This is a genomic window from Cohnella xylanilytica (assembly GCF_014212175.1).
Classification (GTDB): Bacteria; Bacillota; Bacilli; order Paenibacillales; family Paenibacillaceae; genus Cohnella; species Cohnella xylanilytica.
This window is the reverse complement of sequence record NZ_JACJVR010000085.1, coordinates 1-57,671: the sequence shown is the minus strand read 5'-3', so window position 1 is coordinate 57,671 and position 57,671 is coordinate 1. Positions and strand designations below refer to the sequence as shown.

The following is a 57,671-nucleotide window of genomic DNA, read 5'->3' as shown; positions in this document are numbered from 1 at the left end:
AGTGAACAACAACCCGCATGAAATGATCGTCGTGCTCGACTTCGGCGGCCAATACAACCAGTTGATCGCCCGGCGCATCCGCGACCTCGGCGTCTACAGCGAGCTTCTGCCATACAACACGAGCGCGGACAAGCTTCGCGAGCTCAATCCGAAGGGCATCGTTTTCTCCGGCGGCCCCGCCAGCGTCTACGCCGAAGGAGCGCCGACCGTCGATCCGGGCGTGTACGATCTGGGAGTCCCGATCCTCGGCATCTGCTACGGCATGCAGCTGATCACCCACCAGCAAGGCGGCAAGGTCGAGCCGGCGCATAAGCGCGAATACGGCAAGTCCGACGTCGACTTCGAAGCCGACTGCGTGCTCGTTCAAGGGCTCGAGAACCGCCAGACGGTATGGATGAGCCACGGCGACCATGTCACCGAGCTGCCGGCCGGCTTCCGCGTGGACGCGAGCACGCCTCATGCCCCGGTAGCGGCGATGAGCGACGTGTCGCGCCATCTGTACGCCGTGCAGTTCCATCCGGAAGTGCGCCACTCGGTGTACGGCAACGAGATGATCCGGAACTTCCTCTATAACGTCTGCGATTGCAAAGGCGACTGGAGCATGTCGTCCTTCATCGAAGACACCGTCCGCGAGATCCGCGAGCAAGTGGGCGACAAGAAGGTGCTGTGCGCCCTGTCCGGCGGAGTCGATTCGTCCGTCGTGGCGGCCCTGGTCCACAAGGCGATCGGCGACCAGCTCACCTGCATGTTCATCGACCACGGCCTGCTGCGCAAGGGCGAAGCCGAGAGCGTCATGGAGACGTTCGTCGGCAAGTTCGACATGAACGTCGTGAAGATCGACGCGAGCGAGCGGTTCCTCGGCAAGCTGAAGGGCGTCGACGATCCCGAACAGAAGCGCAAGATCATCGGCAACGAGTTCATCCGCGTGTTCGAAGAGGAATCCGCGAAGTTCGACGACTTCGCCTTCCTGGCGCAAGGGACGCTGTATACCGACATCGTCGAGAGCGGCACGGCGACGGCACAGACGATCAAGTCGCACCACAATGTCGGCGGCTTGCCGGAGGACATGAAGTTCAAGCTCGTCGAGCCGCTGAAGGCGCTGTTCAAGGACGAGGTCCGCAAGGTCGGCACGGAGTGCGGCCTGCCGGACGCCATCGTCTGGCGCCAGCCGTTCCCGGGACCGGGTCTCGCGATCCGCGTGCTCGGCGAAGTGACCGAGGAGAAGCTCGAGATCGTCCGCGAATCCGACGCGATTCTGCGCGACGAGATCGCCAAGGCCGGTCTCGACCGCGAGATCTGGCAGTACTTCACCGCGCTCCCGAACATGAAGAGCGTCGGCGTCATGGGCGACGGCCGCACGTACTCGTACACGGTCGGCATCCGCGCCGTCACCTCGATCGACGGCATGACCGCCGACTGGGCGCGCATTCCGTGGGACGTGCTCGAGAAGATCTCGGTGCGCATCGTCAACGAAGTGCAGAACGTCAACCGGATCGTCTACGACATCACGTCGAAGCCGCCGGCCACGATCGAGTGGGAATAAGGAATACCCCATAGGACTGCAGATGCTCCTTCTTATTCGAGCCGTTTGGCGAATAGGGAGGAGTTTCTTTTTTTGGATGCGAGCTCTGCCCCCTGAACATGGGGTACAAAGTCCGTATTCAAGCAGGGGGGAGCCGCCCTTTTTTTTGAGACCAAAATCGCTACGATCCGCTTATTGTAGGACTTCTTCCCGCTGCATAAAATGGTAACCGTGTCCAGAACTTGCGGATTCGGAACAACGCGAACGAGGAGGACTACGATTGAACTTATCGATAACGAGACGGCGGACCAAACGGAACCATCTGCTGGCGATGGCGCTCGCCGCGGCCCTGCTGCTGGCGCTGTGGCCCGGCGCGGCGGCGTCGGCGTCGGCGGGAGCGGCGTCCCCCATCAAAGTATTCGTCGATACGTCGCAGATTCAGCTGACGGTAGACCCCGTGACGGACAAGGGCACGACGTTCGTCCAGTTCCGCCCTCTTTTCGAGAGCATGGAACTGGAAGTCGACTGGGATCCGGACAAGAAGCTTGTAACCGGTTCGAGACCGGGGCTTGAGATCCAGCTCGGCATCGGCGAGACAACCGCGACGGTGAATGGGACCAAGGTCGCACTGGGGGCGGGAGCGCGGGTCGTGAACGGCAATACGCTCGTGCCGCTGCGCTTCGTCGGAGAGGCGACGGGCTCGATCGTCTATTGGGACCCGGCCAACCGCGAGATCACCATCGTGACGGAGAAGCTGTGGACGGCTCTCGGGATGACCAAGGAGGAGGTGGAGCGGAGGCTGGCGGAGCTTCGTCCGACTCCGAGCGCGCCCGCCGACCCGCCGGCGACAACCCCGCCAAGCGACCCCGGGAACCCCGCGAACCCAGGGAACCCCGCGAACCCCGACACCGGGAAGCCGACAAGCCCGAGCAAGCCGGTCGATCTCAAGCATCTGCAGGGGATGTACTACAACATCCGGGACGACTTCGGCGGCTACGAATGCGGGGGGACGTGCTGGGATATGTACACCTTCTTCCCGGGAGGCAAAGTATTCGTCGGCACGCCGAAGAACGGAGGGCCCGAGACGATCGACTGCGCGAAGGACGGATGCACGACGTATACGATCTCCAAAGGCAAGCTCGTGCTCGGCAACGGACATTCTTATCCCATCAAGGTAGACGACAAGGGCCATCTGTGGATTAACGACAACGCGATGACGGCCGTAGAACCGGTCCCGGCCAATCTCCGGCTGGAAGGCAGCTATCAGCACATCGGGTACACGGGATTGATCGGAGTCAACGCCGCCGCTTCCTCTTGGACGGAATACCTGGATTTCGCCAAGGACGGCACCTTCGCCAGCACGGATCTGATGCTGAGCTCGCTCGGGTCGGGGACGTCCGTAAGCACCGACGCTGCGGCGAGCTCGAGCGACAAGGGAACCTACAGCATCTCCGGCAACACGATAACGTTCAAGTTCGGAGACGGCAACGTCGTGAAGTCCCTCTTCTTCCTTCATGACGGGGATCCGACGGACGTCCAGATCGGCGACCGGAACTTCTATATCGACGACGACGAATAAGCAGCGTTAGCCGGCGCCAGCCCCTGCCATGCGATTCCTCGTTGAAAATGCCGATTCGGTCCGCTACAATGAAGCTATGCGAACCCGAACGGAAGAACCGTCAGAACCGCCCCGCGGCGGCTTCTGGCGGTTTTGCGTCTGCGAATGCCCGGGGATTCGCGCAGGGAGGTGCCGACGCGCATGACGACGTTCCATTACAATCCCGACAAGCCTCACCGCGAAGACCCGGATCTGTACGTCACCCATTGGGGCAAGGAAGACTGCGCCCCCGGCCACTCGTTCGGCCCGGGCATTCGCGAGATGTACAAGGTTCACTGCGTTCATCGGGGACATGGGACCGTGCGCGTCGGCGGACACGAATACAAGCTGACGGCGGGACAGGCCTTCATGATCTACCCGAACGTCGTCATCCAATACGAAGCGGACGAGAGCGATCCGTGGACGTATTCGTACTGCGCCTTCTACGGCGCCCGCGCGAAGGAGCTGCTCGATCGGACGAGGCTTGCCCCGGAGAAGCCCGTCTTCCCGATGGATCTGCAGGTGATGCCGAGCCTGTACGAGCAGCTGACGGAAGCGCTGGAGCGGGAGATTAACCGGGACCTGCGGCTGGGCGCCGTCCTGTACCGGTTCCTCGCGGCGTTGACGGAAGTCGCTCCGGCGATGCCGTCCGCTCAGCCGGGCTCCCGCAAGCACCATTCCTACATTCTGCGGGCGATGGAGTTTATGCACGCCCATTACAGCGAGCCGATCTCGATCGCCCGCTTGGCCGCGGACCTCGGCTTGGACCGGAAGTATCTGTCGGCCATCTTCAAGGAAGCGAAGGGGATTCCGCCCCAGCGCTACCTGATGGAATTCCGGATGAACAAGGCTTCCGAGCTGCTGCGGGGAAGCGGCTTCTCCGTCGGCGAGATCGCCCGGTCCGTCGGGTACGAGGACGCGCTGCTGTTCTCCAAGATGTTCAAGAAGTTCACCGGCAGATCCCCTTCGGAGTACCGGACGGAGGAGATGGCGAATTTCTGACATTATTCCATAAAACCCTTCCTTGCTGACATAGGATTGTCCGCCGCTTGAAGCTATGATGGATGTATTCCGATACAGAGGAGGAAGCATCCATGACTTATCGAGCGAACGATCAACGATACGACAACATGACATACAACCGTTCCGGCCGAAGCGGACTGAAGCTGCCCGCGATCTCCCTCGGGCTGTGGCATAATTTCGGGGGCATCGACGCTTACGAGAACGGACGGGCGATGGTCCGGCGCGCGTTCGACCTGGGCATCACCCACTTCGACCTCGCCAACAACTACGGGCCGCCTCCGGGCTCCGCGGAAGAGAACTTCGGCCGCATGCTGAAGCACGATCTGGCTCCGTACCGGGACGAGCTCATCGTCTCCACGAAGGCGGGCTATTACATGTGGCAAGGGCCGTACGGGGAGTGGGGGTCGAAGAAGTATCTCGTATCCAGCCTCGATCAGAGCCTGAAGCGGATGGGGCTCGATTACGTCGATATTTTCTACCATCACCGTCCGGACCCGGACACGCCGCTCGAGGAGACGATGGCGGCTCTCGATCTGGTCGTGCGCCAGGGCAAGGCTCTGTACATCGGCTTGTCCAACTACAGCCCGGAGCAGACGCGCGAAGCTTCCCGCATTCTGAAGGGGCTTGGCACCCCGTGCCTCATCCACCAGCCGAGCTACTCGATGATGAACCGCTGGATCGAGAACGGGCTGCAGGACGTGCTGGACGAGGAAGGCATCGGCTCGATCGTCTTCTCGCCGCTTAGCCAAGGGATTCTGACGGATCGCTACCTGAACGGAATTACGGCGGATTCCCGCGCGGCGGGCCCGAGCGTGTTCCTTAAGCCGGAAGGGATCAACGAAGAGACGCTCGGCAAGGTGCGCAAGCTGAACGACCTGGCGGCCGAACGCGGCCAGAAGCTGTCGCAGATGGCGCTCGCGTGGGTGCTGCGCGGCGGGCGCGTCACGTCGGCGCTCATCGGCGCGAGCAAGGCGAGCCAGATCGAGGACGCGGCAGGAGCCGTGAGCAACCTCGCCTTCACGGACGAGGAGCTGGCCCGGATCGACGCGATTCTGGGGTAAGCGGCGCCAAGCGCGGTCGAAGCTGCCGGAGAAGCAGGAACGTTCGGAGCTGCCGGAGAAGCAGGAACAGTCGAAGCTCCAGAGAAGCGGGAACGGTCGGAGCTGCCGGAGAAGCAGAAGCGGCCGAAGCCGCCGCTCGGCTGAATCGAGAACAAGGGGAACGCCTTCGGGCGTTCTTCTTATTTGCGCGTTCCTATCGTGAAAATGTAGATTTCTGTATTCTTTTCATAGCGGCTGTTTAAAGAAAACGCTATCATACCGAACTTAATCGGAGAGATGCGACAAAAAAGTTCGTAAAAACGGTTGACGCCGCAGGGCTTTGTACCTAGAATGAGGAAGGACGACAACTGAATCGTATTTCGTATAATCCCGGGAATCGGCCCGGGAGTTTCTAGGGGTCACCGCAAATGATCCGGCTACGAAAAGCGAGAGAGCAACACCGGCGGGAACACGCGCGATTCCCCCGGTATGCTTTTTCGCCGTTGTGCGGAACCTAGAAGAGACATCTTCTAGGTTTTTTGTATGTTCACGGTTCAATTCGCAGGGATTGCATTTGTACGAATGAATCCTATTAAGCCTAAGGAGGACTTGCCCAGAGTTATGGACAAATTTTTTAAGCTGAAGGAATTCGGAACCAACATACGCACGGAGATCATGGCGGGCGTGACCACGTTTATGACGATGGCGTATATTCTGGCGGTCAACCCGGCGATTCTGAGCGGCTCGGGGCTGAACAGCTACAGCATCTTCCTCGCGACCGCGCTGGCCGCCGGCATCTTCACGCTGGCGATGGGACTGTTCGTCAACTTCCCCGTCGCTCTCGCGCCGGGCATGGGGCTGAACGCGTTCTTCGCGACGACGGTCGTCGCTTCCAAGGCGACCGATCATCCGATCACGCCGTCGATGGGACTGGCGGCGGTGTTTATCTCGGGGATTATTTTCCTCATTCTGACGGTCACCAAGGTCCGCCAGCTGCTCGTCGTGGCGGTTCCGGACAGCCTGAAGCACGCGATTACGGTCGGCATCGGCTTGTTCATTACCATTATCGGTCTGAAAACCAGCGGCCTGCTGACGATCTCGCTCGATCCGTTCGCGCGCGGCTTCGAACAAGGCAAGTACACGGACCTGACCGGCAACGAGACGGTCCTCCACCTGGGCGACCTGACGCAGCCGGGCGTCTGGCTGACGGTCGTCGGCCTGTTCCTGATCGGTGTCTTGATGGTGCTGCGCGTTCGCGGCGCGATTCTGATCGGCATCGTGGTCACCACTCTGATCGGCGCCATCCCGGGCGTGGACGTCGTCGACTTCGGCAGCCTGAAGGGGCAGAGCTGGACTCCGAACTTCCGCGAGCTGAACTTCTGGGACTTCGACTTCGCCGACCTGCTCTCGACCGGCCTTCTGTCCGCCATCGCGACCTTCACGTTCGTCGAGCTGTTCGACACGTTCGGCACGCTGGTCGGCACGGCCAACCGCGCGGGCTTCCTGAAGAACAAGGAAGAGGGCAACAAGCGCATCGGCAAAGCGATGCTCGTCGACTCCGTCGCCGTCAGCGGCGGCGCCATGCTGGGCACGAGCACGATGACCGCGTTCGTCGAGAGCTCGGCGGGCATCGCGGAAGGCGGCCGCACCGGCCTCACCTCGTCGACGACCGGCGTGCTGTTCCTGCTCTCGCTGTTCCTCGCGCCGATCGCCCTGATCGTGCCGACTCCGGCGACGAGCGCGGCGCTGATCATCGTCGGCGTGCTGATGATGCAAGCGGTCAAGGAGATCGACTTCGCCGACCTCGTCGTCGCCATCCCGGCGTTCCTGACGATCGCGCTTATGCCGTTCACGTACAACATCGCCAACGGCATCTCGTTCGGCATCGTGTCCTACGTGCTGCTCGCTTCCGTGTCGAGCTGGTTCGGCAAGAAGAAGTACAGCGTGCACTGGCTCATGTGGATCCTGTTTGTTCTCGTCATCGCGAGGTACCTGTTCATCGGATCGCAGGGCTAAATCTTATAGGCGCAAAAAAAAGGCGCCGACCGCGCGTCGGCGCCTCTCGGCCTCCCCAGTATTTGGGGAGGCTTTTTTTTTGTGTAAGAAAACAGGCCGCCGGTTAGTTTCGGCGGCCCTGCGTCTCATTAGGCGAAGCGGAAGGTGGAGATCCGGACGCCGGCGCTCAGCCGGAGCGCGACGTCGCGGCGGCCGGCGAGCGGGCCCGCGGCGCAGGTGACGGTGCGCCACGCCTGGGCGGCGCCGGTAGCCGGCACCGGGCACGTGCCGACGACGGCTTCGGCGCCGGAGGCCGGATCGATCGAGACGAGCTCGATCGTGCCGCCTTCCGCGGCGGATACCCGCGCTTCGAACAGGCTGACGCTCGGCTTGCCCGAAGCGGCCGCAAGCCCCGCAGCCGCGCCCGGCTCGCCGAACTCGGCGTCCGCGAACCGGATCCAGGCGTCGTCCCGGACGGCCGCCGCGCTGCTGCCGCCTTCCTTGCACTCGTCCACGATGACGCCTTCGTAATCGTCATAGTTGACCGCGGCCGTTACCTGCCGAAGGTCGCGCGGAGGCACCTTCTCGCCGGACACCGCCAGCTCCGCGGACGAGCGGACGTCGGCCGACGACCGGCCGGCCATCAGGGTCCACGCGCCCGTCTCGAGGCACCAACGGTCCCGCGTGACGTCCCAGAACGACAAGTCGTACGAGCTCACCTTGAACTCGACGACGGCGCTCTCCCCGGCGGCCAGCGCCAGGCGCCGGAAGCCGAGCAGCTGCCTGAGCGGCCGCTTCACGCGGGACGGGCCCGACCGGCCGTACAGCTGCACGACCTCTTCGCCCGCCTTCGGCCCCGCGTTGCGAACCTTCATGCGGACGACGACTTGCTCGCCCTCCCCGATCCCGGAACGGTCCAGCTCGAGGTCGCCGTACTCGAACTCCGAGTAGGTCAGCCCGTGGCCGAACGGATACAGGACATCCCCTTGAAAATAACGATAAGTCCGCTCGCCCTTAATGATATCGTAGTCCATGAAGTCGGGCAGCTGGTCGGCCGAGCGGTACCACGTCATGTTGAGGCGGCCCGCCGGAGCGTAGTCGCCGAACAGGACGTCGGCCACCGCGTTGCCGAGCTCGGGCCCCGCGTGCGACGTGTACAGGATCGCCGGCACATGCTCGTCCGCCCAATTCGCCGCGAACGGATAGCTGCCGACGATGACGACGATCGTGTTCGGATTGGCCGCGTACACCTCGCGGATAAGCCGCTCCTGCGATTCCGGCAGCGTCAGGTCCGGCCGGTCGATCGTCTCCTTGCCGTTCACGAGCGGGTGGTTGCCGACGAACACGATCGCCGCGTCGGCTCCCCGCGCGGCTTCGGCCGCCTCGCGAACCCCGTCCGTCACGGTCACCGTATCGAACTGGACGGCCGTCACCTTCGCCGCGCCGGCCGCCGCCGCGGCCGCCCGCTCTTCCGGAGAGCCGAGGGAGGAACGCTCCTCCGCCAGCTCCGGATCGACGGCGAGCAGGCCGTCCTCGCCGATGCCGATGCGGGCGTTGTTCCACGCCGCCACGTTCAGCTTGCCTTCGCCGGCCCGATCGATCAGGAGCGCTTCCTTCGTGAACCAGCCGAAGATCTCGTCCGAATCCGCGGTCACGTGAACGTCGTCCGCCGTCGTCACGTATTTGCCCGTGCTCTCGGCGACGATCGTATGCGCGCGCCAGCCCCAATCCGTCAGCTCGAACGTCTCCGCCTCGCCCGGCGCATCCGACGTCGCGGCGAGCTTGCCGTCCGGCCGCGTCGCCACGAACCGGCCGTTCGCCGCCAGCTTCAGCCGGTCGTTGCCGCTCGAGTAAGCGACTTCGGCTTCGCCGGAAGCCCCGCCGAGCTTGGCCTTGATCGCCGCGAGCGGAGTAATCGCATACGGCAGCGTGCCGCTGTACCAGTCCCGGTACACGATGTCGGCGAGCGGGCCGACGACGGCCACTTTGCGGACGGCCTTCGCGTCGAGCGGCAGAGCCGATCCCTCGTTTTTCAACAGAACGACGTTCTTCCGCGCGGCCTCGAGCGACACCTCCCGGTGCGCCGGGGAGCAGATGACCGACTCGTCGATCGCGGCGTACGGATTCCGGTCGTCCGGATCGAACTCCCCGAGCCGGAACCGGACGCGGAACGCGTTCCGAAGCGCGACGTCGAGATCGTTCTCCGTCAGGCTGCCGTCCGCGAGCCCGTCCCGGATCGCCTGCTTGGCGACGGCATGGTCGTCGGTGATGCTGTCGATGCCGCTAAGGATCGATTGGACGACCGCGTCCTTGTAATTGTCGAAATACTTATGGTCGTTCACGGTGCCCAGAATATCCCCCGCGTCGCTGACGACGAAGCCGTTCATGCCCCATTCCCGCTTGACGACCTCGTTCACCTGCGGGTTCAGGTTGGCCGGCACGCCGTTCACCGAATTGTAGGACGTCATCATCGACAGCGCGCCGCCTTCCTTGAACGGCAGCTCGAACGCCTTCAAGTAATACTCGCGCATGTTCCGCGGATCGATGCTGACCGAGCATTCGCCGCGATCGACCTCGTTGTTGTTGCCGATGAAGTGCTTCAGGCTCGCGACCGCCCGGACGTAGAAGGGGTGATCGCCCTGGATGCCCCGCGACAGCGCCGCCGTCAGCTTGCCCGCGAGAATCGGGTCTTCGCCATACGCTTCCTCGTTGCGCCCCCATCGCGGATCGCGCTCCATGTCCACGGTCGGCGCCCACAGCGTCAAGCCGTTCTTCGCCGGATCGCGGCGGAAGAAGCCGCGCGCTTCCGTGCCGATCGCCTCTCCGACGCGCCGGAGCAGGTCCTCGTCCCACGTGCAGGCGAGTCCGACGGGCTGCGGGAAGAAGGTCGCTTCGCCGAGCCAAGCGATGCCGTGGGCGGCTTCGGTGCCGTGCTTGTACGGATTGACGCCGAGGCGCGGGACTCCGTCCTGGTACTGCCCCATCAAGTTTATTTTCTCCTCCAGATCAAGCCGCGACACAAGGTCGTTCACCCGCGTCTCGAGCGGGAGGTCGGGATTCCGGAAGGGATAGCCTTGCGAGTCGCTCATAGCTGGCAGTTCCTCCTAACGATAGGGTTGTATCCGCATACAAAACTAGTTTACTATTCGGCGAACCTCGGAGATACCCGCACAATTCGATCTAAAATCCATGCTAAATCCGACCAACGGCAGGCAGGCTGATAGGCAGACTGATAGACAGACTGATAGGCAGGCTGATAGGCAGGCTGGCAGGCAGGCACACAGGCAGGCGCCCGCTCCGCGCCGCGCGGCGATTCGCCGGACCCAGGTTCGTCTTCGGAATTATAGCTTCTTTGGGAAGCATTTTCAATTCGATCGTCTCTCCGCCGGCTGGAGCGTCCAAGATTCATGCAGCCTCTCTCCTATTGGCAATATCTATCGTCCGGCGGGGGGTTGCGCCGCGAGGCTTCGTTGAACGACAATAGTCACGGAGACGACGGCGGGAGGGGAACGTCCTGAGAGGAATCATCCGGCGGTTCAACGACATGAGGTTCCGCAACAAAATGGTGCTGGCCTATATTCTATTTTTTATCTTTCCGTTCATCGCGGTCGGATTCTTCATCGTCCGCGAGTACCGGCAGTCGGCGCTCGACAAGGCGATCGAGCAATCGGAGGCGTCGGTGGAGCGGATCAAGAACCGGACGGCCGAGACGCTCGACGTCGCCATCGGCTTGTCCAGCCGGCTGATGCTGGATTCGCAGATGGAAGAGGTCGCCACGACAAGGTATCGCAGCAGCAGCGACGTGGTCGATGCTTACCGCAATTACGACACGTTCCGGACGTATCTCGAATTCAATCCGGAGATCGCCGGCATCAAGCTGTTCGTGCAGAACGACACGCTGCTGAACAACTGGGAGTTCCTCCCCATCGACGCGAAGACGACGAAGAGCTTCTGGTACCGGGCGGCGATCGAGCACAGCGGGCTCGTCGGCTGGTATTACTACCCGAGCGAGACGCGGACGGCGGGGAACCTGCTTAGTCTCGTGAGAAGCGTCTACTTCCAGGAGAACAAGTCGTTCGGCGTGCTCTCGATCGACGTGAACACCGAATATTTGAATTCGGTCATTCGGCAGGAGCATTTCGAGACGCTGCTGACGGACGAGCAGGGCTATGTCGTCGCTTCCAACCGGCCGGGAACGCTCGGCAAGCTGCTGAGAGACACCGGGCTCGGTTCGGCTATCGAAGGGAAGCCGCCCGGCGTCTACCAGATGGCCGTCGACGGGCGGGATTCCAAGGTGCGAATCGACAAGCTCCAGCCGGACAAAAGCTACATGAGCCTGAACGTGATCACGATCTACCCGATCGACAGTATCGTCCGGGAGGCGAACCGGATCGACCGGGCGGGCATTCGGATCATCGCCGTGTTCGCGGCGCTGTCCATCGTGCTGATCTATTCGATCTGCACCGTGATGACCAACCGGTTGCTTAAGTTCAGCCGCCAGATCAGCAAGGTGTCGACGGGCAACTTCAACGTCGAATTCCGAGACGAAGGGAAGGACGAGATCGGCCAGATCACCCGCCAGTTCAACCATATGGTGAACAACGTCAAGGAGCTGATGAACGAGGTCGAGCTCTCTCATCGGCATGCCGGCGAACTCGAGCGGAAGCAGAACGAGATCAAGCTGAAGATGCTGGCGAGCCAGATCAACCCGCATTTTCTATACAACGCCCTGGAATCGATTCGGATGAAGGCCCACATCAGCGGCGAACAGGGGATCTCGAAGACGGTCAAAATGCTGGGCAGGCTGCTGCGGCGAAGCCTGGAGATCACCGGCGAGGCGATCGCGGTGAACGAAGAGCTCGAGATGGTTCGGGCGTACCTGGAGATTCAGAAGTTCCGCCATGAGGACCGGTTGAACTACGAGATCGATATCGAGCCGGAAGCCGGAAGGATCGTCCTGCCGCCCCTGCTGATCCAGCCTCTCGTGGAGAACGCGGTCGTCCACGGCCTGGAGCGAAGTCCCGGCGGCGGGACGGTCGCGGTGTCGGCGCGAGTCGCGGAAGGAGCGCTCGTCGTTCGCGTCGAGGACGACGGGGCCGGAATGTCCGGCGAGAGGCTGGCGTACGTCCGCCGGACGATGAGGGATCAGGAGGCGAACCGGATCGGTCTGCATAACGTCCAGATGCGGCTGACGTTGACGTACGGCGAAGGGGCGGGACTGCGGATCGAGAGCGAGGAGCATAAGGGGACCCGGATCGAATTCCGGATTCCGGTGGAGGGATCGAACGCATGTACAAAGTGATGATCGTGGACGACGAGCCTCTGATCCGGGAAGGACTCAAGACGATCGTCGATTGGGAAGCCCACGGCTTCCGGGTAGCGGGCACCGCGGCCGACGGCTTGGACGCTCTGGAGAAGGCGCCGGAGATCGGACCGGACCTGATCATCGTCGACGTCCGAATGCCCGGCATGGACGGTCTGCAGTTTATCCGGGCGCTGCAGGAGAGGCGCCCCGGCGCTCCGCCCCGCATTCTGATCCTGAGCGGGCATGCGGACTTCGAATACGCCCGGCAAGCCATGACGCTGCGGGCGGAAGGGTACCTGCTGAAGCCGGTCGACGAGGACGAGCTGTCGGCGGCTCTGCACCGCCTCAAGGAAGCGCTCGACGACGACCGCCGGACCGGGAACGCGAAGCCGGAAGCCGCGGGTTGGACCCGGGAGCGGATCGCGGCCGCGATTCTGTCGGGAGAGGACGGTCAGGTGCCGGAGGCGGCGATTCGGGCGGCGGACCAGGGAGGCGGCTCGTTCGAATTGCTGCTCGTGAAGCCGCTGAGCCGGGAAGAGATCGATGCGGAGAGCAGCGCGAGAGTGAGAAGGGAGCTTGAGGCCGCCTTCGAGCGGACGGGGCGAGGCTTCCTGGTCTCCGCCGATCCGTACCTGGCGCTCGTGCTGACCGAGGAGGCCGGCCAGGCGAGGGCGCATAGCGCGGCCTACCGGGAGATCGAGGCGGCCTGCGCCGCGTCCGGCCTCGACTTTATCGTCGTGAGCGGCGGGACCGCGACGAGCGTCCGGGAGCTGGGGCGTCCGTTCCGGGAAGCGCGGGAGCTGATGAGCCGCCGGTTCGTTCTCGAAGGCGGCCGGATCCACGGACCGGAGGAGCGCCGGAAGGAAGCGGCGGAGCCGGCGGAGGCGCCCGACCTGGAAGCCGCCGGCGAGCGCCTGCTGCTGGCGCTGGACGCCGGGAACGCGGAGGCGGCGTCCGCCCTGATCGATTCGGTAGGGGCGGCGATGCTGGAAGCGGACATGGCCGAGCCGGCGATCAAGGCCGGCTTCGCTCAACTGCTGACGACGGCGCTGGGCAAGCTGGCGCAGACCCGTCCGGAGCACAAGGCGAGCTGCCAGTCGCTCGCGACGGAGGCGCTGGACATCTATGCGGAATACCGGTATTCGGGCATGCTGAATCGGCTTCTCGGGCTCGTCCGGGAAGCGGCCGAGGAGCTTCGGAGCTATGGAGGCGACCAGCAGGTGCAGCGGATGATCGAGCTGATTCGCCGGAACTATCGGGAGAATCTGAAGCTGGAGTCGCTGGCGGAGGCGCTGAGCTACAACAGCTCGTATCTGGGCAAGCTGTTCAAGAACGCGACCGGCGAGTCCTTCAACACGTATCTGGACAAGGTCCGGATCGAGAAAGCGAAGGAGCTGCTCGGCGAAGGGATGAAGGTGTACCAGGTGGCGGAGAGGGTCGGCTATTCCAACGTCGACTACTTCCACGGCAAGTTCCGCAAGTACGTGGGCGTCTCGCCGTCCGCCTACCGGAAGCATTAACGCGTTGCGCGCCCGCGGCCGTAACGGCGATCCCTCGGAGATCGCCCGGCTGCGGGCGTTTTTGGTCTATGGCGGCCCGATACGCAGCGCGACCTTCTGCCGGAGGGGGATCCGGAGAGGCCCGGGGGGACCGGAAGAACCGCAAGGTCCTCCTTTTTCTATAGTACGATTTGGTGCCGCTTTCACGGATTTTTATATGATTTTGCACCCGATCCTTCCGGTATCGGCCGTTCCCCCCATCCTTTATCATGGAAACGTAATCAATTGGGAGGGGTAGTATGAAAGCGATGTCAGGGACAGCGATCCCCGCGAAGAGAAGGACGGCGACGAGGTCCGGCTCGCGATTCTGGGCGAAGGCCCTGCGCAACCGGTACTTGTACTTGATGTCGCTTCCGTTCGTCGTCTGGGTGTTCGTGTTCAGCTATTACCCGCTATGGGGCTGGCTGATGGCCTTTCAGAAGTTCAAGCCGGGCAAGTCCGTCTTCGAGCAGAAGTGGGTCGGCTTCGACCAATTCAAGACGTTATTCCAGGACGATATGTTCTATCAGGTTCTGCGCAACACGCTGGCGATGAGCTTGATGGGACTGGTCGCCGCCTTTACGGTTCCGATCCTGTTCGCGTTGCTATTGAACGAAGTCAGGCAGATGTTTGTCAAGCGGTTCGTGCAAACGGTGTCATATCTGCCTCACTTCGTCTCGTGGGCCGTCGCCGCCAGCATCGTCACGAGAATGCTCTCCAGCGACCATGGCGCCGTCAACGACATTCTGATGGGGCTCGGCCTCATCGACAAGCCGATTCAGTTCATGGCCCAAGGCCATCTGTTCTGGGGCATCGTCACCGTCTCGGACGTCTGGAAGGAGACCGGCTGGAACGCCATCATCTATCTGGCGGCCATGTCGGGGATCAGCTCCGAGCAGTACGAGGCGGCCAAGGTGGACGGCGCGAGCCGCCTGCGGCAGATCTGGCATATTACGCTGCCGGGCATCCGCTCGACGATCATCGTGCTGCTCATCCTGTCGATCGGCCACCTGATCAGCATCGGCTTCGAGAAGCAGTTCCTGCTCGGCAACAACCTGGTTCGCGACTATTCGCAGGTGCTCGATCTGTACTCGCTCCAGTACGGGCTCCAGATGAGCCGCTATTCGTTCGGCGTCGCGGTCAACATTTTCAACTCGGTCGTCAGCTTGATCCTGCTGTTCGCCGCGAACGGACTGTTCAAGCGGATCACCAAAGAAAGCATCATGTAAGGAGGCGCCCTCATTGTCCACGCGAGCCATGCGCAAAGGCGCACCTTGGACCGACAAAGCTCTCGACGCCGTCATCGCGGTTATCCTGATCGTCGTCACGGCCGTCACCATCTACCCGTTCCTGAACGTCCTGGCGCTGTCCTTCAACGACTCGACCGACAGCGTGCGGGGAGGCATCTCCATCTTCCCCCGGGACTTCACCTGGGAGAACTACAAAGTGATTTTCTCGTTCAGCGGGCTCGTCACCGGGTTCAAGATCTCGGCGCTGCGCACGATCGTCGGCACGGCTCTCGGCCTCGTCAGCGCTTCGATGCTGGCCTTCACGCTGGCCCGCCCCGACTTCCAGGGACGGAAGTTCGTCTCGGTGTTCCTGGCGATCACGATGTACGTGTCCGCCGGACTCATCCCCGTCTACCTGCTCATCAAGGATCTTCACCTGATGGGAACGTTCGCGGTATACATTCTTCCGGGGCTCGTCAGCGCCTTCAACGTCTTCGTCATCCGCTCGTTCATCGACGGCATTCCGTACGCGCTTCAGGAATCCGCCAAGATCGACGGGGCGAACGACTTCACGATCTACTGGCGCGTCATCCTGCCGATGACGACGCCGGCGCTCGCCACGATCGCGCTGTTCCTTGCCGTCGGGCAGTGGAACTCCTGGTTCGATACGTACCTGTACAACGCGACGAGCCCGCATCTGACGACGCTGCAGTACGAGCTCACGAAGGTGCTGCAGAGCACGACGTCCGGGAACAACGGCGACTACCGCAGCGCGAACATGACGCAGGTGCTGTCGAGCGTCTCGCCGGAATCGGTCAAGATGGCCATCACCATCGTCGTCACCGTGCCGATTCTCGTCGTCTACCCGTTCCTGCAGCGCTACTTCGTTCAGGGCATGACGCTCGGCGCCGTCAAGGGCTGAAGCGGGCGGGCCGGGAAGGGGGCGACCCTGGGAGAACTCTTGGAGAACTCTTGGAGAACTCTTGGAGGACTCTTGGAGGACTCTTCTGGAGAACATTCCCTTCCCCCAGCCTTGCATTTCCGCCGGTATGCACAGGCTTGCCTGTTATACAATAGATCACGAACATTACTAGGAGGGCTCTTGAATGGCAGTACAGAGAAAATGGCCGATTCTGCTCATGTCCGCTGCGCTTCTGAGCGGGCTGCTCGCCGGATGCGGCAACAACGGCGACAACGGCGGTTCCGCCAGCCCGGCTTCAGGGGCGGAAGCTTCCGGTTCGGCTTCGGCCGGCGGTGAATTGAAACCGATTACGTTCAGCTTCTACAGCGAAGACCCGAGCCCGAACTGGGCGAACATGCAGGACGACATCGGCAAGGTGATCACGGAGAAGACGGGCGTCACCTTGAACGCCGAATTCGCCGTCGGCGACCCGGCGCAGAAGTCCGCGCTTATCGCCACCAGCGGCAAATACCCGGACATCATCAGCGCCAAGGGCAGCATCAACAAGTTCGTCGACGCCGGCGCCGTCATCGACTTGACCGAGCTGATCGATAAGTACGGCCCGAACATCAAGAAGGTTTACGGCGATCAGCTGAATCGCCTCCGCTACAGCAATGACGACAACGCGATCTACGTTCTTCCGTCCTACAACGGCGTCGGCCATGTCAACTTCGAGGCGGGCGGCGGCTTCGAGCTGCAGCATCGCGTCGTCAAGGAGCTCGGCTACCCGCAGATCCGCACGGTGAAGGACTTCGAGAACGCCATCAAGCAGTATCTCGCCAAGCATCCGACCGACGACAAGGGCAACAAGAACATCGGCTTGACGCTGAACGCGGACGACTGGCACATGTATATCTCGGTCACCAATCCCGCGACCGCCACCACCGGCATCGCGGACGACGGCGAGTACTACACCAACCCGGACACCCTCGAGACGATCTATCACTACCTTCGTCCGGAAGAGAAGGAATACTTCCGCTGGCTGAACCATATGAACGCGGAAGGGCTGCTCGATCCGGAGAGCTTCGTGCAGAAGTACGACCAATACAAGGCGAAGGTCGCTTCCGGCCGCGTGCTCGGCTTGATCGACCAGCTGTGGGATTATGCCGACGGCGAGAAGGCGCTGAAGGCGGAAGGCAAGTTCGACTACACGTACGGCCATTATCCGGTGACGTTGGACGAGAAGTACAAGAGCACGGTATTCTGGCCGACGGGCTTCATGGCGGGCTACGGCATCGCGATCTCCAAGACGAACCCGGATCCGGTCCGCACGATCCAGCTCCTGGACTACCTCGCGTCCGACGAAGGCCAAGTGCTGCTCAACTGGGGCATCAAGGATAAGCACTACACCGTCGACGCGAGCGGCAAGCGCACGATGATCAAGGAAGTGAACGACCGCCGCGTCAACGACGCCGCCAACTTCCAGAAGGAGACCGGCATCGGCAGCTATGTCATAATGGCTCCCCACTACGGAGACGGAGTTAAGGATCCGACGGGCAATTATTACACGCTTCGATACCCGGAGCAGCTTGCCGAAGACTACAGCGACGTCGAGAAGGAAGTGCTGAAGGCTTACGGCGCCACGATCTGGAAGGATCTGTTCCCGAAGGAGGAAGAGTTCAAGGAGCTTCCGTGGGGCGCGGGCTGGAACATCTCGGTTCCGAGCGACAACGATCTGACGGTTCTGGACGAGAAGCTCAAGAATATCACGTGGAAAATGATTCCGAAGGCCATCCTGGCCAAGCCGGAAGAGTTCGACGCGGTATGGGACGATTATATGAAGCAACTGGATAAGGCTGGCGTGAAGAAGGCGGGGGAACTGCGTACCCAGCTGATCAAGGAACGCGTCGAGCTGTGGAGCAACTAAGGCCGGGAGAATCGCGCCCTCCGATCTTCTAACGGCGATCGTTAGGGACAGGTCTCCCCGACCCTTGGCCCGCGACCCGAAGCAGGCGAGCAGATCCGACCCCCTCGGGGGCGGGCCTGCTCGCCGTCGTTTAACCGCATGTTCATCTATCGAAAGGAAGTGAAGAAGGATGTACTCCAATCCCGTCATCCGCGGGTTCCATCCCGATCCCAGCGTGTGCCGGGTCGGCGACGATTATTATTTGGCGACCAGCTCGTTCGAGTATTTTCCCGGCATCCCGATCTTCCACAGCCGGAACCTGGTCCATTGGAGGCAGCTCGGGCACGTTCTGACCCGAGAGAGTCAGCTGCCGCTCGCCCGCAAGAACGACTACCCGTCTTCTCTCGGAATCTACGCCCCGACGCTCCGCCATCATAACGGACGGTTCTACGTCGTCACGACGAACGTGACTTCGGGCGAGAACTTCTACGTATGGGCGGAGCGGCCGGAAGGGCCATGGTCCGAGCCGGTCGTCATCGAAGGCTGGGGCGGCATCGACCCGGATTTGTTCTTCGACGACGACGGCACCGTCTACTTGACCGGCACGAGCCAGTATAGGACGGAGCCGGAGGGCATCTATCAGGCGGAGCTGGATATCGCGACGGGCAAGCTGCGGAGCGAGCGCCGCCTCGTCTGGACCGGAACGGGAGGCAGCTCCCCGGAAGGGCCGCACCTGTACAAGATCGGCGGCTGGTATTACCTGATGATCGCCGAAGGCGGCACGGAGTACGGGCATATGGAGACGATCGCCCGAAGCCGCGCGCCTCAAGGCCCGTTCGAGCCGAATCCGCATAACCCGATCCTGTCCAACCGAAGCACCGACAAGCCTATCCAAGCGACGGGCCACGCCGACCTGGTGCAAGCGCCGGACGGGCGTTGGTGGGCGGTGCTGCTCGGCATCCGGCCGGTCGGCTACCCGAGACGCCATCATCTGGGCCGCGAGACGATGCTGGCGCCCGTTGCGTGGACGGAGGAAGGGTGGCCGGTCGTCGGGACGGAAGGCCGGATCGAAGTCGATAACGACGATGGGACGCTGCCGCCGGGACAGCCCGAGCCGCGGCTGGAGCGGGATTCGTTCGACGGCCCGTCGCTGGCGCCGGAGTGGAACTTCTACCGGAATCCGGCCCCCGGCTCGTGGTCCTTGTCGGAGCGGAGCGGATGGCTCACGCTCTACGGGCAGGCCTGCTCCCTGAACGATTACGGATCGCCGGCCTTCGTCGGCCGCCGGCAGCAGCACTTCGATTGCGAGGTCGAGACGCGAATGCGATTCGTCCCCGAGGCGGAGGGGGAAGAAGCCGGCCTGACGGTCTTCATGAACGAAGGCTTCCATTACGAGATCGCCAAGACGAGGCGGGAAGGGAAGCCGCTTCTCCTCTTCCGCCGGCGCATCGGAAGTCTGGCGAAGACGGAAGCCGAGATCGGGTTCGAGGAGCCCGAGGTCGTCCTCGGCGTCGAAGCGAAGGACGTCGGCTACTCGTTCTACTATCGCGGCTCGGATGGGGAGAAGAGGACGATCGGCTCCGGCGAGAGCGCCATGCTCGCCACGGAGACGGCCGGCGGCTTCACCGGCGTCTACTTCGCTCTCTACGCGACGGGCAACGGCAGAGCGTGCGCCGCGCCCGCCCGCTTTGATTATTTCCAATACGTTCCGTCGGAGCGGATATAAATAGGAAGAAAATGCATTTGGAAGCCAAGCCTCGTTCCCTTAACGATACCGGGACGAGGCTTGGCGCGTTGGAGGCCCGGTCGCTCGCAACGAATGGAGAGGTACAGGGGGACGACACAGCGACGGCCTTCTGTTCGCGATTCGGCTGCCGGTCGCTCGTTCGGGCGGCGGACGGGGAGCGATTGACGATAAGGATGCGGCGCCCGGGAACGGCGTCGAACGGCGTCGAATCGGGGCCGGATCCTTGCCGTCGGGAGATCCGGCGCGAGCGTCCGGCGAGCCCGAATCCGATCGTTTCGGTTGTGTCAAAAACCGAACATTCGTATTTTCAAACTCGAAAAGCGTTCGCCTTTCATTTGACATTCATGTGAGGTTGGGGTAAACTTAGAACCGTAAATAAGCGAATTTTGCTCGTATATCATCGGGAATAGGGCCCGATCGTCTCTACCCGGAAACCTTAAATTTTCGGACTACGAGCTCTTGGATCAAGCAGGTGGAATGCCGGATGAAGCGACAAGGTTCGAGCTGCCGGCGTTGCGCCTTTGTGGCGTCCAACGAGCGAGAGTCTGGGAACTAAGAGTTGCGCGTGAGTAGATGGGGCCCGTGGGGAATACTGACAGTCAGTATCCTCGCCGGCCTTTTTGCATGTTCGGGACCATATCGCATACGGGGAAGGGTGGAATCATGTCGACACTTGTCGGCGTCATCATGGGGAGCACGTCCGATTGGGAGACCATGAAGAAGGCGTGCGAAGTCCTCGACGAGTTGAACGTTCCTTACGAGAAGAGAGTCGTCTCGGCGCACCGGACGCCGGACCTGATGTTCGAATATGCCGAGAGCGCCGCTTCGCGCGGCCTGAAGGTCATCATCGCGGGAGCGGGCGGCGCCGCTCATCTTCCGGGCATGGTCGCGGCGAAGACCGTGCTGCCCGTCATCGGAGTGCCCGTCAAGTCGCAAGCCTTGAACGGGCTGGATTCGCTGCTGTCCATCGTGCAGATGCCGGGCGGCATTCCGGTCGCCACGGTGGCGATCGGCGCGGCGGGAGCGACGAACGCCGGCTTGCTGGCGGCGCAGATCATCGGCTCGTTCGACCCGGAGGTCCAAGCCCGGATCGCGGCCAGGCGCGAGCGGATTACGGCGGACGTGCTGGCTAACGGTGAGCTCGTATGAGCGAGGAATTCAAGCTGATCGACTTGTCGTCCGGGGAAGGCATGGTCTGCACGGACGAATCGTGCGAAGTGCCCGGCGCCGGAGCGCGGGAAGGTTCGCCGAAGCCGCTCCCGGGGCGCCCGATTCTGCCCGGCTCCAAGATCGGCATCCTGGGCGGCGGACAGCTCGGCCGGATGCTGGCCCATGCCGGCAGCCGGCTCGGCTACCGGTTCGTGACGCTCGACCCGACGCCGGATTCGCCCTGCGGCCAGACGGCCGAGCAGATCGTCGCGAGCTACGACGACCGGGAAGCGGCGCGCGAGCTGGCCCGCCGCTCCGACGTCATCACGTACGAGTTCGAGAACGTCGACTCGGGCGTGGCGGCGATGCTGGAGGCGGAGTCCTACGTTCCCCAAGGCAGCGCGCTTCTCTATACGACGCAGCATCGGCTGCGCGAGAAGCGGGCGATCGAAGCGGCGGGAGCGCGGGTCGCTCCGTACGCGGAAGTGACGAGCCTGATCTCGCTGCGCGAAGCGGCCGCCCGGCTCGGGCTGCCGGCGGTGCTGAAGACGGCGACCGGAGGCTACGACGGCAAGGGCCAATGGGTGCTGCGGGAGGAGAGCGAGCTCGAGCCGGCTTGGACGGAAGCGGAACGCGCCGGAACCGAGCTCGTGCTGGAGAAGTTCATCTCCTTCGAGAAGGAGATCTCCGTCATCGCGGCCCGTCGTCCTTCCGGCGAGATCAAGACGTTTCCCCCGGCCGAGAACGTACACGTTCATAATATCTTGCATTTATCCATCGTTCCCGCCCGGATCGGCGACGAGGTGCGGCGGGAAGCCGAGCGCCTCGCGGTATCGATCGCGGAGACGCTGGGCGTCGTCGGGCTGATCGCGGTCGAGATGTTCGTCGCGGCCGACGGCTCGCTGTACGTCAACGAGCTCGCCCCGCGCCCGCACAATTCCGGCCACTATACGCTCGAGGCGAGCCGCACGTCCCAGTTCGAGCAGCACATCCGCGCGATCTGCGACCTGCCGCTCGGCGACCCGGGGCTGCTGACGCCGGTCGTCATGGCGAACGTGCTCGGCGAGCACGTCGAGCCGCTGCTCGAATGGATGGCCGCTCGCGATCCGGAAGCCGAGCGCCTCGGCGTCGAGCCGAAGGTGCATCTGTACGGCAAGGCGGAAGCGAAGCAGAAGCGCAAGATGGGGCACGTCAACGTGCTGGCTCCGAACGTGGAGGCCGCCTTGGCGTGGATAGCCCAATCGAATATATGGAGGGTCTGACGAATCATGATTGAACGCTACAGCCGTCCCGAGATGCGGGCGATCTGGACCGAAGAGAACAAATTCAAGGCTTGGCTGGAAGTCGAGCTGTGCGCGTGCGAAGCGTGGGCGGAGCTCGGCCACATTCCGAAGGAAGATACGGTCGAGCTGCGCAAGAACGCCAAGTTCGACATCGACCGCATCTACGAGATCGAGCAGGAGACCCGCCACGACGTCATCGCCTTCACCCGCGCCGTATCCGAGAGCCTCGGGCCGGAGCGCAAGTGGGTCCACTACGGCATGACCTCGACGGACGTCGTCGACACGGCGCTCGGCTACCTGCTGAAGCAGGCGAACGAGATTCTCGAGCGCGACCTCGTCAACTTCGTCGAGATCCTCCGCGGCCAAGCGATCAAGTACAAGTCGACCCCGATGATGGGCCGCACCCACGGCGTCCATGCGGAGCCGACGACGTTCGGCTTGAAGATGGCGCTGTGGCACGAAGAGATGAAGCGGAACCTCGAGCGGTTCCGAAGAGCGGCGGACGGCGTGCAGTTCGGGAAAATGTCCGGAGCCGTCGGAACGTACGCGAACCTCGATCCGTTCGTCGAGCAGTTCGTCTGCGACAAGCTGGGCATCAAGCCGGCGCCGATCTCGACGCAGACGCTGCAGCGCGACCGCCACGCGGAATACATGGCGACGCTGGCGCTGATCGCCACTTCGCTGGACAAGTTCGCGACCGAGATCCGCGCCCTGCAGAAGAGCGAGTTCCGCGAAGTCGAGGAGCCGTTCGCGAAGGGCCAGAAGGGCTCGTCCGCGATGCCGCACAAGCGCAACCCGATCGGCTGCGAGAACATCAGCGGCCTCGCCCGCGTCATCCGCGGCCATATGATCTCCGCGTACGAGGACGTGCCGCTGTGGCACGAGCGCGACATCTCGCACTCCTCGGTCGAGCGCATCATCCTGCCGGACGCCACCATGCTGCTGAATTACATGCTGAACCGCTTCGGCAACATCGTGAAGAACCTCACGGTATTCCCGGAGAACATGAAGCGCAACATGCGCAGCACGTACAACGTGCCGTTCTCCGGCCGCGTCATGACGAAGCTGATCGACAAGGGCTTCAGCCGCGAGCAGGCGTACGACACCGTGCAGCCGCGCGCGATGCAGGCGTGGGAAGAGCAGCGCGACTTCCGCGAGATCGTGTCGGCGACGCCGGAGATCACGAGCGTGCTGTCCGCCGAGGAGATCGCCGACTGCTTCGATCCGAGCTGGCATCTGAAGCATGTCGATACGATCTTCGAGCGGCTCGGGCTGAACGAGTAACGGGCAAAGCCAACAAGCGGAGAAAACCGTCTTGTTGGGGGCCCCGGCTCGCCGCAACGGCCTAACAAGCGGAAAAAACCGTCGTGTCGGCGAACCCAGCCCGCAGCTAGAGCAACTTCAACCCAACAATCCAACTCGGCCCGGCCGAGTCTCACCATAGATCGACATCGCCGCATAGACCGACTGCATTAACTACCGCCCCACAAGGAGGCTGTCATGCCGACAGAAGCGTTGTCCACCGCCGAAGGGCTCATCAAGGCCCCTCTCATCCACAAAGGCAAAGTGCGCGAGCTCTACGATCTCGGCGAGCATCTTCTCATCGTCGTCACCGACCGCATCTCCGCCTTCGACTACGTGCTCGACCCGCCCGTGCCGGAGAAGGGCCGGGTGCTGAACGAGCTCAGCTCGTTCTGGTTCGGCCTCACCGCCGAGCTTCAGCCGAACCACGTCGTGCACACCGACGCGAACAAGCTCGGCGATATCGTCGCCGACGCGGACAAGCCGAAGCTGGAAGGCCGCGTCATGGTATCCCGCAAGGCGAAGCGCGTCGACATCGAATGCGTCGTCCGCGGCTACATCACGGGCGGCGGCTGGCGGCAGTATCAGACGTCCGGCGAAGTGAACGGCATCAAGCTGCCGGAAGGGCTGCGCAAGAACTCGAAGCTCGAGCAGCCGATCTTCACCCCCGCGGGCAAGAACGACGTCGGCCACGACGAGGACATCCCGTTCGAGGAGATGGCCCGCCGCGTCGGCCGCGAGCTCGCCGAGCAGCTTCGCGACCGCAGCCTCGCCCTGTACGAGTTCGGCCGCGACTTCTGCGACAAGAACGGCATTATTCTCGCCGACTGCAAATTCGAATTCGGCCTCATCGATGACCAAATCATTCTGATCGACGAGCTGTTCACCCCCGATTCCTCGCGCTTCTGGGCGAAGGAGAACTACAAGCTGGACGTCGAGATCGACAGCATGGACAAGGAGCCGGTTCGCTCCTACCTGGCGAATACGGATTGGGACAAGAACAGCCCCCCTCCGCGCCTGCCGGACGAGGTCGTGCAAGCGACGACCGACCGCTACCAAGACATCTACCGCCGATTGGCGCAATCCAATGTCGGCGTCACCGTATTCAAGCCGCTCAACGGTTAACCGCAAGGCAGGCACCACCACTTTGCCCCCAATCAGGAGGAGAACCCCCACATGAAAGCAACGGTATACGTGACGATCAAAGAGAACGTGCTCGACCCGCAAGGCAACGCGGTTCAAGGCTCCCTGCAGACACTCGGCTTCTCCGAGGTGTCCAAGGTCCGCATCGGCAAGTACCTGGAGCTGCAGCTCGACACGAACGACCGCGCGCAAGCGGAAGAGCGCGTCAAGGCGATGTGCGAGAAGCTGCTGGCCAACACCGTCGTCGAAGACTACCGCTTCGAACTGGAGGGCTGAGACCTGATGAAATTCGCGGTTCTCGTGTTCCCGGGCTCCAACTGCGACATCGACATGCTTAAGGCGGTCGAAGACACGATCCAGCAGCCCGTCGATTACGTCTGGCATACGGCCACCGACCTGTCCGAATACGACGCCATTCTCGTGCCGGGCGGCTTCTCCTACGGGGACTACCTGCGCTGCGGCGCCATCGCCCAGCTCGCTCCGGTCATGAACGAAGTACGCAAGGCGGCCGAGCAAGGCAAGTTCGTCCTCGGCGTCTGCAACGGGTTCCAGATTCTGACCGAAGCGGGTCTCCTGCCAGGGGCCCTCATCCGCAACAACTCGCTGAAGTTCCGCTGCCATCCGGTCGAGCTGAAGGTCGAGAACGCGAACACGGCCTTTACGAACGCTTACGAAGAGGGCGAAGTCGTTACCATCCCGATCGCGCACGGCGAAGGCAACTTCTACTGCGACGACGAGACGCTGGCGAAGCTCAAGGCGAACAACCAGATCGTGTTCCGTTACAACGGCGACAACCCGAACGGCTCCGTCGCGGGCATCGCCGGCATCTGCAACGAGCGCGGCAACGTCGTCGGCATGATGCCCCACCCGGAGCGCGCGGTCAGCGAGCTGCTCGGCTCCACCGGAGGCGCCCGGATGTTCGCTTCCGTACTGAACGCTTTTGCATCGCAGGCTAAGGCCGGTGCCGCGAACGGCGCCGGGGCCCGCTAAGGAGGGAACCCAACCGATGGCGCAAACTACCGCCGCTAAGGAACCGACGATCGAACAGATCGCGGATCAGAAAATATACAAGCAATTCGGCGTATCCGATTCCGAATACGAGCTCATCTGCCAGTTCCTCGGCCGCAAGCCGAACTATACCGAGATCGGCGTGTTCAGCGTCATGTGGTCCGAACACTGCGCGTACAAGAACTCGAAGCCGCTGCTGCGCCGCTTCCCGACGACGGGCCCGCGCGTCCTGATGGGGCCGGGCGAAGGCGCCGGCATCGTGGACATCGGGGACAACCAGGCGGTCGTGTTCAAAATCGAGTCGCACAACCACCCGTCCGCGGTCGAGCCGTACCAAGGCGCCGCCACCGGGGTCGGCGGCATTATCCGCGACATTTTCTCGATGGGGTCCCGTCCGATCGCCCTGCTCAACTCGCTGCGCTTCGGCAAGCTGGACAACGACCGAGTGCGCTACCTGTTCGAGCACGTCGTCAGCGGCATCGCCGGCTACGGCAACTGCATCGGCATCCCGACCGTCGCGGGCGAGGTTATGTTCGACGAGGCGTATGAGGGCAACCCGCTCGTCAACGCGATGTGCGTCGGCCTTATCGACCACGACCAGATCCAGCGCGGCGTCGCCAAGGGCGTCGGCAACCCGGTATTCTACGTCGGTCCGGCGACCGGCCGCGACGGCATCCACGGCGCGACGTTCGCGTCCGAGGACCTGACCGCCGAATCCGAAGCGAAGCGCTCGGCCGTCCAAGTCGGCGACCCGTTCATGGAGAAGCTCGTCATGGAAGCGACGCTCGAGCTGATCGCCTCCGGCATCGTGCTCGGCATCCAGGACATGGGCGCCGCGGGCCTCACCTGCTCCAGCGCGGAGATGGCGTCCAAGGCCGGCAACGGCATGGAGCTGTACCTCGACGAGGTTCCGCAGCGCGAGGAAGGCATGACCGCCTACGAGATGATGCTGTCCGAGTCCCAGGAGCGGATGCTGTTCGTCACCGAGCCTCAGCACGAGGAGCAAGCGAAGGCGATCTTCGAACGCTGGGGACTGCATTGCGCGAAGGTCGGCAAGGTGACCGACGACGGCCGCCTGCGCCTGTTCCACAAGGGCGAGCAAGTCGCCGACATGCCGGTCAAGGCGCTCGTCGACGACTGCCCGGTGTACAACAAGCCGTCCAAGGTTCCGGACTATTACCTGAAGAACGGTTCCATCGACACGAACCGCTACGAGCAAGCGACCGACCTGAACGACGCGCTCAAAAAAGTGCTCGGATCCCCGTCGCTGGCGAGCAAAGAGTGGGTTTACAGCCAATACGATTACCAAGTGCGGACTTCGACGGCGGTCGTTCCGGGCTCGGACGCGGCGGTCGTCACGATCCGCGGCACCCGCAAGGCGCTCGCGATGACGACGGACTGCAACGGCCGCTACGTCTACCTCGATCCCGAAGTCGGCGGCAAGATCGCCGTCGCGGAAGCGGCGCGCAACATCGTCTGCTCCGGCGGCGAACCGCTCGCGATCACGGACAACCTGAACTTCGGCTCGCCGGAGAAGCCGGAAGTGTTCTGGCAGATGGAGAAGGCGGTCGACGGCATGGCCGAGGCCTGCCGCTTCCTCGAGACGCCGGTTATCGGCGGCAACGTGTCGCTGTACAACGAGAACGCCAAGGGCGCCATCTACCCGACGCCGGTCGTCGGCATGGTCGGCCTCGTGCACGACATCGATCACATCACGACGCAAGAGTTCAAGCAAGCGGGAGACGTCATCTTCCTGCTCGGCGAGACGAAGGCGGAGATCGGCGGCAGCGAGTTCCAATACGCCGTGCACGGCCTGACGGAAGGCCGCCCGCCGGAGCTGGACCTCGAGACCGAGCGGCGTCTGCACAAGACGGTGCTGGGCGCGATCCAGCAAGGGCTCGTCGCTTCGGCGCACGACCTGTCCGAAGGCGGCCTCGCGGCGGCGCTGGCGGAATCCGGCTTCGGCCGCGGGCTCGGCGCGACGGTTAACTTCGAGAGCAACCTGCGTCCGGACCTCGCGCTGTTCAGCGAATCGCAATCCCGCGTGCTGCTGTCGGCGAAGCCGGAGCAAGCCGAATCGCTCGCCGCTTATCTCGAAGCGCAAGGCGTACCGGCGCAGAAGCTCGGCACGGTCGGCGGCGACCGCCTGACGATCTCCGTGAACGGACATGCCGCTATCGACGCTCCACTGAACGAATTCCGCAAAGAATGGAAGGAAGCGATCCCATGCCGGATGCAGTGAAGTCCGGGAACGGTTCGGTCTGGGCCGATCAGCCGATCGTCCAACTGAACAGCGCGGGCAAGGGGGGGCTCGGCGCGGCGGCTTTCGCGGCCGCCGGAGCTCCGATGCCGGAAGTCGGGCCGGGCGGCGCTAGCCGTCCGGAGTCCGCGGACGCGCGTTTCTGGAACGGGGACTATTACAACCAGGGCAACGGTCAGGAAGAGATCTTCGACAAGCTGAAGGAAGAGTGCGGCGTGTTCGGGGTGTTCGGGCACCCGGATGCGGCCCATCTGAGCTACTATGGCCTGCACGCGCTGCAGCACCGGGGCGAGGAGAGCTGCGGCATCTGCACGTCGGACGACGGGAGCTTCCACTACCACCGCGGGATGGGACTCGTCAAGGAAGTGTTCGACCGCGACAAGCTGGACGCGCTCGTCGGCAACCGCGCCATCGGGCACGTGCGCTACTCGACGTCGGGCTCGAGCCAGCTGGGCAACGCCCAGCCGCTCGTGTTCAAGTACCGCGACGGCGACCTCGCCGTATGCACGAACGGCAACCTGGTCAACGAACCGGTCATCCGGCGCGAGCTGGAGGAGCAGGGATCGATTTTCCAGACGTCGAGCGACACCGAGGTCATCGCGCACCTGATCGCCCGGTCCCCGAAGGATCTGGTCGAAGCGGTCAAGGACGCGTTCGCGCGGCTGATCGGCGGCTACGCGTTCCTGATCATGACGAAGGACCGGCTCATCGCCGCATGCGATCCGAACGGCTTCCGTCCTCTCGTTATGGGTCGTCTCGGGGACGCTTATATTTTCGCTTCGGAGACGTGCGCGTTCGAGACGATCGGCGCCGAGTACGTCCGCGACGTGCAGCCGGGCGAGATTCTCATCCTGGACGAGAACGGCCTGCGCGAAGAACGGTTCGCTCCGATGGAGCGCCGCGCCGTCTGCGCGATGGAGTACATCTACTTCGCCCGTCCGGACAGCGACATCAACCAGATCAACCTGCACTCCGCGCGCAAGCGGATGGGGCAGCAGCTCGCGCTCGAATCGTTCGTCGACGCCGACATCGTCACGGGCGTTCCGGACTCGAGCATCTCCGCCGCCATCGGCTACGCGGAGCAGACGGGAATCTCGTACGAGCTCGGGCTGATCAAAAACAAATATACCGGCCGCACGTTCATCCAGCCTTCGCAGGAACTGCGCGAGAAGGGCGTCAAGATGAAGCTGTCCGCCGTCCGCAAGGTCGTCGAAGGCAAGCGCGTCGTCATGATCGACGACTCCATCGTTCGCGGCACGACCAGCTTGCGGATCGTCAACCTGCTGCGCGAAGCGGGCGCGACCGAGGTGCACGTGCGCATCTCGTCGCCGCCGTTCATGAACCCGTGCTACTACGGCATCGACACGCCGAACCCGGGCGACCTGATCGCCTCGACGAAGTCGGTCGAAGAGATCCGCAAGGCGATCAACGCGGACTCGCTCTACTTCCTGAGCCACTCGGGCCTGATCGACGCCGTCGGCGGGCACGACGGCGAGAAGAACCGCGGGCTGTGCATGAGCTGCTTCGACCGCGACTACCCGACGAAGGTGCAGTTCGAGCTCGCCAAAGCGACCTCGTGCAGCTGCGACTGACCGGGTCGGGCGGGCCAACCGGCTCCATGCCACGCCGGACCATCGGCTAACGGACCCAGATGACGCTATTGGCCGAATTTTGGCCGTTTCGAACTTCTAACGGACCGGAAAGACCTTATTGGCTCCGTTTGGGGCCGTGGAGAGGCTTCAACCGCGAAATAGCGTCTCTCCAGTCCGTTACGTCGCGCGAAACGGGCCTTTGTCCCCAAATAGCGCTTCTGGAGTCCGTTACGCCTCGCGCGGCGAGAGTGGATCCGCGTGGTTGACCTCTAGTTAGAGCCTGGTGAAGTTTAGCAGACAAAGCGATATCGTTCTGGAGAAACGGAGTGGTCGCCTTTGTCCCCGGATTCCTTCTTTATAGCGGGGTTATCATTCTAAGGAATCCGGGGACAACAGCGATGGGAAGAACGATACGCTCAGACCTGCGACTTCCATTCGCCAGCTATTTATAAGACCAAGGAGTGAACGAAGTGTCCGAAGCGTACAAACAAGCCGGCGTCGACATCGCCGCGGGCAACGAAGCGGTCGAACGGATGAAGAAGCACGTCCAGAAGACGTTCCGTCCGGAAGTGCTGACCGGCCTCGGCGGATTCGGCGGGCTTTTCTCGCTGAACAAGGACAAATACGAGGAGCCGGTGCTCGTCTCCGGAACGGACGGAGTCGGCACCAAGCTGAAGCTGGCGTTCGCTCTCGACAAGCATGACACGATCGGCATCGACGCCGTCGCGATGTGCGTCAACGACGTCGTCGTCACCGGCGCCGAGCCGCTGTTCTTCCTCGACTACCTGGCGTGCGGCAAGCTCGTGCCGGAGAAGATCGAAGCCATCGTCAAGGGCGTCGCCGAAGGCTGCCAACAGGCGGGCTGCGCGCTCATCGGCGGCGAGACGGCCGAGATGCCGGGCATGTACCAGGACGGCGAGTACGACATCGCCGGCTTCACCGTCGGCATCGTCGACCGCCCGAAGGCGATCGACGGCTCGACGATCTCGGCGGGAGACGCCGTCATCGGCCTCGGCTCGAGCGGCGTCCACTCGAACGGCTACTCGCTCGTTCGCCGCTTGCTCATCGACACGAAGGGCTACTCCTTCGACGACAAGCTGCCGGAGCTGGAAGGCAAGACGCTGGGCGAAGTGCTCATCGAGCCGACGCGCATCTACGTCAAGTCGGTCCTGAAGCTGCTGGAGAGCGTAAAGATCAAAGGCATGGCGCACATTACCGGCGGCGGCTTCATCGAGAACATTCCGCGCGTGCTGCCGGATAACGTCAACGTCGACATCGAGCTGGGCTCGTGGCCGATCCAGCCGATCTTCAAGCTCATGCAGCGCGACGGCGCGATCAGCGACCGCGACATGTTCACGACGTTCAACATGGGCGTCGGCATGGTGCTCGTCGTGCCAGGCGAGCAAGCCGAGCAGGCGGTCTCCCTGGCGAAGGAGCTGGGCGAGCAGGCGTACGTCATCGGCCAAGTTACGGAAGGCCGCAAGGTCGTCACGTTCGGGGGAGTCGAGCTGTAATGTCATCCACCGATAGCCGGCTTCGCATCGCGGTGTTCGCCTCCGGCAGCGGGAGCAACTTCCAGGCGCTCGCCGAGGCGATCCGCGGCCAGGGCATCCCGGCCGAGCTCGCGCTGCTCGTCTGCGACAAGCCGGCGGCCCGCGTCGCGCAGCGCGCCGAGGCTCTCGGGGTGCCGGCGATGCTGTTCAACCCCAAGGACTACCCGTCCCGCGAAGCGTATGAGGAGGAGATCGTCGAACGCCTCCAAGCCGAAGGGATCGGACTGATCGTCCTCGCGGGATACATGAGGCTGATCACGGATACTCTCGTGAAGCCCTATTACGGCCGGATCATCAATATCCATCCGGCATTGCTGCCCGCTTTTCCCGGCGTGCATGCGATTCGTCAAGCTCTCGAGTACGGGGTGAAGCTCGCGGGAGTAACGGTGCACTTCGTGGACGGCGGCATGGACACGGGGCCGATCATCGCCCAGCGGGCCGTCGAGGTGCTGGACGAGGATACGGAGGAGTCGCTGGCGGAGCGCATTCATGCCGTCGAGCACGAGCTGCTGCCGGAGACGGTCCGCTGGATCGCGGAAGGACGCGTGACGCTTAACGGCCGGATAGTGAACGTACGCCGCGAAGGCTGAAGCCCGAGGGCGATGCGAAACAGGAAAGGACGAGGAACGATTCATGAGCGATGTTAAAGAGATTGCTTTGCGATACGGCATGAACCCGCACCAGAAGGAAGCGAAGATCTATTCCGACGACGGCCGGCCGCTGCCGCTGACCGTCGTAAACGGCGACCCGGGCTTCATCAACCTGCTGGACGCGCTGAACGCGTTCCAATTGGTGCGCGAGCTGCGCCAGGCGACCGGGCTTCCGGCCGCGGCTTCGTTCAAGCACGTGAGCCCCGCCGGAGCGGCCGTGTACGCGCCGATGTCGCCGGAGCTGGCGAAGGCTTACTTCGTCGACGGCATGGAGCTGTCCGAGCTGGCGACGGCCTACGCCCGCGCGCGCGGCGCCGACCGCATGTCCTCCTTCGGGGACGCGGCCGCTCTGAGCGACGTCGTCGACGCTTCGACCGCGCAGCTTCTGAAGCGCGAGGTGTCCGACCTCGTCGTGGCGCCGGGATACACGCCGGAAGCTCTCGAGATCCTGAAGCAGAAGAAAGGCGGCAAGTACCTCATTCTGCAGATCGATCCCGAGTACGTGCCGGACCCGATCGAGACGCGCACGCTGTTCGGCATGAAGCTGCAGCAAGAGCGCAACAACGCCGTGCCGGACGCTTCGGTGTTCGATAAGATCGTCACCGAGAACAAGGACCTGCCGGATCACGCGAAGCGCGACCTGCTCGTCGCTCTCATCACGCTCAAATATACGCAGTCCAACTCCATCTGCTACGCCCTGGACGGCCAGACGATCGGCATCGGCGCCGGCCAGCAGTCGCGCATCCACTGCACGCGCCTCGCCGGCGACAAGGCGGACCGCTGGTACCTGCGCCAGCACCCGGCCGCGCTGAACATGAAGTTCCGCGAAGGGCTGGCGCGCGCCGAGCAGAACAACGCGATCGACCTGTGGCTGGAGGACGAAGTCACTCCGGTCGAGCAGGCCGCTTGGGAGAGCTGCTTCGAAGAAGTGCCCGCCCGTCTGACGCGGGAACAGAAGCGCGAATGGCTGAACGGGCTGAAGGGCGTCTCGTACGGCTCCGACGCCTTCCTGCCGTTCCGCGACAATCTCGATCGGGCGAGCCGCAGCGGCGTGAAGTACGTCATTCAGGCCGGCAGCTCGCTGCGGGACGAAGAAGTGGTCAAGGCGGCGAACGACTACAACATGGTCATGGTCTATTCGGGCGTACGCCTGTTCCATCACTGAGGAAGGGGCGACGACGAACATGTCTACGACGAACACGGCCACGAAGTGGCAGACGCTGGCGGACCGCACGGTCGAGCAGCTCAAGGCGAACGATTATCCGGGCCGCGGCATCGTGATCGGCTTGACGCCGGACGCGACGCGTTACGTTCAGGTCTACTGGATCATGGGGCGGAGCGAGAACAGCCGCAACCGGATCTTCGTGCCGGAGGAGAACGGATTCCTGCGGACGGAAGCCGCCGATCCCGCGAAGCTGTCCGATCCTTCGCTTATCATCTACTACCCGCTGCGCCATGAAGGCGGCGCGCATATCGTCACGAACGGCGACCAGACCGACACGATCTGGGAAGCGCTGAAGCAAGGCGGAACGTTCGAGCAGGCGCTTGGGACTCGCACGTACGAGCCGGACCCGCCGAATTTCACGCCGCGCATCTCCGGCATCGTCGATCTCGGGGATCGCCAGAACGCGTACAAGCTGTCCATCCTCAAGACGAACGAGAACGACGAGTCTCAGACGAAGCGCCAGTTCTTCCATTATGAAAAGGCGATTGCCGGGTACGGCCACTTCATCTCGACGTATGTGGGAGACGGCAACCCGCTGCCTTCGTTCGCGGGCGAGCCGCAGCTGGCTCCGCTGTTCGACGACGAAGGGGAGACGGCGCGGTTCTATTGGAACCTGCTGAACGGAGACAACAAGATCTCCTTGCTGGTCAAGACGATTCGCGCGAGCGACGGCGCGACGTCTCTGACGGTCATCAACAAGCATTCCGAAGGAGGGGCCTGATCGTGCGCATTCTCGTCGTCGGACGGGGCGGCCGCGAGCACGCCATCGTCTGGTCGCTGAGCAAGAGCGACAAGGTGAAAAAAATCTTCTGCGCCCCGGGCAACGCGGGCATCGCGCAGTTGGCGGAGCTCGTCGATCTGGACGAGTTCGCGTTCGACCAGCTCGTGCAGTTCGCGCTCGACAACGCGATCGATCTCGTCGTCATCGGCCCGGACGATCCGCTGGCGGCCGGCATCGTCGACGCCTTCGAAGCGGCGAAGATCCCGGTGTACGGTCCGCGGAAGAACGCGGCGGAGATCGAGGGCAGCAAGATTTTCATGAAAAATCTGCTGAAGAAATACGACATCCCGACCGCGAAGTACGAGACGTTCACGGACTACGAGTCCGCTCTGGCGTACCTCCGCTCGCAGCCGGTTCCGATCGTCGTCAAGGCGGACGGGCTGGCGGCGGGCAAAGGCGTCACCGTCTGCTTCACGCGCGAGGAAGCCGAGCAGGCGCTCGCCGACACGATGGTCGGCAAGGCGTTCGGGGCGGCCGGCGAGAAGGTCGTCATCGAGGAATTCCTCGAAGGACAGGAGATGTCCATTCTCGCGTTCGTCGACGGCGAGACGGTTCGTCCGATGTCGCCGGCGCAGGACCACAAGCCGGTGTTCGACGGCGACAAAGGTCCGAACACGGGCGGCATGGGCACCTATTCCCCGCTGCCGCACATTCCGCAGTCGATCGTGAACGACGCGATCGAGAACATCGTGAGGCCCACCGCGCGCGCGATGGTGGCCGAGGGACGTCCGTTCCGCGGCGTGCTGTTCGCCGGACTCATGATTACGAAGGACGGCCCGAAGACGATCGAGTTCAACGCGCGCTTCGGCGACCCGGAGACGCAGGTCGTGCTGCCGCGTCTGAAGACCGATCTCGTCGATATTTTCCTCGCGTCCATCAACGGGCGGCTCGGGGAGATCGACATCTCCTGGAGCGACGAAGCCGCGGTCTGCGTCATTCTCGCGTCGGGCGGCTACCCGGGCTCGTACCCGAAGGGGCTGCCGATCTCGGGGCTGGAGGCCGCCGGGGACGCGCTCGTGTTCCACGCGGGCACGGCGGAGAAGGACGGCCGCATCGTGACGAACGGCGGACGCGTGCTCGGCGTCGTCGGCCTCGGCGCGGACATCGCGGCCGCGCGGGCCAAGGCGTACGACGCGGCCGACAAGATTACGTTCGAAGGCAAGCAGAACCGCACCGACATCGCCGCGAAGGCTCTGGTGTGAATGGAATCATAGAAGCAGCATTTCACGCGAACCGCCGCGGTTCCCCGTTTATCGGGGAACCGATCGGCGGTTTTTGTTTGCGACGATGGCCCATTCGCATCCGGATTCGTTGTCCGCGTCCAACGAATCGAGGAGACGCTATTTCGTGCTGGAAGCCCCTTTTTTCCCCCGGTGGCCCTTGGCATTTGACGCAAAATAGCGTTTCCTGAATTCGTTAGAGGGCAAGGCCTATGAACCAGGTTGAGGTTACAAAATGAACAAAATTAATTAATTTAGTTTACTATATAAATTCGATGCTGTATAATCGGTCCTGTACCTGCTCTTCTCCGGGAAGAAAGTCTTGATCATGGGGGAGCGGCGGCGCAGAACGCTAGCCCATCAGAGCAAAATGGAGGGAACACCGAAATGGAGAATTTAGATCCTTCTGTCAAAGATGCGAACAATCAGGCATCCAACCCTGTTGCCATGCGGACAATTCGGTTCCACGACTACGGCGAACCGGCCGATGTCTTGCGTCTGGAGGAGGCGGCAATCCCGGAACCAGGTCCGGGACGCATTCGCGTGAGCGTACGCGCTTGCGGGTTAAATCCGGTCGACTGGGCGATGTGCCGAGGACATTTTGCCGGTCAACTGCCCTTGCCTCGAGGGATTGGACTGGACGTAGCAGGGATTGTAGACGCCATTGGAGAGGGCGTGACCGACGTCGCCATCGGCGATGCCGTCCTGGGGGCCGCCGACTTCATGGGCGGATCGAGCGCCGGCGCGTCCGACCGAGCGATCATGTACTACTGGTTCCGCATGCCGGAGGGACTCGACTTTGTACAGGCCGCGGCACTGCCAATGGCGGTCGAAACCGCCTATAGAGGCATCGATGCTCTCGGGGTGAGATCGGGCCAGACCGTACTCGTGCACGGCGCCGGCACAACGGTAGGCTTCGCCGCCGTCCAGATTGCCCTCATGCGCGGTGCTCGCGTAGTCGCAACCGCCGGTCCCACTTACGCCGACAAACTCCGCGCCATGGGAGCCATGGTGACCTCGTACGGGGATGGAATGGTCGAGCGAGCGACCGAACTGGCGAAGCAGCCGGTCGACCTCGCCTTCGATGCCGCGCCAATCGGCGGTTCCATGATGGATCTGATCCAAATCGTCAATGGGCATCCCGAGCGCGTCCTAACCGTCAGCGATTTCGCCGCAGCCGCCGAATTTGGCGTTCGCGCCAGCTACGGAGAATTACATACTCTTCGTTATGACGTTGTCGGCGACTTTGCCCAATACGCAGCGGAAGGCAAGTTCACGATTCCGGTCGCCAAGACCTTCGCCCTCGACGCATGGCGTTCAGCCGTCGAGATCAGTCAGAGCGGGCGTGCCCGCGGCAAACTGATTCTCCTGCCCGCCTCCGACTGATGGGCGCAAATAACCGGCGAACGTTCTGCAATAGGAAGGAGGACATACATTGAAGACGAATCAACGAGAACATATCGCCCTGATTACCGGCGCGAATAGCGGGATCGGGTTGGCCTTAACGCGGAGATTGCTGTCGGAGAACTGGCAGGTGGTTGCTCTGAACCGATCCGATTTTCCAGCGGACGATAGCTTCATTCAAGATCACCTCAGGAACGGATGGCTTCGAGCCTATAAAGTGACGGATCTCACCGATTATGGCAGCTTGAGACCCTCTTTGGAAGAAATCAAAGGCAAGGAGCAGCGGATCGATATTTTGTTCAACAACGCCGGAGGCGGCTCCAGCGAGCTGAGCTATTCGAGACAAGGACGCGAAAAGCACTATGAATTGTTGACGGTCGTCCCTTATATCATTCTGATGGAATTGAAGGGGCTGTTGAACAACGGCCGCTTCAAAACGGTGATTAACACTTCATCGCAGGTGTTTAGATTTACGAAGGAGTTTACGATCGACAACCTGGAGCATCCCAAAACCTTCCGCAAAATGTTCGGCCCTTATGCGACTTCAAAGCTGGCGCTTTCGTTGTGGACTCAAGCCGCGGCACCGCAGCTTGCCAAGGAAGACATCAAGATCCGCAGCGTTGACCCGGGAATTAACAACACTCTAAGAAAAGGAAAGGATTCCGGGCTGACGGCATGGTTCGAACTGTTTATGAAGTTTTTTTCCTCTCCGCCTACCCATGGCGCCAACCTGTTATACGAGGGAGCCTTCGGCAAACACCGCAATGAGACCGGCGTGTTTTTGTTGAAAAATCGGATTGCGGACTTGAAATTTACAGAACATGCGCAACGCGTGCTGGAAAAAGTCTCTGAGATATACAGCCATGAATTTATTGGCGGGAGCGTTCAAGCGAATGGCTGAACTTCTCGCTCTACAACGCGGAAGAAGCGGCGGAAGGCTTTGAATCGGGAGCAATCGCATCATGAGCTCAGCCCGTTCTTTACGGGTTGAGCTCTTTATCTGTAACGAATCCAGGATAAAGATCGTCTACCTATTGGAGAGTTTTCCAGAATCCTTCAAATGTACGGAACGCCGTAGCTTCGCTAGTCGCGTTCCGTGACGTTAGCGTAAAAAAGGGCGGTAGGAATACGGATGAAAAACAGTCCCTGGAAATTCGTTCTGATCGGCTTCGGAGGCGCTGCGGCGCTCTTCTTGATCGCCGCTGTCCTATATGCGAATTCGATCGGAATGAGCAATCTGAAGCGCATGTACGTCCTGGAGACGACGGATCGGCAGATCGTGGAGATGGGAGCGGACGAGCGCGGCATCCCGCAGTACCTGGCCAAGCTGAACCGGCAGGAGGAGCTTCTGAAGGAACGAATGAGCCGGGAAGGCTGGACGTTCGCGGAGCAAGAAGGCTCCGGCTACTTCTTCGAGAAGGACGGCAGGAAGGCGATCGTCACGTCGCGAATATGGAACCATCGTTACGTGATCTTCAAGGTGAGCGGAGATACGGTGGATCTTGCGCGCGCGGAGTCACGAGACGCAGGCTAACCGTGTAACATTTCGCATGAATCGGAGGCAACGAGATGATAAACGAGAAATCGCCGGTCGATCGGGCCGTGCTGAACAATGCCGTTTGGTGTGGAATCGTATGCGATACGCACGGCATCCCCCATGTGTCGACGCGGGATGCATGGGGAACAAGGGGGCAGGCGCCTCTCTATTACCCGGATATCGTTACGCTAAGCCGGGATGCAACCGCGGAAGAAATCCATCGGTTCGCCGAAGGCAGAGCTATTTCAAGTATTAAAGACAGTTATGCGAATCTCGACCTGGAATCCTCCGGGTATCGCGTCCTATTTGAAGCGGAATGGATATGCCATGAACCCGTGCCATTCGCCGAACCCCTCTCCGCTTCCTGGCGGCGGGTTGCGACGCCGGAAGTCCTGTCGCGGTGGAACGCCGCCAACGGAACGGATACGATCATTCGGCCGGAGCTGCTGGGACGCGACGACTTGAACCTATTCATTCGCGAGAACGACGGCGGACGGTCGGGGTTTATCGCAAGTCTGGGCGGCGGCGCGGTCGGGGTCTCCAACGTGTTCGCGGCGGATACGCCCGATGAACGCTTATGGGCCGAGATAACGGCTCTGGCCTCGATGGAGTATCCGGGGCTCCCGATCGTCGGCTATGAACGCGGCGAAGATCTGAAGGCCGCCCTCGGCGCGGGTTGGACGTCGGTCGGACCGCTTCGGGTTTGGGTGAGACAGGTTGAGCAATGACGATAACCTCGAAGGGCATGTTGGAACAACTCCAACATGCCCTTATTTAATGGGACAAGTTATGCTATGCGCTGCTCTAGCGGCATTAGATTAGCGGGGAGAAATCCCGGTCCTCAGGAATACCTTTCCCAGTCTTCGGGACCTCTCTCCCCTTACTATGGGAATAGGTGTAAGAGTATAGTGATCATTGGAAAGCGCAGCGCCACTTCATTTTGAAGATTTAAGGAGGTCATTATGACGTTTGATTTGCGAGTGGATCCCTATCCGTGGTATGCAGAATTGCGAAGCAAGGAAGGGATAAGCCGCCATGAGCAGTTGGGCTGGCTTATTGCGAGATACGACGAGGTGCGCCAAGTCATGGCCGACCACCATACGTTCTCGTCGGCTATCTTCGAAGGCTTCTCGTCCGAGCTGGGCTTGAACAATCAACTCAGCAGCATGGATCCCCCGAGACATACCCAGCTTCGATCGCTAGCGCAGCATGCGTTTACTCCGAAGGCGGTCGCCGCTCTCGAGCCCCGCATCCGAGAGATGGCCAGCCGGTTAATCGATGTAGCCTTGCGCAAAGGATCCTTCGATTTTGTCGACGATATCGCGATTCCCCTCCCGGTAAACGTGATTGCCGAGATGCTCGGCATATCCGAGGTCGACCGTCTGAAATTCAAGCACTGGTCGGATACCATCGTTGCCGCTTCGTTGCGGCTCTTGCATGGGAATACGGACGAATTGCCCGAACATGTCGCCGCCATTCGAGAGATGAAGCACTATTTCCGAGAGCAGATTATGGAGCGTAGAAAAGATCCGAAGGAGGATCTTATCTCGCGGCTTGCGATCGCGGAAATCGATGGGCAACAGCTGTCCGACGTGGAGGCAGTCGAGTTTTGCGTTCTGCTCATGGTAGCCGGCAATGAGACGACGACTCACCTGCTGGGGAACGCGGTCCGCACTTTCCTGGAGTTTCCCGACCAGTGGCGGTTGCTGTGCGAGAGGAAGGAGCTCATTCCGCAGGCGATCGAAGAGGTGCTGCGTTTCCGCTCGTCTGTCCAGATGATGAACCGAGTGGTCAGAGCGGATACGGAATTCAGAGGACAGAGCCTGAAGGCGGGTGAATTCGTGACCGTCATACTGGGTTCCGCCAATCGGGACGAGAGCAAGTTCGAGCAGGCCGATCGGTTCGACATTACCCGACAGCTGACGGGTCAGTTGGCTTTCGGTCACGGCGTTCATCATTGTATGGGGATGCCGCTCGCTCGCATGGAAGCGCGCATCGTGTTCGAGGCGCTAAGCGAACGTATGCCGATCTTCCACATCACGGAGGGCAAGACGATGGAGCCGCTGCCGACCTTTGTCGTTCATGGTTTAAAGAAGCTGCCCATCACCGCTATGCAGGAGGCGCTCAAAGCATGAAGGCGAAGCAAGTCGCCGTAAGATGCGCAATGGCGGCACTCTTCCTACTAGCCGGTTATCATCTCCAAGCGGGGGGAAGCCATACCGATCCGCCGGATGTCGACGGCCTATCCGTCGTTCTTGGAATGACGGGCGGCAGCGATGACGGCAGCCTATCCGATCCTCCGGATGTCGAACGATTATTGTAATTGCTGTATCTGCCGGGAGCTCGGCTCTTGGGCTGTACTAGCTGATAGCCGCTCGCGCAAACTGGCATGCTTGATGGAAGCGGGATACAATAAACGGAGGAAGAAACCTAGGAGCGTGAACGTTCGGTGGAAGAGAACGAATCTATCCTGTCGAAGTTATCCTCGCAGATGGGGGATTCGACGCAGCAATCGAATGAGAATGCAGCTTTAATGTGCAAAGAAAGTCCCGGTCTATTAGAGCAAATTGCAGAAGGCCTGGGGCATAAAGACCTGAGGCTCGCAGGAGATTGCGCTGAAGTAATGACGAAAGTAGCGGAAACTCACCCCCGCTTCGTTACGCCGTATGCCGAGCAGCTCCTCTCGGCGATCAATCACAAAAATACGCGGGTGCGATGGGAATCCATGCATGCCGTCGCCTTCCTGAGTCCTCTTATACCCGGTCGGATTATCGCTGCGCTTGATATCATCCAGGAACGGATGTTTACGGATTCAAGCACCCTTGTAAGAGACTATTCGATACAATGTCTGGGGAATGCGGCATCCTGCGGGGAAGAAGAAGCCCGCAAGATCCTTCCGATTTTGAAGAAGGGACTTATGGAATTAGGCGATAAATATCTATCCAAGCTGTTATCCGCCATGATTGGAATTGCGAAGGTCTCTCCGGATTTGGCGGTCGAAGTGTTGATGTATGGGTATGATTACGCAAATCATCCCATAAGCTCCGTGCAAAAGGCGGCGAAGAAGCTGGTGAAAGCCGCCCAATAGACCTGCGCAATCGAACCGTCTCGCCGCCCCTCCGGGGAGCGGCCGAGGCGGTTTCGGCGTTGAACGCGGGCTCGCGGCTACTCCTTCCAGAACAGCGACTTGCGATTGTTGATCACGTACGCGACGGCGAACACGGTGCCGACGATCAGAATCGCCGTCAAGACGTGATGCGACAGCCAGTCGACGAATGCTTCCATCGGGACATCCTCCATTCTTCGGGCGCGGAACGCGGTATTCGTCCGCCTATCGTTGGATAGGATACCCATTGGGACGTCTCCCGATGCGGAAGAACGGGGCGAAGAGGGGATGCAGCGGAAAAGGATAGCCCGATGGAAGTATTGACAGAGATAAGCCATCAATGATAGGATTTAATACATACTAATTTAATCGGAATTAAAGGAATTATAGGAGGTCCGCTTATGATACACACGCTCACGATTCGGCACGAGGGACTGGCGCTGGCGGCGACAATCCACTATCCGCCGCAGAAGGCAAGCTCGATGGGCGACCGGAGGTGGCCGCTCGTCATCATCAACCACGGCTTCGTCGGAAGCCGGATCGGCGTGGACCGGCTGTTCGTGCTGGCGGCGAGGGAGCTCGCGGAGCAGGGCAACGTCGTCATCCGCTTCGACTTCGCGGGCTGCGGCGAGAGCGAGGGCGTGTACGGGGAGCACGGGCTCGACTCGATGATCGAGCAGACGCGCACGGTGCTGGACTACGCGCTGGCGCTCGACTTCGTCGATCCGCTTCGGGTGACCCTGCTCGGCCACAGCCTCGGCGGAGCCGTCGCGCTGCTGACCGCGGTCCGCGACCGGAGAGTCAAGTCGCTCGTGCTGTGGGCGCCGGTCGGCTACCCGTTCAACGACATTCTGCGCATCGTCGGCAGGAAGACGTACGACGAGGCGGTGACGAGGGGCTCGGCCGACTACCTCGGCTACTCGCTGACCCCGTCGTTCTTCGACGCGCTGCTCCGGCACCAGCCGTTCCAGGAGACGCAGAAGTTCTCGGGCGACGTGCTGATCGTGCACGGCACGGGCGACGAGACGATTCCGGTCGACTATACGTTCCTGCTGGAGAAGACGTTCTGGCTAAGAGGCGAAGGACGCTGCGAGAAGGTGATCGTCTTCCAGGCCGACCACACGTTCACCCGCGGCGAGCATAAAAAAGAGCTGTTCAAAGCCACGGCCGATTGGCTCGGCGGCTACGAACAGCGTCAGCAGGAATGGCATCATTGGAGCATCTGACGCACGCAGCGAAGACGAAGGAGCCCCGGAGCGCCGCATCAAGCGGCGCTCCCCGGGGCTCCTTCGCGTCAGATCGACGTCCGCACGGCGCCTTCAGCTTCCGCGGCCGAACCTTCAGCCGGAGCTTCGGCGATCAGGTGGACCGCCAGAATGAACATGGCGTGCGACCAGGTCAGAGGCACGACCCATGCGGTCTCGCCCGTATGACGGTCGACCTGCTCCGGAAGCAGGCCGGCGCCGTTGCGGTGGGCGACGGCCCAGTCGAGCAGCCGGCGCGCCTCCGCTGCTTGGCCGTTGCGGGCCCGATATTGAGCCAGCCACAGCGTCGTCAGAATCCACGGATTGCCGCCGATGTACGTATCGTCCTCGTAGCGCTTGATGCCGCCGACTCCGTCCACGGTCAGCGCCTTCTCGACCGCGTCGGCCGTGCGGACGGCCTGCGGATCGTTCGGCGGCACGACCGCGAACGGAACGGAGACGCCGAGCAGGCTGACGTCGACGATCGGGTCGAAGCCGAGGCGATAACGGTCATACCCCTTGGCGTCGACGAAGCTCGAGACGGGGAGGCCGGCACCGGCCGCTTCCTCGTACCTCTTCCGATCGACGGACAGGTTCACGCCGCGGTAGAAGACGCCCTTCTCCTCGTTCCAGCAGAGAGACGTAATCTGCCGGGCGATCGTATCGGCGACGCCGTTCCACTTCCCGGCGAGCTCCGCTTCGCCGGACAGAACGGCGAAGGAGGCGGCCGCCTGAAGGCCCGCGAACACCGCCGCGGACGAGTACGTGTGCTGGCCGAGACGCTCCTCCCACAGGTCGCGGCTCGCCATCGGCAGCCCGTTCTCCGCCTCGATCGACCGGACGAGGAATTCGGCCCCCCGGCGCACGGCGTCCCAGACGAGCGTCAGGAATTCCCCGCGTTCGCCTTCCGGCAGCGCCAGGTAGTGCTGGTACATCCCCCACAGGATCGACGAGCCTTCGTCGATCTGCAAGCCCCAGTTCGGCGCCAGCGTGCCGTCGTGATAGTGGCGCTGCTGCCAAGCCCCGTCCGCGTCCTGCGCGGTCAGCGTCCACTCGTAGAAGCGGGTGGACATGTCCGCCAGACCGGCTTTATCCAGCGCCGTGGTGATGAACGCGGCGTCCCGCCCCCAGCAATAAGCGTAGCCGCCGCAGCGGGAGAAGTGCTCGTCGAATTCCGGAGCGGCGATGATGCTTCCGGTCTGCTCGTCGGACATGAGCTTCATCGCCAGCACGGAGCGCTCGTACAGCTCGCGGACTTCCGGGACGTCGACCGGGCAGGGCGAGGCGGAATCGACGAAGTCGCGCCAATAGCGCACGGTGCGCTCGCGCAGGGAGTCGACGCCGGCTTCCTTGGCCTGCGCGAGCACGGTCAAGGACTCCTCCATCCGATGGCCGGCGGCGAGATAGACGGTCAGGCGGACCGTCTCACCTGGAGCGACGTCCCGGAACGCCCATTCGAGCGCTCCGTCCGGAGCCATCTGCACGTCGTCGCCGTTCAACTCCCCGCTGCACGCCGCTTCCCAGGCGTGACAAGCCTGGTATTTTGTGCATACGTTTGCACCCGAGACCGCAAAAGAATACCGGTGGCGGTAATGAACGAGCGCGTCGGCGTGCGGGACGAACTGCGTCGTGTGGTAGAACGGGCTCTCGGTGGCGGCGACGGACGAGTAGAAGAAGAACGAGAACGAGGCCGGAGCGTCGCCCGTATTGGCGAACTTGTAATCGAACACGAGCACGTCCTCGCCCGGAACCGCGTACAGCTCCGTCGAAGCTTCGACCGGATAACGGGGCGACGAAGCGCGGACCGCGTAGACGTTCGTGCGCGGAACATAGCCGGATTCGTGGACCCAGCCGTCTTCGGCGGAATCGAACCAGCTCGTACGCTCGCCCGGTCCGGCCATCCGGATGCCGGCGCGGATCGTGTCCGCGTGCTGCGGGAAGTCGACGTGCGGCCACCAGAAGCGCACGAGCCTTCCGGTCTTCAGGAGCGACGCCAGGAACCGGGAATTCCCGATCACGGCGTCGATGAGGTAAGGCTTCTTATCGAGGTTGGGGGTCATTGGATTCAGCTCCATCTGGATAGGGTTTTGAGAGACGATTCGCGAACGATCAGCCGGTGCGGCACGATGACGCGCATCTGCTGCGGCTTGTCGCCCTGAATGTACCGGATCAGCAGCTGCGAGGCCATGTAGCCCAGCTGGTAGATGCCGATGTCGATGCTGCTCAGCGGCGGACTCGACAGCTCGGCCAGCGAGATGTTGTTGAAGCTGACGAGGCTGAGGTCGTCCGGAACGCGGAAGCCGAGCTCGGTCAGCCCGCGAAGGACGCCGAACGTGACCAGGTCGTCCACGACGACGAGCGCGGTAGGCCGCTCGGGCAAGTTCATGAAGAAGCTCATCGCGCGGTAGCCGCTCTCCTGCAGGAACTCCCCTTCCACGATCCACTCGGGCAGCATGCGCAGCCCGTTCTCCTCCATCGCCTTCTTGTACCCTTCGAGCCGATCCTGGGAGACCGTCAGGTTCGGCGGCCCGCTGACGAAGCCGATGCGCTCGTGGCCTTGCGAGATCAGATGCTGGGTCGCGTCGAACGCCGCCTGCACGTTGTCGTTGTCCACGCACAGGATGTCTTCGTCGTCGGCGTAATGGCCGATGATGATAAAAGGAAACGCTTCCTTTTGCAAAAAATGAATAATGGGATCGTTCCGCCGCGATTGCAGCAAAATGATACCGTCGACCCTTCGGCCCTTCACGAGACGGGTGACCGCTTCCAGCTCTCCCTGCTCGGAGTGGCCGGCCGTCATCAGCAGATCGTAGCCGTTGCGGGACGCCTGCGTCGTGATCCCGCGGATGTTCTCCGCGAAGAAGTGGTTCTGGAACAGCTCTTCCGCCGGACGGGGAAGGATCATTCCGAGCGTATACGTCTTATTGGATACGAGGCTGCGGGCCATAATATTGGAGTGGTAGCCCATCTCGTCCATGATCTCCTTGACCTTCCGGGCGGTCTCCCGGCTGATCCGCGGATGATTGGACAGCACCCGGGATACGGTGGAAGGGGATACGCCCGCCTTCTTGGCGACATCTTTGATAGTGACAGCCATAGTTGAACCTCCACAGGTTATGCAACCGTTTGAACTGGCTTGATCTTCACTTAATGTTACATGAACATCCATCCGTTGTAAACGGGTGCTTTTGCACCGGAGAAGGCGCGGACGGGTGCATCGGATGCACGGGAAGGCCTTTATTAATAGGAAGGGATGATTTCAAGGCAACGACGAATCGATTAGAAAAACGGAGAAAACAAGCGAAAAACGAAGATACCCCTTCGCTTCTCAACGGATTTGTTTGTGCAAACGTTTTTACAATCGCTTGAAATGATGTATAGTATAAGGGCGAGGCGTGAAGCGCTTCCAAACGTTTGAGGGGCTTTTCCCCTTGAGGAATCAAGGATTTCGGCCGATTTCGAGCCGTTTCGAGCCTTGGTTTTCCCTAAGAATTCAAACGTTTGCGCAATCGCGTCCAACCGATTCGTAACCCGAAGAGTAACCAAAAGAGAGGGGAAAACAAAAAGTGAAACTGAACAAATCGCTGTCGATGATCTCCGCCCTGTCGCTGATGGCCGTATCCTTGGCCGCCTGCGGCGGCAACAACGGCAACAACGCATCGCCGTCCGCCTCGAGCGAGTCTCCGTCTCCGTCCGCTTCCGCATCCGCGCCGGCATCCTCCGCGGCTTCCGGATCCGACGAGCTGAAGCCGGAGGACGGCGCGAAGCTGCTCGTCTGGGAGAGCAAGGACGAGCGCGCCTTCACCGACGAGATCGCGGCCGAGTTCACGGAGAAGTACGGCGTGCCGGTCGAGATCGCGGAAGTCGCTCCGACCGACCAGGTCACGCGCCTCTCCACCGACGGCCCGTCCGATCTGGGCGCCGACGTCGTTATTTTCCCCCACGACCATCTGGGCCGCGCCGTAACGGGCAACCTGGTGCTGGAGAACGACGTATTCGGCGAAGCGACGAAGAGCGAGAACGCCGAGAGCGCCATCACCGGCGTCTCCTACGACGGCAAGATCTACGGCTACCCTCGCGCCGCCGAGACGTACGCCCTGTACTACAATAAATCCCTCGTGAAGGAAGCTCCCAAGACGTGGGACGACGTCATCGCCGTGAGCAAGACGCTGCTCGACGCGAAGAAGAACAAGTTCGGCATCGAGTGGGAAGTCGGCAACTTCTACTTCAGCTATCCGTTCATCGCTTCGACGGGCGGTTACCTGTACGGCAACAACGGCACGAACAAGGACGACATCGGCATCAACAACGACGGCGCCGTCCAATCGATGACGGTCTTCAAGAGCCTGAAGGAAGTGCTGCCGGTCAAGGCGGCCGACATCACGCCGGACATCAAGCGCGGCCAATTCACCGCGGGCGACATCGCGATGGACATGAACGGACCTTGGGAGCTGGCCGGCTACAAAGAAGCTCTCGGCGACAACCTCGGCGTCGCTCCGATCCCGTCCTTCGGCGACAAGCCGGCCGTCTCCTTCTCCGGCGTCAAGGCTTGGTACGTCAGCTCGTACTCGAAGTATCCGAACGCGGCTAAGCTGTTCGCCCGCTTCGCTTCCTCCAAGGACGCGCAGCTCAAGCTGAACAAGCTCGTCGGCTCCGTCCCGACGAACACGGAAGCCCAGAACGATCCGCAGATCAAGGACGACCCGGCGATCAGCGCCTTCGTCGCCCAGTTCAACAACTCGCAGCCGATGCCGTCCATTCCGGAGATGAACAACGCTTGGTCCCCGGCCGGCGCCGCTCTGACCGAGATCTGGGACAACGGCAAGGATCCGAAGGCCGCTCTCGACGCAGCCGCGCAGCAAATCAAAGATCTGAACAACGGAACGGCGAAACAATAAGAGAACTTGCAAGGAGCGTCACCCGCCGCCGGAATGGGCGGCGGGTGATTCCTCCGTTTTATGCGAAGGGAGACAGGGGAGACCATGCCGCAGAAGAGAGCTTCCGTTGCCGCCATATTGTCGGCGCTGTCCTTGGGACTCGGTCAGATCTATAACAGGCAATTCGTGAAAGGAATCATTTTTCTCGCGTTCGAGATCGTTGCCGTCGCTTACTTCTCCACCCGCCTGGGCCATGCCATGTGGGGCCTCGCCACGCTCGGGGAGACGCCGCGGAAGCCGGGCGTCGCCGAATACGACCATTCCATCTTCCTGATGATCGAAGGTCTTATCACTCTGATTTTCCTCACGTTGTGCGTGATCGCCTACGCCTTGAACATTAGGGACGCTTACCAGACCGGAAAGAGATGGGAGCAAGGAAAGCCGGCGAACAGCTTCCGGGAGTCCCTTCAGTATATAGCCAACAAGAAATTCGCCGAAGTGTTCCTCATCCTGCCGTCGCTCGGCATTCTGTTCCTGACGATCATGCCGATCGTCTTCGGGATGATGATCGCCTTCACGAACTACTCGTCGCCCGATCACATCCCGCCGGCCAAGCTGGTCGACTGGGTCGGCTTCGATACGTTCAAGCAGCTTCTGACGCTGAAGTCGTGGAGCCATACGTTCTACGGGGTTCTCATCTGGACGATCGTCTGGGCGATTCTGTCCACGGTTACGACCTACTTCGGCGGCTTCCTCGTCGCGATGATCATCCAGCAGAAGGAGATTCGACTGAAGGGGATGTGGAGGACGATTCTCGTCATCCCGTACGCCATTCCGCAGCTGATCTCGCTGCTCGTCATGAGGAACCTGTTCAACGGCCAGTTCGGCCCGATCAACCAATACCTGATGGCGCTCGGCTTCGACCGCATCCCGTGGCTGTCCGATCCGATGTGGGCTCGGGGAACCGTCATTCTCACGAACATGTGGGTCGGCATTCCGGTGTCGATGATTCTGATCATGGGCGTCCTGACCTCGATTCCGCGCGACCTGTACGAAGCGGCGGAAGTGGACGGCGCTTCGATCTTCCAGCGGTTCCGCATCATTACGCTGCCGATGGTGCTGTTCTCCACGGCGCCGATCCTGATCACGCAGTTCGCGGGCAACATCAACAACTTCAACGCCATCTACCTGCTGACGAGCGGCAGCCCGGTCGTCGGCGACTATCAATACGCCGGGGCGACCGACCTGCTCGTCACGTGGCTGTATAAGCTGACGCTGAGCCAGGAGCGCTTCAACATGGCTTCGACGCTGGGGCTCATCATCTTCATTCTGATCGCCGGGTTCTCGCTCTGGAATTACAGCAGAACGCGTTCGTTCAAAGAGGAGGACATGATCCAATGATAGGACGCAGATTAGGCCGGAACATCCGGGTCGTCTCCAGCTATATATTCCTCGTCGTCGCGTCGATTCTGAGCCTGTACCCGGCGCTGTGGGTGTTCTTCGCGTCGCTGCGGCCCGGCAAGTCGCTGTACAGCCGGGACTTCGTTCCGAAGAAGTTCACGCTCGACCATTACCGCGAGCTGTTCACGTCGAAGAGCTTCCTGTTCGGCCATTGGTACATGAACACGCTGAAGATCGCCGTGTTCTCGATGATCTTCGCGACGGCGCTCGTGCTGCTGACCGGCTACGCGCTGTCCCGGTTCCGGTTCAAGGGACGCAAGACGTATCTGTCCGTCATCTTGATCCTGAGCATGTTCCCGGGCTTCCTGAGCATGATCGCCCTTTACATTTTGCTTAAGCAGATGAACCTGCTCGACTCGTCCTACGCGCTTATTCTCGTCTATTCGTTCGGAGCGCCGCTGATGGGCACGTTCATCGCCAAGGGCTTCTTCGACACCGTGCCGAGAAGCCTGGACGAAGCCGCCCGGATCGACGGAGCCTCGAACATGAAGGTGTTCACCCGCATCATGCTCCCGCTGTCCAAGCCGATGCTGACGTACGTCGCGCTGACGCAGTTCGTCGGGCCGTGGGTCGACTACATCTTCGCCAGCTTCGTGCTTCGCAGCCGCTCCAAGTGGACGGTCGCGGTCGGCTTGTACGACCAGGTGTTCAGCAACCAGAACCAGAACTTCACGGTGTTCGCCGCCGCTTCGGTGCTGATCGCCGTACCGATCACGATTCTGTTCATGTACCTGCAGCGATTCCTCGTCGAAGGCCTGACGGCCGGCGCGAGCAAGGGATGATCGGATGATGAAAAGGATACGGGCCTTGCGCGCGCTGGCGGCCACGCTGGCGGTGGGCGCCGCGCTCGCGGGATGTACGAACAAGGAACCGGCGGAGAATCGTCCGGTTCCTTCTTCTAGCGCGGCGAACGCGGGGACGGCGGCTCCTTCGGACACGAGCCGGGCGTCGGGGGAAGCGTCCGGGCGGGAGTCGACGGCGGCTGCCGGGAGTGCGGGGGCTGTCGACGCTGCGGTCGACGAGCAGCCTTCTATCGTTTACTACGAGATTTTCGTCCGTTCGTTCGCGGACTCCGACGGGGACGGCATCGGCGATCTGAACGGCATCGCCGGGAAGCTCGACTACCTGCAGAAGCTGGGCGTCGAAGGGATCTGGCTGACGCCGATCAACCCGTCCCCAAGCTATCACGGCTACGACGTGACCGATTATTACGGGGTGAACCCGGAGTTCGGCACGATGGACGACTTCAAGAAGCTGCTGGCGGAGGCGCACGGACGCGGCATGAAGGTCATCATGGACCTCGTCGTCAATCATACGAGCTCCCAGCATCCGTGGTTCGTCGACTCGGCCTCGGGGAAGGATGCCAAGCGCCGGGACTGGTACCTGTGGGCGGAGGACCAGGGCCTGTCCACCGCCGCGGCCAGCGCCCAGGGCGGCGTCGCCTGGCACGAGAAGAACGGCGGCCATTACGAGGCGACGTTCTGGGACGGCATGCCCGATCTCAACTTCGACAATCCCGAGGTGCGGGAGGAGATGAAGAAGATCGGGCGGTTCTGGCTCGGCCAAGGGGTCGACGGCTTCCGCCTGGACGCGGCCAAGCACGTCTACGAGGACTTCAAGTCGCAAGCGGGCGACAAGGAAGTCGCGAAGAAGAACCAGCTGTGGTGGCAGGAATTCCGCCAAGGGCTGAACGAGGCGAACCCGAACGCCTATCTCGTCGGCGAAGTGTGGTCGAGCTCGGCGGCGGTCGCGCCGTACTTGAACGGGGCGTTCGACTCGTCGTTCAACTTCGACGTGTCGGACTGGATTCGCGGCGCCGTCGTCTCCGGGCGGGCATCGAGCATGACGGCGATGCTGCCGCGGTATTACGCCCTGTTCGCCAAGGAATCGGGCGGCCGGTTCGTGGACGCTCCGTTCGCGAACAACCACGACCGCGACCGGCTGATGAGCCTCGTCCAGGGCGACGCGAACAAGGCGAAGCTGGCCGCTTCGATGCTGCTGACGCTGCCGGGCAATCCGTTCCTCTACTACGGGGAAGAGATCGGGCTGAGAGGCTCGGGCGCCGACGAGCGGAAGCGCGAGCCGATGCTCTGGACCGCGGCCGCCGGCGGGGAAGGCGAGACGAGCTGGGAGCCGCTCGTCGCCAACCGGGGGCGGGAAGCGTCCGTCGAGGAGCAGATCGACGATCCGAATTCGCTTTTCAACCATTACAGGAAGTTCATCGAGCTGCGCAAGAAGGAGCCGGCGCTGCGGGACGGCGCCTTGGAGTCCATGCCGACGGCGAGCCAAGCGATCGCCGCCTACGTGCGGACGACGGGCAAGGAGAAGCTGTACGTCGCGCATAACCTGACCGGGGAAGCGTTGACGGCGAAGGTGGACGAACGTTCGGCCGCGGCGTTCTCCGAGATCTTGTTCGCGACGGGGGAAGGAGCCTCGTACGAGGACGGGAATGTCGCGATTCCGCCGTACGGGACGGTCATTCTCCGCTAGAGAGAGAGGGATTCGCGGGGTGGATGGGAAGCGATCCGATTGTACATAACCAGGAGGGGTTCTATGTCCGTCGGCAAGAAGCTGTTCACAACGATTATCCTGACCGCAGTCGCGCTGTCCGTGGCGCTCGGCCTCGTCTCGTACCAAGTCGCGAAGGGGCTCATCATGGACCAGGTATCCGCCGCGTCGACCCGGACGATCGCGCAGGCGGCGGACAAGCTCGACTTCCTGTTCGCGCAATACGAGGCGACGGCCCGCCAATGGTCGGTCAACCAGGAGCTGAAGGCCGACCTGGAGCAGCGCTCGAAGCCGGGTCTCTCCGAGTACGACAAGAACCAGATCGCGCAGCGGATCGTGCGGCGGCTCGATTCGGTCGTCGCCTCCGACTCCCGGCTGCTCGGGGCGCGGCTCGTCGCGAAGAGCGGCGTCGATGCGGAATCGTACCATTCCGCGGGCGTGCCGGCGATTCGCTCGGGCGACGAGATTCGCGCCGGGCTGGACGGAATTATCGCGAAGGACGGGCAGGTCGTCTGGCTGCCGACGCGGAAGCGCGGCTTCTTCGGCGTGAACGCGGAGCCGACGATGACGATGGCCAAGCTGCTGAAGAACTTGAACAACCGGCAGGCCGAATACGTGCTGATGCTGGAGATCAAAGACAAGGCGCTGACGCCGATTCTGGCGAACGTCGAGCTGGGCGACGGCGGCATCCTGTCCGTCGTCGCGCCGGACGGCACGCTCGTGCACCACGCGGACGCGGCGATGATCGGCGAGGCGTCGCCGATCCGGGTGCCGAAGGGCGCGGAGGCGACGTTCTACGCGGACGACGAGGCGGGCTCGCGGCAGCTCGCCGCGCACGCGGAGCTGAAGACGGCCGGCTGGTCGCTGCTCGGCTACGCGCCGGTCCGGGAATTCGTGCGGGAGACGGACCGGCTGCTGTATATCACGCTGGCCGTCGCGGCGGTGGCCGTGCTCGCTTCGCTGCTGATCGGCTACGGCGCGGTCCGGCTGATCGCGCGGCCGATCGTGCGGCTCTGCCAGCTCATGGAGGAAGGCGGCCGGGGACATCTCCGCGTGAAGGCGGAGGAGGGCCGCAAGGACGAGATCGGCCGCCTCGCGCAGAGCTTCAACAAGATGATGGATCAGATCCGCGGCCTCGCGGAGCAGTCGAACCGCTCGGCGCTCGAGGTGGCGCGGCAGGCCGAGGAGCTGACCCGCGCGTCGAGGAGGCTGTCGTCCTCCTCGAAGGAGATCGCCGCGGCGACGCAGGAGATCGCGAGCGGAGCGGCGAATCTGGCGTCCGAGGCCGAGAAGGGAAGCGGCTGGACGGCGCGGGTCGGCGGGAGCGTGGACGAGGTCGCGCGCGCCAACGGGTTCATGGAGCTCGCCGCCGCGCAAGTTCGCGAGGCGAGCGACGAAGGGACCGAGCATATGCGCTTGCTGCTCGGGAAGACGGACGAGACGGAGCGGATGACGCGGGCGATGGCCGACAAGATCGGCGGGCTGCGGAAGAGCGCCGAGTCGGTCCGGAGCGTTCTCGAGGTGCTGGAGCAGATGACGAAGCAGACGAACATCCTGTCCTTGAACGCGGCGATCGAAGCGTCGAGGGCCGGCGCGGCGGGCCGCGGGTTCGCGGTCGTCGCGGACGAGATCCGCAAGCTGGCCGACCAGTCGAAGCAGTCGATCCGGCACGTCGCCGGCATCACGGACGGCATCCGGCGGGAGATCGGCGACGCCGCGGCCGCGCTGGACGCCGCTTCGCCGCTGTTCGCGGAACAGACGGCGGCCGTGCGGGAAGCGGCGGTCATCTTCGGCAAGGTGAAGGAGCAGATGGAGGGCTTCGCTTCCGGCATCCGGAGTTCGGCGGCTTCCGTGGCCGAACTGGCGCAGTCGCGGGACGCGCTGCTCGACACGATCGAAGCGGTCGGCGCCGTCGTGCAGCAGACGACCGCGTCCACGCAGGAGGTCGCTTCGATCTCCGCCGCGCAGGAAGCCGAGAGCGAGGCGCTCGTCGCGCTGTCGGCCGATCTCGAGCGGCTGTCCGCCAGCCTCAAGGAGACGCTGCTCGCGTTCCGGATCGAGGAGTCCGAGGCGGAATCGCGGGAGCAGGCCCCGGCGTCGTAATCGCGAATTCGCCGTTAGCGGCGAGATTGACTCGGCGGCTGAGGCAAATAGGCGCGTAACCGCCGAAGTCGGCTTAAGTGACTCAGTGGCTGAGGCAAATAGACGCGAACACCGCCGAGGTAAATGAGCGCGGCGCTGGAGTAAGTATCATACGTAGAAGAGGGGCCATCCCGAGAGTCGTCACATGACCGGGGATGGCCCCTTGCGCGTCAGCTCTCCCGGAGCTTCGAGGAGCGTCGGCCTTGCGGGCGGTTCGCCGAATGGGACGCCGCCAACGCCGACATCAGCTCGAACGCCGCCTTCGCTTTGGACTCCTTCGGGGCGATCCGTCCGACGCCGGAGGGGAGATATTCGGCGCAATCCGACGTGCAGACGACGAGCATTCGCGAATTTTCCACAAGTCCCAATAGCCGAAGCGCCAGAAACTCGTTAAAAACGACGATCGTCCGATCCGCCTGCCGCTCGAGGAATTCCGCCAGCCCGTCCTCATTGCCCTTGGCCGCCGCCCACAGGCGATCGTCCTCCAAGCCGGAGGCGGCTCGCAGCGCCCGGCGCATCCCGTCGTTGTGATAGCACTCGTGCACGACGGCGAACGGCGCCCCCTCCCCCAGCTTCTCCCGCACCTGCCCGAACAACGCGCCGAAGTCCGGCGTCAGCTCGCGGAACAAGGGATCGTCGACGATCCCGTCGATCAGGATTAACGGCGAACCATAGGGAATATGGACGGACACGGAGTGAAAGGAAGCTTCCCGGGCGTCGACCAGGAAGACGCCGTCGAGCTTGCGCTCCGCGATGATGGCGAAGTTCGGCTCGTTCGGGTCGATGCGGGCCACCATGAGGTGGTACCCGTCCGCGACGGCCAGCTTCTCCAGCTCGTCGATGAATTTGGCGTAGCCGATATACTTGGAGACGAGGTCGCCTTCGTCCCCTACGAGCAGAACGCCGAGCAGGTTCGACCGGCCCTTGGACAAGGAGCGGGCCGCCAGGTTCTGCACGTAGTTCAGCTTGGCGGCTGCGTCGAGCACGCGCTGCCGGGTCTCGGGAGGGATCGTCTGGTTCTCCACGCGGTTCAGCACGTAGCTGGCGGTCGCGATGGAGACGCCGGCTTCGTTCGCGACGTCCCGGAGGGTCGTTTTCTTCACCGTGAATCTCTCCTGCATATTCGGGTTCCGTAGAAGGGTAAGCCCATCATAAGACGGCGCGAAGCGGGTGTCAAATCGACGGAATCGGCCATTGACAGGAGGCGGGCGGCTTTTTATACTAAGATCACTTAAACGTTTAAGTCATCCGATCGAAATGAGGAGAGCGAGGGATGAAGTTTGATCGACCCGACGAGAATCGTCTCCCTGCCGGACGTTCACGCCAGCCGATTGGGCAATACGAGGGAGGTTCGGGTGTATCTGCCGCCCGGTTACATGCGCGACCCGGAAGCGAGGTACCCCGTCCTGTACATGCACGTGGGGCAGCTCGCGCTCGCCCCGCGGACGCCGACCGCCCCGGCCTGGGAGATGCACCGCGCGCTGGACGGCCTGATCGGTTCCGGGAAAATAAGAGAGATTCTGCTCGTGGCCGTGGAGCACAAACCCGTCGCCGGGGGCAACGAGTTCCTGCACGAGCTTAGCGCCTACCCGGTCCGATGCCTGGGCGAGGACTACGAGCACTTCCTCGTCCGCGAATTGAAGCCGCTGATCGACCGCGTCTTCCGCACGCTACCCGAGCCGGAGCACACGGCTCTGATGGGCTCGTCGGCTGCCGGTCTGGCCACGTACAACATCGGCCTCCGCAACCCCGAAGCGTTCGGCAACCTCGCCATTCTGTCGCCCTTCTTCGTCCGGGTCGATCCTTATACGCTCGAAGAGACGAAGCAGTACCGCTCTTATCGGCTCGGTCCGCGACAGAAGGCATGGCTCGACATGGGAAGCGCGGAAGGCTTCTTCATGGCGAAGCACGTCAGGCCGGTCGCCGAAGCGTGGCTGCGGGAAGGAGCGAAGCAGGGAGAACGGTTGGCGTATCTGGAGCAGCCCGGAGCGGCACACTCCGAGAGGGATTGGGGAAGGCGGGCCCATCTGCCGCTTCTCTTCTTCTTCGGAGGCGACAGCAGGCCCGAGGAAGCCGTTATCCACGGCCCGGACACGGTCGGGCTGGAGGGGCCGGAGGCGTATTTGAACGCCGTGGTGACGTGCGGCAACGGCTTCGCGTTCAGCGACCTGGAGGGCCGGTACGAGACGGATCGGCCCGACGTGCTGGAGGTCGCCCCGAACGGCCGGCTTCTCCCCCGCGGGGAGGGAGCGGCGAACGTCGTCTACAGGCGCCGGGGCGTCGAAGCGCGCCATCGCTGCGTCGTGGTCGGCCGCTTGAGCGAGACCGTCGACGTGGAGATCGAAGCGGCCGTACCGGAGTCGACGGAGCCGGACGCCCGCGTGTACGCGAACTTCGAGCTGGCCCGAATCGGAGAGCGGCTGTACGGCACGAGGATCGCCCTGCCGCGAGGGATGACGATCGATTTTCACATCACCCGGGGGTACGGCCGGAACGAAGGAGATCGCGAATATCGTCCGATCCCGTTCCGGAGGCTGACGGCGGACCGCGACAAGTCGGTGCGGTACGAGGTGGAGAGCTGGCTGGATCTGAGGCCCGGCTTGACGGAGGAAGAGAGGAAGGAGGGCGTCTGGTGAGAGGCTCGACGAAGGGCAAGGCCGGCCGGCGCCAACCGGGCGCGAGCCGGAGCTGCGCGATTCGCGGACAATGAAGGAGGGACTGTGATTCATGGAAGCATCCGTTCCATCGGTGAACCCGTCGCTGCCGCCGCCGAACCGAGGCGGCGCGGAGCAAGCGCGGGAGGCGCCGCTCTGGCGCAACCGCGCCTTCGTGGGGCTGCTGTCGGGCAACACGGCCTCCGTCTTCGGCGACAGCTTCAACGGGATCGCCCTCAGCCTGTGGGTTCTGCAGACGACGGGGAGCGCGCAGCGGATGGCCGCCGTCCAGATCGTCACAATGGCCGTCGGCTTCTTGTTCGGCTCCTTCGCCGGCACTCTGGCGGATCGGGTCGACCGGAGGAAGCTGATGCTGATCTCCGACCTGTCCCGCTGCCTGATCGCCGCGCTGCTCGGCGTCTGCCTGTTCGCGGCCAGCGCTCCGTTCCCCGTCGTGCTGCTGCTGGTGGCGTCGTCGATGTTCGCGGGCCTGACGATGGGCCCCGCCTTCCACGCCACGACGACGAGGATCGTCGGCCAAGAGCGAATCCAGCAGGCGTCGAGCGTCATTCATCTGACCGACAATCTCGCGCGGATCTCGGGTCTGGCTCTGGCGGGGGTTATCGTCGCTTCGTTCGGAGGACTCGCGGCGATTCTGACGACGTCCGCGACGTTCCTCGTCTCGGCCGTCTGCACGCTTCTCGCCGGACCGTTCCCTTCGGCTCCGCGGGAAGGCGCGGGGAAGCTCTCCTTCCTGCAAGATTGGAGCGGGGGGTTCGCCTACATTCGCCGGGATCCTCTCGTCCGTTCGATCGTCGTTCTCAGTCCCGTCCTGGCGGCGTTCTTCCTGACGGCGATCATGCTCGTCCAGGTCATGGCGATAAATAGCTGGCGAGCGAACCCGGTCGAGTTCGGCCTGATCGAGATGTGCATCCCGCTCGGCTACATGATGGGCGCCGGCCTTCTGCTCGCCTTCGGGAAGCGGTTCGCGCGCCGAGGCCGGCTCGTCTTCTTCGGACTCATCCTGCTGGGGCCGATGTACTTCCTGATCTCGAGGCTCGAGTCCCCGCACGTCGCGCTCCCGTTCGTGCTGTTGGGCGGCTTGCTGTTCTCCTTCTGCTCGATGATGGTTCAGATCATTCTGAAGTCCGAAGTGAAGAACGAGTGGCAAGGGAGAATCTACGGCACGCTGGGCGCGATTACGAGCGTTGCCCCGACTCTCGTCCTGGCCGCCGCCTCCTTGCTCGCGGACCGGTGGGGAGCTTCGGCGGTGCTCGGCACCCTGAGCGCGATCCTTCTGGCGGTCGCCGTCGCGGCGGCATGTCTGCTGAAGCCGATCCGAACGTACAAGTAGACCCATTCACTAACGGAACTTGTCCTGGAAAATTTGGGTTTGGACTCGATTCTGCCTCGAACAGGCGCCACAAGAAGGCATCTTTGTTGAAGGGTGCACGAAAAATCATACAAAATCTGCATCAGGAAGTCGCCTTGCTTGAATATGTATGAAAAATCGTACAAAATCTGCATCAGGAAGGCGCTTTGCTTGAATTTGTGTGAAAAATAATACAAATTCTGCTTCAAGAGGGCGCCTTGCTTGAATTTGTATGAAAAATCATACAAATTCTGCATCAAGAGGGCGCCTTGCTTGAATTTGTGTGAAAAATCGTACAAATTCTGCATCAGGAAGGCGCTTTGCTTGAATTTGTATGAAAAATCGTACAAATTCTGCATCAGGAAGGCGCTTTGCTTGAATTTGTATGAAAAATCGT

The 57,671-nt window shown here is 62.3% G+C and carries 43 protein-coding genes and 2 riboswitches; of the genes, 39 read left to right on the top strand and 4 right to left on the bottom strand.

The window, feature by feature from the left end; all coding sequences use genetic code 11:
• Nucleotides 1–22: 22 nt before the first annotated feature.
• The 5 genes from guaA to H7B90_RS22130 all read left to right on the top strand — a co-directional run bounded on the left by guaA (nucleotide 23) and on the right by H7B90_RS22130 (nucleotide 7,198).
• The gene (gene guaA / locus H7B90_RS22150; RefSeq protein WP_185138101.1) at nucleotides 23–1,543 is read left to right on the top strand and encodes a glutamine-hydrolyzing GMP synthase; all 1,521 of its coding nucleotides are present in this window, start codon (nucleotides 23–25) and stop codon (nucleotides 1,541–1,543) included.
• A 259-nt stretch (nucleotides 1,544–1,802) separates the two neighbouring features.
• The gene (locus H7B90_RS22145) at nucleotides 1,803–3,101 is read left to right on the top strand and encodes a copper amine oxidase N-terminal domain-containing protein (protein ID WP_185138080.1); all 1,299 of its coding nucleotides are present in this window, start codon (nucleotides 1,803–1,805) and stop codon (nucleotides 3,099–3,101) included.
• 180 nt (nucleotides 3,102–3,281) lie between these two features.
• Nucleotides 3,282–4,121, top strand: a complete 840-nt coding sequence (locus H7B90_RS22140; RefSeq protein ID WP_185138079.1) for an AraC family transcriptional regulator — start codon at nucleotides 3,282–3,284, stop codon at nucleotides 4,119–4,121.
• A gap of 92 nt (nucleotides 4,122–4,213) precedes the next feature.
• Nucleotides 4,214–5,203, top strand: a complete 990-nt coding sequence (gene mgrA / locus H7B90_RS22135) for an L-glyceraldehyde 3-phosphate reductase (RefSeq protein WP_185138078.1) — start codon at nucleotides 4,214–4,216, stop codon at nucleotides 5,201–5,203.
• Nucleotides 5,204–5,542: 339 nt separating this feature from the next.
• A riboswitch (purine riboswitch) is annotated at nucleotides 5,543–5,642 on the top strand.
• A gap of 161 nt (nucleotides 5,643–5,803) precedes the next feature.
• Nucleotides 5,804–7,198 (top strand): NCS2 family permease, encoded by a 1,395-nt coding sequence (locus H7B90_RS22130; RefSeq protein ID WP_185138077.1) that lies wholly within the window; start codon nucleotides 5,804–5,806, stop codon nucleotides 7,196–7,198.
• 128 nt (nucleotides 7,199–7,326) lie between these two features.
• On the opposite strand, the gene H7B90_RS22125 is transcribed toward H7B90_RS22130, so the two are convergent.
• Nucleotides 7,327–10,266 carry a glycoside hydrolase family 3 C-terminal domain-containing protein gene (locus tag H7B90_RS22125; RefSeq protein ID WP_185138076.1) on the bottom strand — a complete coding sequence of 980 codons (2,940 nt, stop codon included), beginning with the start codon at nucleotides 10,264–10,266 and terminating at the stop codon, nucleotides 7,327–7,329.
• Nucleotides 10,267–10,721: 455 nt separating this feature from the next.
• Here H7B90_RS22125 and H7B90_RS22120 point away from each other — a divergent pair, with 455 nt between their 5' ends.
• From H7B90_RS22120 to H7B90_RS21990, 27 genes are all read left to right on the top strand, one after another.
• Complete coding sequence (locus H7B90_RS22120; protein ID WP_185138075.1) at nucleotides 10,722–12,479, top strand: sensor histidine kinase; 1,758 nt, start codon at nucleotides 10,722–10,724, stop codon at nucleotides 12,477–12,479.
• On the top strand, nucleotides 12,467–14,002 hold the full coding sequence (locus H7B90_RS22115; protein WP_185138074.1) for a response regulator transcription factor: 1,536 nt from the start codon (nucleotides 12,467–12,469) through the stop codon (nucleotides 14,000–14,002). The genes H7B90_RS22120 and H7B90_RS22115 overlap by 13 nt, the downstream gene beginning before the upstream one ends.
• 278 nt (nucleotides 14,003–14,280) lie before the next feature.
• On the top strand, nucleotides 14,281–15,249 hold the full coding sequence (locus H7B90_RS22110; protein ID WP_185138073.1) for an ABC transporter permease: 969 nt from the start codon (nucleotides 14,281–14,283) through the stop codon (nucleotides 15,247–15,249).
• A gap of 28 nt (nucleotides 15,250–15,277) precedes the next feature.
• Entirely contained in the window at nucleotides 15,278–16,171 is an 894-nt protein-coding gene (locus H7B90_RS22105) for a carbohydrate ABC transporter permease (RefSeq protein WP_185138100.1), read from the top strand.
• A 184-nt stretch (nucleotides 16,172–16,355) separates the two neighbouring features.
• Nucleotides 16,356–18,077, top strand: a complete 1,722-nt coding sequence (locus tag H7B90_RS22100; RefSeq protein WP_185138072.1) for an ABC transporter substrate-binding protein — start codon at nucleotides 16,356–16,358, stop codon at nucleotides 18,075–18,077.
• Nucleotides 18,078–18,246: 169 nt separating this feature from the next.
• Complete coding sequence (locus H7B90_RS22095; protein WP_185138071.1) at nucleotides 18,247–19,782, top strand: glycoside hydrolase family 43 protein; 1,536 nt, start codon at nucleotides 18,247–18,249, stop codon at nucleotides 19,780–19,782.
• A 391-nt stretch (nucleotides 19,783–20,173) separates the two neighbouring features.
• Nucleotides 20,174–20,275: riboswitch (purine riboswitch) on the top strand.
• A 191-nt stretch (nucleotides 20,276–20,466) separates the two neighbouring features.
• Complete coding sequence (gene purE / locus H7B90_RS22090; protein WP_185138070.1) at nucleotides 20,467–20,952, top strand: 5-(carboxyamino)imidazole ribonucleotide mutase; 486 nt, start codon at nucleotides 20,467–20,469, stop codon at nucleotides 20,950–20,952.
• Complete coding sequence (purK, locus tag H7B90_RS22085; RefSeq protein WP_185138069.1) at nucleotides 20,949–22,214, top strand: 5-(carboxyamino)imidazole ribonucleotide synthase; 1,266 nt, start codon at nucleotides 20,949–20,951, stop codon at nucleotides 22,212–22,214. The genes purE and purK overlap by 4 nt, the downstream gene beginning before the upstream one ends.
• A gap of 6 nt (nucleotides 22,215–22,220) precedes the next feature.
• Entirely contained in the window at nucleotides 22,221–23,519 is a 1,299-nt protein-coding gene (purB, locus tag H7B90_RS22080; protein WP_185138068.1) for an adenylosuccinate lyase, read from the top strand.
• Nucleotides 23,520–23,735: 216 nt separating this feature from the next.
• Nucleotides 23,736–24,662 (top strand): phosphoribosylaminoimidazolesuccinocarboxamide synthase, encoded by a 927-nt coding sequence (locus H7B90_RS22075; protein WP_185138067.1) that lies wholly within the window; start codon nucleotides 23,736–23,738, stop codon nucleotides 24,660–24,662.
• Nucleotides 24,663–24,713: 51 nt separating this feature from the next.
• On the top strand, nucleotides 24,714–24,956 hold the full coding sequence (gene purS / locus H7B90_RS22070) for a phosphoribosylformylglycinamidine synthase subunit PurS (RefSeq protein ID WP_185138066.1): 243 nt from the start codon (nucleotides 24,714–24,716) through the stop codon (nucleotides 24,954–24,956).
• A 6-nt stretch (nucleotides 24,957–24,962) separates the two neighbouring features.
• Nucleotides 24,963–25,670, top strand: a complete 708-nt coding sequence (gene purQ / locus H7B90_RS22065) for a phosphoribosylformylglycinamidine synthase subunit PurQ (protein WP_185138065.1) — start codon at nucleotides 24,963–24,965, stop codon at nucleotides 25,668–25,670.
• 16 nt (nucleotides 25,671–25,686) lie between these two features.
• On the top strand, nucleotides 25,687–27,930 hold the full coding sequence (purL, locus tag H7B90_RS22060; protein WP_185138064.1) for a phosphoribosylformylglycinamidine synthase subunit PurL: 2,244 nt from the start codon (nucleotides 25,687–25,689) through the stop codon (nucleotides 27,928–27,930).
• A gap of 104 nt (nucleotides 27,931–28,034) precedes the next feature.
• Nucleotides 28,035–29,540, top strand: a complete 1,506-nt coding sequence (purF, locus tag H7B90_RS22055; RefSeq protein WP_185138099.1) for an amidophosphoribosyltransferase — start codon at nucleotides 28,035–28,037, stop codon at nucleotides 29,538–29,540.
• 470 nt (nucleotides 29,541–30,010) lie between these two features.
• Nucleotides 30,011–31,054: a phosphoribosylformylglycinamidine cyclo-ligase gene (purM, locus tag H7B90_RS22050; protein ID WP_185138063.1), complete on the top strand. Its 1,044-nt coding sequence runs from the start codon at nucleotides 30,011–30,013 to the stop codon at nucleotides 31,052–31,054.
• Entirely contained in the window at nucleotides 31,054–31,683 is a 630-nt protein-coding gene (purN, locus tag H7B90_RS22045; protein ID WP_185138062.1) for a phosphoribosylglycinamide formyltransferase, read from the top strand. Before purM ends, purN begins: the two co-directional genes overlap by 1 nt.
• Before the next feature lie 43 nt (nucleotides 31,684–31,726).
• Complete coding sequence (locus H7B90_RS22040) at nucleotides 31,727–32,908, top strand: phosphoribosylaminoimidazolecarboxamide formyltransferase (protein WP_185138061.1); 1,182 nt, start codon at nucleotides 31,727–31,729, stop codon at nucleotides 32,906–32,908.
• Between the two features lie 19 nt (nucleotides 32,909–32,927).
• Nucleotides 32,928–33,689, top strand: a complete 762-nt coding sequence (locus H7B90_RS22035) for an IMP cyclohydrolase (protein WP_185138060.1) — start codon at nucleotides 32,928–32,930, stop codon at nucleotides 33,687–33,689.
• A gap of 2 nt (nucleotides 33,690–33,691) precedes the next feature.
• Nucleotides 33,692–34,951, top strand: a complete 1,260-nt coding sequence (gene purD / locus H7B90_RS22030; protein ID WP_185138059.1) for a phosphoribosylamine--glycine ligase — start codon at nucleotides 33,692–33,694, stop codon at nucleotides 34,949–34,951.
• 405 nt (nucleotides 34,952–35,356) lie between these two features.
• Nucleotides 35,357–36,355 (top strand): NADP-dependent oxidoreductase, encoded by a 999-nt coding sequence (locus tag H7B90_RS22025; protein WP_260411157.1) that lies wholly within the window; start codon nucleotides 35,357–35,359, stop codon nucleotides 36,353–36,355.
• Nucleotides 36,356–36,404: 49 nt separating this feature from the next.
• The gene (locus H7B90_RS22020) at nucleotides 36,405–37,274 is read left to right on the top strand and encodes an SDR family NAD(P)-dependent oxidoreductase (protein WP_185138058.1); all 870 of its coding nucleotides are present in this window, start codon (nucleotides 36,405–36,407) and stop codon (nucleotides 37,272–37,274) included.
• 231 nt (nucleotides 37,275–37,505) lie between these two features.
• Nucleotides 37,506–37,907 (top strand): hypothetical protein, encoded by a 402-nt coding sequence (locus H7B90_RS22015; protein WP_185138057.1) that lies wholly within the window; start codon nucleotides 37,506–37,508, stop codon nucleotides 37,905–37,907.
• Nucleotides 37,908–37,942: 35 nt separating this feature from the next.
• On the top strand, nucleotides 37,943–38,638 hold the full coding sequence (locus H7B90_RS22010; protein WP_185138056.1) for a hypothetical protein: 696 nt from the start codon (nucleotides 37,943–37,945) through the stop codon (nucleotides 38,636–38,638).
• A gap of 234 nt (nucleotides 38,639–38,872) precedes the next feature.
• Entirely contained in the window at nucleotides 38,873–40,045 is a 1,173-nt protein-coding gene (locus H7B90_RS22005) for a cytochrome P450 (RefSeq protein ID WP_185138055.1), read from the top strand.
• Nucleotides 40,042–40,233: a hypothetical protein gene (locus H7B90_RS22000; RefSeq protein WP_185138054.1), complete on the top strand. Its 192-nt coding sequence runs from the start codon at nucleotides 40,042–40,044 to the stop codon at nucleotides 40,231–40,233. Before H7B90_RS22005 ends, H7B90_RS22000 begins: the two co-directional genes overlap by 4 nt.
• A 126-nt stretch (nucleotides 40,234–40,359) precedes the next feature.
• Nucleotides 40,360–40,998, top strand: coding sequence for a hypothetical protein (locus H7B90_RS21995; RefSeq protein WP_185138053.1), 639 nt, complete (start codon nucleotides 40,360–40,362; stop codon nucleotides 40,996–40,998).
• Between the two features lie 419 nt (nucleotides 40,999–41,417).
• Nucleotides 41,418–42,242: an alpha/beta hydrolase gene (locus H7B90_RS21990; RefSeq protein WP_185138052.1), complete on the top strand. Its 825-nt coding sequence runs from the start codon at nucleotides 41,418–41,420 to the stop codon at nucleotides 42,240–42,242.
• A 68-nt stretch (nucleotides 42,243–42,310) separates the two neighbouring features.
• On the opposite strand, the gene H7B90_RS21985 is transcribed toward H7B90_RS21990, so the two are convergent.
• Both H7B90_RS21985 and H7B90_RS21980 read right to left on the bottom strand, forming a co-directional pair.
• Entirely contained in the window at nucleotides 42,311–44,320 is a 2,010-nt protein-coding gene (locus tag H7B90_RS21985; protein ID WP_185138051.1) for a glycoside hydrolase family 15 protein, read from the bottom strand.
• Nucleotides 44,321–44,325: 5 nt separating this feature from the next.
• The gene (locus tag H7B90_RS21980) at nucleotides 44,326–45,357 is read right to left on the bottom strand and encodes a LacI family DNA-binding transcriptional regulator (protein ID WP_185138050.1); all 1,032 of its coding nucleotides are present in this window, start codon (nucleotides 45,355–45,357) and stop codon (nucleotides 44,326–44,328) included.
• Between the two features lie 469 nt (nucleotides 45,358–45,826).
• On the opposite strand from H7B90_RS21980, the gene H7B90_RS21975 reads away from it, so the two are divergent.
• From H7B90_RS21975 to H7B90_RS21955, 5 genes are all read left to right on the top strand, one after another.
• Entirely contained in the window at nucleotides 45,827–47,158 is a 1,332-nt protein-coding gene (locus tag H7B90_RS21975; protein ID WP_185138049.1) for a sugar ABC transporter substrate-binding protein, read from the top strand.
• 84 nt (nucleotides 47,159–47,242) lie between these two features.
• Nucleotides 47,243–48,538, top strand: coding sequence for a carbohydrate ABC transporter permease (locus tag H7B90_RS21970; protein WP_185138048.1), 1,296 nt, complete (start codon nucleotides 47,243–47,245; stop codon nucleotides 48,536–48,538).
• Nucleotides 48,535–49,380 carry a sugar ABC transporter permease gene (locus H7B90_RS21965; protein WP_185138047.1) on the top strand — a complete coding sequence of 282 codons (846 nt, stop codon included), beginning with the start codon at nucleotides 48,535–48,537 and terminating at the stop codon, nucleotides 49,378–49,380. Before H7B90_RS21970 ends, H7B90_RS21965 begins: the two co-directional genes overlap by 4 nt.
• 7 nt (nucleotides 49,381–49,387) lie before the next feature.
• A complete protein-coding gene (locus H7B90_RS21960) occupies nucleotides 49,388–51,088 on the top strand; it encodes an alpha-amylase family glycosyl hydrolase (protein WP_260411156.1) in 1,701 nt (566 codons plus the stop codon).
• 63 nt (nucleotides 51,089–51,151) lie between these two features.
• Nucleotides 51,152–53,209, top strand: coding sequence for a methyl-accepting chemotaxis protein (locus tag H7B90_RS21955; RefSeq protein ID WP_185138046.1), 2,058 nt, complete (start codon nucleotides 51,152–51,154; stop codon nucleotides 53,207–53,209).
• 209 nt (nucleotides 53,210–53,418) lie between these two features.
• Here the strand turns inward: H7B90_RS21955 and H7B90_RS21950 are convergent, their stop codons facing one another.
• Entirely contained in the window at nucleotides 53,419–54,351 is a 933-nt protein-coding gene (locus tag H7B90_RS21950; RefSeq protein ID WP_185138045.1) for a LacI family DNA-binding transcriptional regulator, read from the bottom strand.
• A 177-nt stretch (nucleotides 54,352–54,528) separates the two neighbouring features.
• Here H7B90_RS21950 and H7B90_RS21945 point away from each other — a divergent pair, with 177 nt between their 5' ends.
• The gene (locus H7B90_RS21945) at nucleotides 54,529–55,884 is read left to right on the top strand and encodes an alpha/beta hydrolase (protein ID WP_185138044.1); all 1,356 of its coding nucleotides are present in this window, start codon (nucleotides 54,529–54,531) and stop codon (nucleotides 55,882–55,884) included.
• Nucleotides 55,885–55,975: 91 nt separating this feature from the next.
• Nucleotides 55,976–57,256 carry an MFS transporter gene (locus H7B90_RS21940; protein WP_185138043.1) on the top strand — a complete coding sequence of 427 codons (1,281 nt, stop codon included), beginning with the start codon at nucleotides 55,976–55,978 and terminating at the stop codon, nucleotides 57,254–57,256.
• Nucleotides 57,257–57,671 lie beyond the last annotated feature (415 nt).

Excerpts from the sequence above, each read along its gene's own strand:
- guaA (WP_185138101.1), top strand. The coding sequence starts at position 23 with ATGATCGTCGTGCTCGACTTCGGCGGCCAATACAACCAGTTGATCGCC.
- mgrA (WP_185138078.1), top strand. The coding sequence starts at position 4,214 with ATGACTTATCGAGCGAACGATCAACGATACGACAACATGACATACAAC.
- H7B90_RS22115 (WP_185138074.1), top strand. The coding sequence starts at position 12,467 with ATGTACAAAGTGATGATCGTGGACGACGAGCCTCTGATCCGGGAAGGA.
- H7B90_RS22140 (WP_185138079.1), top strand. The coding sequence starts at position 3,282 with ATGACGACGTTCCATTACAATCCCGACAAGCCTCACCGCGAAGACCCG.
- purF (WP_185138099.1), top strand. The coding sequence starts at position 28,035 with ATGCCGGAAGTCGGGCCGGGCGGCGCTAGCCGTCCGGAGTCCGCGGAC.
- purE (WP_185138070.1), top strand. The coding sequence starts at position 20,467 with ATGTCGACACTTGTCGGCGTCATCATGGGGAGCACGTCCGATTGGGAG.
- H7B90_RS21965 (WP_185138047.1), top strand. The coding sequence starts at position 48,535 with ATGATAGGACGCAGATTAGGCCGGAACATCCGGGTCGTCTCCAGCTAT.
- H7B90_RS22120 (WP_185138075.1), top strand. The coding sequence starts at position 10,722 with ATGAGGTTCCGCAACAAAATGGTGCTGGCCTATATTCTATTTTTTATC.
- H7B90_RS22035 (WP_185138060.1), top strand. The coding sequence starts at position 32,928 with ATGTCTACGACGAACACGGCCACGAAGTGGCAGACGCTGGCGGACCGC.
- H7B90_RS21990 (WP_185138052.1), top strand. The coding sequence starts at position 41,418 with ATGATACACACGCTCACGATTCGGCACGAGGGACTGGCGCTGGCGGCG.
- purQ (WP_185138065.1), top strand. The coding sequence starts at position 24,963 with ATGAAATTCGCGGTTCTCGTGTTCCCGGGCTCCAACTGCGACATCGAC.
- H7B90_RS21960 (WP_260411156.1), top strand. The coding sequence starts at position 49,388 with ATGAAAAGGATACGGGCCTTGCGCGCGCTGGCGGCCACGCTGGCGGTG.
- H7B90_RS21940 (WP_185138043.1), top strand. The coding sequence starts at position 55,976 with ATGGAAGCATCCGTTCCATCGGTGAACCCGTCGCTGCCGCCGCCGAAC.
- H7B90_RS21985 (WP_185138051.1), bottom strand. The coding sequence starts at position 44,320 with ATGACCCCCAACCTCGATAAGAAGCCTTACCTCATCGACGCCGTGATC.
- H7B90_RS22040 (WP_185138061.1), top strand. The coding sequence starts at position 31,727 with ATGAGCGATGTTAAAGAGATTGCTTTGCGATACGGCATGAACCCGCAC.
- purK (WP_185138069.1), top strand. The coding sequence starts at position 20,949 with ATGAGCGAGGAATTCAAGCTGATCGACTTGTCGTCCGGGGAAGGCATG.
- purB (WP_185138068.1), top strand. The coding sequence starts at position 22,221 with ATGATTGAACGCTACAGCCGTCCCGAGATGCGGGCGATCTGGACCGAA.
- H7B90_RS22025 (WP_260411157.1), top strand. The coding sequence starts at position 35,357 with ATGGAGAATTTAGATCCTTCTGTCAAAGATGCGAACAATCAGGCATCC.
- H7B90_RS22105 (WP_185138100.1), top strand. The coding sequence starts at position 15,278 with ATGCGCAAAGGCGCACCTTGGACCGACAAAGCTCTCGACGCCGTCATC.
- H7B90_RS21980 (WP_185138050.1), bottom strand. The coding sequence starts at position 45,357 with ATGGCTGTCACTATCAAAGATGTCGCCAAGAAGGCGGGCGTATCCCCT.
- H7B90_RS22130 (WP_185138077.1), top strand. The coding sequence starts at position 5,804 with ATGGACAAATTTTTTAAGCTGAAGGAATTCGGAACCAACATACGCACG.
- H7B90_RS22005 (WP_185138055.1), top strand. The coding sequence starts at position 38,873 with ATGACGTTTGATTTGCGAGTGGATCCCTATCCGTGGTATGCAGAATTG.
- H7B90_RS22110 (WP_185138073.1), top strand. The coding sequence starts at position 14,281 with ATGAAAGCGATGTCAGGGACAGCGATCCCCGCGAAGAGAAGGACGGCG.
- H7B90_RS22095 (WP_185138071.1), top strand. The coding sequence starts at position 18,247 with ATGTACTCCAATCCCGTCATCCGCGGGTTCCATCCCGATCCCAGCGTG.
- H7B90_RS22100 (WP_185138072.1), top strand. The coding sequence starts at position 16,356 with ATGGCAGTACAGAGAAAATGGCCGATTCTGCTCATGTCCGCTGCGCTT.
- purL (WP_185138064.1), top strand. The coding sequence starts at position 25,687 with ATGGCGCAAACTACCGCCGCTAAGGAACCGACGATCGAACAGATCGCG.
- H7B90_RS22010 (WP_185138056.1), top strand. The coding sequence starts at position 37,943 with ATGATAAACGAGAAATCGCCGGTCGATCGGGCCGTGCTGAACAATGCC.
- H7B90_RS22000 (WP_185138054.1), top strand. The coding sequence starts at position 40,042 with ATGAAGGCGAAGCAAGTCGCCGTAAGATGCGCAATGGCGGCACTCTTC.
- H7B90_RS22015 (WP_185138057.1), top strand. The coding sequence starts at position 37,506 with ATGAAAAACAGTCCCTGGAAATTCGTTCTGATCGGCTTCGGAGGCGCT.
- purN (WP_185138062.1), top strand. The coding sequence starts at position 31,054 with ATGTCATCCACCGATAGCCGGCTTCGCATCGCGGTGTTCGCCTCCGGC.
- H7B90_RS22125 (WP_185138076.1), bottom strand. The coding sequence starts at position 10,266 with ATGAGCGACTCGCAAGGCTATCCCTTCCGGAATCCCGACCTCCCGCTC.
- purS (WP_185138066.1), top strand. The coding sequence starts at position 24,714 with ATGAAAGCAACGGTATACGTGACGATCAAAGAGAACGTGCTCGACCCG.
- H7B90_RS21955 (WP_185138046.1), top strand. The coding sequence starts at position 51,152 with ATGTCCGTCGGCAAGAAGCTGTTCACAACGATTATCCTGACCGCAGTC.
- H7B90_RS22075 (WP_185138067.1), top strand. The coding sequence starts at position 23,736 with ATGCCGACAGAAGCGTTGTCCACCGCCGAAGGGCTCATCAAGGCCCCT.
- H7B90_RS21970 (WP_185138048.1), top strand. The coding sequence starts at position 47,243 with ATGCCGCAGAAGAGAGCTTCCGTTGCCGCCATATTGTCGGCGCTGTCC.